Consider the following 55,579-nt stretch of genomic DNA (forward strand, 5'->3'; position numbering starts at 1 on the left):
CGCTTTATTTTTGTCCTGTTGTGCTTCTTTTAACTGAAAAATTATTATAAATTAAAATTTTACTCTTTTTTCGCTTCATTTAATTTTTGAATTACTTTATTTTTAATTTGTTTTTTCTTTTCAAACTTATTTCTAAATCTTTTTATCTTTTTATTGACTTTTATTATATTCTGGTGTATTATAATAATGTAAGTTGATTAAGAGTTAATAACCTTAACAACTTACAAAAATTCATTCAATATCACATTATTTATATAGGAGAATTAAACATGAAAGAATTAAAGAACGTTGAAATCAAAGTATTTGTAAGTAATATCGGTGCCTATAATGCAGGCGTTTTAACTGGTCAATGGACTACTTTGCCAGTTGCAAACGTCAACGATATTTTCAAAGCTGACCAAAAAGCCTTTGGGAACGTTGAGGGATACGGTGAAGAATATTTTATTACCGATTATGAAGCACCTTTCAAAATTTCAGAATTTGAAAATTTAAATACTTTAAACAAGCTCGCTAAAGCATTACAAGAAAATAATTTAAATACCATTGAGGATGTTTACAATGAATTAGACAATAAAAACGAGATTTTAGAAGAACCTGTAGAATTTGATGAAGAAGCGCTTGAATTGTTAACAAGCAATATGAGCCGAGCTGAAGCAATTAGATCAGCATGTTTTGGCAACATTGTTTGGAGTGATGATTATATTCGATACAACGGTTACGGCAATTTAGAAACCTTAACAGAAGCTGAATGGATTGATGAGTTAAATTACGTCAGTGATAATATAATTGAAAATTACGCTATTCAAAACAATATTGATTTATAAAAAATAGAGCTTGAGTTTATCAAGCTCTATTTTTGTCTATACATTTGTTATATTTTGAATTATTGTTTTACTTTAAAAAAACAATTCAAGTATTTTGAAAGTAATCGAAACGAATATAAATAAAAAGGCCTAATAAATTTAGGCTTTTTTATACTCAATCTACTTTTATTTTTTGCAAAATTAATAAAAATATATTGTTTAACTATTGATTTATAAATATAAAATATTTACAATTTACACTTGCATTTTATTATATTCTGGTGTATTATAATAATGTAAGTTGATTAAGAGCTAATAGTCTTAACAACTTACAAAAACTAATTCATTACATTATTTATATAGAAAGATAGCAGAGGAATTTAAAATGCAAAAAAGAAAATTTGATGCTTTATTGATTGACGCTGACAACAGAAGCGCAAAGATGGTTTCTGTAAATGAAAAGCTATCGGAATACTACAAGTTGTTGGATTGTGAATACATAGATATTGCGAGCTACAAAATCGGTAGTAAGTATTTTGATTTCATTTGCGATGATGACGGCTTCGCATCTGGTAAAAATCCAACAGTCTTAGACGTTAATAACACCCCTGTATTAGTCGGTTCTGTACTGATTTGTAATTCACTTGAGACCGATGAAGGAATCGTTGAATCAAGCTTGACAAGTGATGATGTTAAGCTGATTCAAAAATATCTCAAGGCAATCAAAGTTAACGGCAAAATTACACCAGTCATCAAAGTAAATGAGGAACTATTAGCAGCTTTTTAAAGCAAATATAAAAGAAGCAGTGACCCAATAAAAATAGGCCACCGCTTCTTTTTTGTATATCTTTCAATATTTGAACTATTTTGCTACCTGAGAAGCGTTTTTGCCGCTTATGTTTAGATTAAGTTAAAAGGCTTAAACGTGCTCAAAATAGCTTATTTTGAGGGATGCGCTGTTTTTAAAGGGTGCATCCTTTTTGGCTGCTTTTAATTGTTTTCTCTATTTATAGATTATTTATATTTTTTATTGAAAAAGTACTTGCACTTTATTATATTCTGGTGTATTATAATATTGTAAGTTGATTAAGAGTTAATAACCTTAACAACTTACAAAAGTTCATTCAATATCACATTATTTATATAGGAGAATTAAATATGATTTTAGAAATTTTAACTTTAGTAGTCTCTAGTTTTTTTGCTGGTGGCTTATGCTGCTCTAAAAAGTTAAGAAAGATTTTTTTAGAATAATAAACAAAAGCAAGCAGTAATTACTGCTTGCTTTTGTAATTATTAAATATTGTTAGAATAAACATAAAATAAATATTTTATACTTGACCATAAATATATTATGGTGTATTATAATATTGTGAGTTGATAAGAACTTACAAGAAATTCATTACATTACTTACATAGGAGAAAAAATGACATACAGTACAAAAATAGATAAAATTAAGATTAGTAATAACTTAAGTGCTAAAGAATTATTAACAAAATTAGAAAATAATTCTTTACCACAAGATTTAACAAATCTAATCGTTTCAACGCTTAAAAGGAATACCCTTTTAAATACCAACAAAAATATTCCTTTTAATAGTTCTACACAACTAGGATATTATTTAGCGTCTAAATACGGAAACTTAGAACAAGAGGAAGTACACGGTTTATATTTAGATAGTGAATTAAAATTAATTAGTGATGTTTTACTTGCTAAAGGAAGTTTAAATAAATCATATATTCATCCTAGGGATATATTTAGAAAAGCTTTACAGCTCAATTGCGCTAGCTTTGTGCTAGTTCATAACCACCCTAGTAACAATGTACATCCTAGCGATCAAGATATTAAATTAATAAATAGAGTTAAAGAAGCGAGTCAATTTTTATGTATACCGCTTCTAGATAACTTTGTTATCACAAAAAATAACTATTTCTCATTTGCTGAAGAGAAATTAATATAATTTAAAAAGGGCTATGTCTATTAAGATATAGCCCCTTTTAATTCACAAAATATTGTAAATCTTTATTTTTAAAAGTTTTACCGAACAAAAAAGGTTGCCACTTTTGTGGCAACCTCAAACATTCATTACACACTATTTACATAGTGATTTCATTATACCATAGAATAACTAATATATCTAAGAATAATTATCTTTTATGAATTTTTGTAGAGGGATGCACAAATTAACTCCTCTTTCATTATCACCCATTTAATCATAATTTGTTGTTCAATCACTGCTTTCATAAAATATTTATAATTTACACTTGTATTTTATTATATTCTGGTGTATTATAATTATGTAAGTTGATTAAGGAACTTACAAGCAAAACCATTAAATCTAAAAACATAGTGAGGTATCTAAAATGAAAAAAGATTATTCAGAAATCAAGAACATTGAAGAACAAAAAGATTTTAACTGCTGGGCTATTACCGATAGTTGGTGGGATTTAATCAACACCACATTCAGCAATTATGATGATGCACTTGATGCATACGAAGATTTAGACGGTTACGAAAATTCAGATATTAATCTTTCTTACATCACCAATATGACTAAAGAAGATTATCAAGTGCATGTCGCCCCACTGATTTATTAAATACACAGAAAATGCATCCCTTTGGGGGATGCATTTTTTAACTGCTTTTCAATGCTTAATCACTATGCTTTAACTCCTGAAAATATCGAAAAATCCCTTGCAGAAAAAGAATAATTTTCAAATAGCTTACTAATAATTGATGTGCTATAATTGTTTACGTCCTGTTATGTTAATAGGATTTAATGGTTTTAGGAGCTGCATTCGTGTAGTTCCTTTTTTGTTTATCAAAAAGCCGTCAAAGCCTATGATTACTGGTATAATAGTGATTGTAAATCAAAAGAAAGAGGCACTAAATATGTCAGTAAGTAGAGCAGAGTTAGCAAAAGAAGTCAGCGAAAAGACAGATTTAACTCAAAAACAAGCAAATGAAGCTTTAAACGCAGTTTTAGACACTATCAAGTCAGATTTAGCATCTGGTGAAAATGTCCAATTAATCGGTTTTGGATCCTTTGTTGTACGTAACAGAGCAACAAGAAAAGGTAGAAATCCTCAAACTGGTGAAGAAATAGAAATTCCAGCTACTAAAGCACCAGCTTTTAAGGCTGGTAAAGCATTGAAAGATGCTGTTAAGAATTAATTAAAAAGGCTCTATAGGTGTTATTCACGCATCTATAGAGCCTTTTTGATGAGCTAGTAAAAGGTATAAAGAATAATACAAAAACGAGCTATATCATTGCGATACAGCTCGTTTAGGTCTAAGTTAGTCTGCAAACCAACTTAAAATTTTACTTGTAAATCTCTCTATCTATATAGGAGCGTTCTAATTATAGCATATTATGTAGAGATTGTGAAAATTATTAGCATTGATATAGAATTTCATATTTACTCCGTAAATATGAAATAAACAACAACTAGGCTTTTTCAATATAAAATATATATTATTTGATTTGGTAAATATATAATATTTATATGATATTTATGTAGTATAAACATCAAAATATCATATATATAATATAAATATTTAGTGTTTACGTAGTATTTAATAGTAAAAATAGCTTTATAACAGGATATAATATTGAATGTTTACTTTGTAAATATTCGATATTTACTATGTATTTTTATTAATATTTCTATTTATTCAATATTTACTATATAATTACTTGATATTTACTAATATAAATAATATAATTAAATTGTAAATCAAATATATTTACGCAGCATTGTTAATAGCAAAGGAGAAAATAATGACTAAAAATAAACTTGCACGTATGGCAAATGATTTAGGTTACGGTGCTACTAAGGTAAGTATTAATGATGAGTATGTTAAACAGCCTTCAGTTGTTGCAGCTGTAAATCAAGTTGCAAATGATCCTATTGATCATACTAACGAGAGTAGTGTAAAAAATGTTGTAGATAATATCTTTGAAAAGATGGATGTTGTTGTTAATGGTCAACGTTACTTAGTAGGAGATTCAGCTGAAAACTCTACTTTAGACAGAATAATTTTTGATCCCAATTCTCGAACAGACAAAGCACATAGTGAATTATCTAAGATAATTACACTTTCAATAATTGCTGCAAAAGCAGTAAAAGAAGCTTACGAAAATGGTGAAGATATCTTTCAACCATTAAAAGTTAATGTGGCTATGGCAACTGCATTACCAATCTCAGAAATCGGTATGAATATAGAGGGGAGACCAAATGTACGTGATACATATGCACAAAGCTACTTAAATAAAAATCATATCGTTATCTTGAAGAATTTCGATTATGATATTTCTGTAACCATTAACTTTAAAGCTGTAAAAGTCTTTAAAGAAGGTGAAATAGCTACAGTTATAGCAATCAAATATGGTCCTAAAGATGTCACTAATGCCTTAATTGCAGATTTAAAAAAATATTATCCTGATCGAGTAGATGAGGGTATAGAAGTTATTAAAAATGCAAAAAATAAACTTGGTATTGATATTGGTAACAAAACAACTGATTTTCCATTAATTATTAACGGTGTTGCAGATGTCTTTAATTCCGCAAGTATTACATTAGGCTACGGTGCTGTACTAAGTAGAGCTGCTCAATACTTGCCTAATATGGTTCAAGGACTTGAAGTTAAAGATACAATTGCGTTCTCTAAACTTTTAGAGAGTGATCCAGTTAACAAAATTGATAAAGAAAATAAAGAATTTGCCTTACAAGCTGAAAGAGTAAGCTCTTCTAACTTAGTAAATCGTATTATTCAGAAAGTAAATAGTGCTCTCACAGTCTCTGATAATATAGAATTGATTCTTATTTTTGGTGGCGGATCAATTCCTCTTATGGAGCGTACTGAATTACGTAAAAAACTTATGGAAACAGTAGATAATTTCCGTTCATCTGCTTTTGTTTTGTGGGTAGGTCCAGGATTAGCTCAAAATATGAATGAATTAGGTTTGAAGCCGATGGCTGATAGTATGAAAGTAGAATCTTAGAAAGAGGTTTAATTCATGACTAAGAAAACAGAACGAAAAAATCAAGAAGAGGAACAAGATACACGTAACTTTATAATGAGAGTAACTATAGATAGTGACATTGATAAATGGCTTAAAAGCCAAGACAATGCAACTAAGTCTATTAAAGATATGATCAAAGGAACTATTAATGTTTTTGGATACAAAGATTATTTAACAAGTACATCAATAGAGTTCTTTCAAAGAAGTTTTTCTAACGAACAAAACTTAGAAACTGATGATGAAATTAAAGCTAAAACAGTAAGAGTTAATACTCTTGTAAAAAAGCAACAAGAACCTAAAGCTCAAAAAGAGATAGAATCTCAGCGAACTACCCCTCACGTTAATGAAAAGAAAGATTCCGAATCAGAACCTGAACATGATTCAGACTCAGGTAGTGATTATGATTATGATCAATTATGGTCAGATAAAGGACTTTCATAGTATATAAAAGACTAAAATAAAACCGTTGACACATCAATGTTCATTGATAACTAGGCGAGATACCAGTGGTTTTAACCACTGGAGGGATAGCCTTAAGCTGATACGAATGTATCAGCTTATTTTTTATCTCACTTTATATTTTCATGTGTTATGTATGATATAATCAATATGAAAATATAAAGAAGGGAGGGTAATGATGGAACAAACTGTAACTATCAAAGTTAAGTTAGACTTTAATGCTCAAGATATCGCCACTAAGTTTGAGAAAACTATGGAACAGTATCGTCTTGCTTGCAACCACATTTCTGAATACATGTTTAATCATGGTTTTGATATGGCTCAAAGCAGATTAAATAAAGCATTATATTCTGATCTACGGACAAAATTTGGCTTAAAATCTCAAATGGCTCAATCTGCTATCAGAAATGTTGTTGCTAAGTATAAAACTGTTAAAACTCAGCTTGTAAGCAAACCAGTATATTATGATACAGGCAAAAAGAATGTTAAAGGTAAAGAGATCTATCAACGTGTTTACCGTGATCTAAAGTGGCTTTGGTATCCGATCTCTTTCAATACCCCACAAGTCGACCTACAAAGAAATAGAGATTGGTCTTATTTAGCAGCTAAAAATCTGCTCTCTTTGAATACCTTGGATGGTAGAGTTAAAGTAACTCCAGTATGTAAAGGATTTGATCAGTACTTTACTAATGAGTGGAAATTAGGTATCGGTAAGCTTTTACATATTAGAGGTAAGTGGTATTTGCACGTCTCTGCTACCAAAGAAGTTCCTGATTATCAGATAAAACAAACTGAGCATGTAGTTGGTATCGACCGTGGATTACGCTTTTTAGCTACTTGCTATGATGAAAAAGGTCGAACTGCTTTCTTTGATGGTAAACAAGTTATTAGAAAGCGCAGAAAATATAAGAGATTGAGAGCGCGCCTGCAAGTTAAAGGTACAAAATCTGCCAAGCGTAGACTGAAAAAGATCGGTCAACGAGAGAACCGTTGGATGACTGATATCAATCATCAATTGTCTAAGACACTCGTTGATAAGTATGGTAAGAATACCCTTTTTGTAATTGAAAACTTAGCTGGCGTTAGAGAAGCTACTGAAGAGTCTAACAAAGATAGTCGCTATGAAAATGTTTCTTGGGCTTTCTTCCAATTAGCACAATTTCTGACTTATAAATCTAGCCTTAACTCTTCTAAAACAATCGAATTACCAGCGCAATACACTAGTCAAAGATGTCCTAAGTGTGGGCGTATTCGCAAAGAAAATCGAGATCATCACTTGCATCTGTATACTTGTGATAAATGTGGCTATCGGACTAATGATGACCGCTTAGCTGCTATCAATATCCAACAATTAGGAACTAGGTATGTATCTGGTGAAGAAGAACCAAGGATAATCAAAGATAAATAATGCTAGTGAGCTAAACCTTGCTAGATAAACGGGCGCAAGTCAATCGTCCGATATGATGTAGCCACTGTAAGTAGGAGTCACAAGACGCTTGTACTACTGACTTGAGAAAGTCGTGAGCTACAAGCCACGGACTTTAGTCCGTGGTAAATTGACCAAAATGAGCCAAGATTATCAACGTTTTTTGTAATTCTAATTTAGATTTTATAGGAGAAATAGCATGGGTTGGTCTACTGAAAAAACAAGAGCATATTATCAAGAATACAATCGCAAGAAAAAAGAAGAAGAAGCTAAAGTTCAGAAAGCGGCTACTTCCGGAAATACCGAAGCAATAAAAAAACTACAAGAGATTGAAAAGAAAAAAGCTGAAACACGTAGCTATAATGCTCAATTTCAACGAAATAAATACAATAGATTAAAAAAAGAAGCTTCTCAAAATAATAAGGAAGCTCAAAAAGAATTAGCTAAAATTTATAAATCAAAAAATGCTAATAAATTAAAAGAGCACCAAGAGAAGTGTATTGCCACTGTTCTTAAAGCTTTTAATACAAAAACTTTAACTGATAAACAGTTTTCTGAGCTTCTTACTGCTGCTATAGAAAATGCTGATTCCAAACAACTTGTAATGATTAGTGATTGGATGCAAAAAGCTAAAAGAAAGGTTACGGTAGATAAAGAAGGTGAAATTGAAAACAATTACCAAACTTTAGATAGAACTGACAAAATGGTACAAGGAAGACGAGTAAAAGCTGTTATACGATATTTCACTAACTTTACTTTAAGTAATGATCAGTTTCATGAAATTCTAATGACTGCTATTAAAAATTCTGGTTCTAAGCAACTTGAAGTAATTTCTAAATTACTTTCTCAAAGGCAAAAAGATTAAATATATAAAATGAAAAGGCATTACTGCGAATTTAGTAATGCCCTTTTTGTCCAATTATAAAATCTATCTGAAGTAATTAAAAAATAAAATAAAAAGCTTTATAACTGTTGATTTAACAACATTTATAAAGCTTTTTTGTTATAATATATGTAGTGCAGGTTAAGAATTTCGTCCACCTAATTCATAACTAGAGGTGACAATTAATAGAAACCTTTTTGTTATAGTGCTGGTTGGTAACGCATTCGCACTGCGCTAGGATAGTAGCACTAAGCTAATTTTCCAACCTGACTATCAGATTAATTATCTTTAGCCAAGTTAATTATAGCATGAATTAGCTATCACACCAACCTAGTCGACTACCTCGACTAGGTTTTTTTGAATTCAATTTAGTATACAATGTTTTTACGTTAAACAGCCAACAAGAATAATTCTTTCCTGTGCAGAAAAAGAGCGTTCTTGAAATCAATATTGTTAGAGGTATTGATTTCAAGAACGCTTTTTTTGGGAAAATAGTTTAAAAATTTGTATTAGCAAATCTTATTATAACATAGTCTATCCAAAGTCAAAAAAAGCCGTCTAAACTTAATTAGACGGCACGACGAGATTAACTCTTTTTTCTGAATTATGTTTTATTTAATTGTTATTTAGATTATAACACACTTCTTTTGACTATCTAGTTAACACGTCAGCATTTGCTGAAATCACGTCCTGTACAGAACTATTCATGATACTCTTATACTGCAATTCCTTCAGGTCAAATACTTCATCGGGTGAACTGTTTCCAATACTCATAGGTGCATATTCTGAATTAGCTCTGTAGAGTTCAACACGATAGTTACTTGGAAAGTTACTATTAGGCGTGTATTCTACAACAATTGTATCTTCTTGAGTTGGATCTACAGGTTGGCCGACTTCATTTAGTTGCTGTACAACAGTCTTATATCTATCATTTTGCTGAATATTTGTATTAGATTGCTCTTCCGAGTCGGCACCTAATACTAACCCTAATAAGTTTCTGAATAACCCCATAATTTGCCTTCTTTACTGTTTTAATCAGTTTCTTCCAATTATATTCAAGCTAATTTTAATACGCTCAGGTGGCAAATTTGAGCCATTTGAGCGTATTTTTTTAAAGATTTATAAAGATTCACTAGACCATTAGCTAAAAATTAAGCTATAATGACTTCAGACATATTAATATAAAAAATGAGAGTATGAAAAAAGCACATATCTGATTGACGGTCAGATATGTGCTGGATTATAACTTACCAACACTAAGTTTGTAATCCCACGTTCAAAATTGTCTAAAGACACAGTGACAATAGAACATGACTTTTGAAAATTAAGATTTCAAAAGTTTCAATAACATAAATCTCATAGCCAAACTTGGCTAATAACTATTTTAAGAGATTTTATGTTAAACATCAAGACAATTAACGCGGGATTCAAACTTTTATGTAAGTTCGAATCCCGTTTTTTAATTGTTTTTATGAGCGCAGACGTTCAATGACTTCAAAAACGTCAGCAGGTTTAGTTAAGCCGCTGCAATAAGTTAACCCGTAAGATAACCGATTGGTCGGTGAAAAACGTCAAGATGTGACTACGACATGTGTAGCCTGAGCAAGTAGATTAAATGATTCCAACTGCTTAAAGCACGAACGGTAGGGGAGGTTAATTCATCTTAGTAGTGGACTTGAGTTCCGACATGAAACGTGTTGACAAGAGAAGCTACTAAGAGCAATCACATTCCCTTGTGGAGAAGCTAAGTATCCATGAGGTTGTAGGGACTGAATAATACGTAAAATGTGCCTCTTTTGAGGAACTCGACCGACGATGCGAACTATACCTGACTTGTTGAGTTTTATTTTTGCCTGAAAAAAGTAGGGCAAAAACTCTCTCTCAGAAAGCGACTTCCCTGACTTGAAATTTAATTAATTTAAATAAATTCTAAATATAAAAAATAGGCGAATATCTGATTTAGATACTCGTCTATTTAATTCTATTTATTTTTAGTATTTGCTACTTCATCATATTCTTTAAGTAAAAGATAAAGCATTAAGCTAATTGCTCTTTGCTTATCTGTACGAAGGTAAACTGAAGTTAAAGTGAAATCATCATTGAGTTGTTGATCAACACTGAACTTTATTCGAACGTTTTTTTCAGCACTAGCTTCTCTTTTTATAAGATCATCATAATCAGTTGAAAAATTGGTAAGTTTCAGTCTTTTAACGGCTGCTCTACAAAAAACAGAGTAGTTAATCTTTGATTCTTTACTGACACTGAGTAGTTTAGTTTTCAGTTTGTCATTAATTCTGAAATTAAGTGAGATAGGTAATCCGTTTTTATTATCAACTTTATCTTGTTGTTTTATTTTATTGATCCACCTTGTGTATTCATCCATAAAAAATTCTCCAAAAAAATTAAGATTTTTTAAATTCGGGTATTGCACCCTTTATAATTATAGCGCATAATCAGTGTTAGAAAGAGTATCTATTTTGGAGGATACGTTATGCTTAGTAAAAAAATTATTACTGGTGCATCCCTAATGCTTGCGTCGACTGCATTATTAGGAGGATGTTCAAGTAATTCAAAAAGTGAAAATAAATCTAGTACAGCTCAGTCAAGCGTGCTGAAAAAATTACCTGCGGATGAAAGAAATACTAAAAGTTTAGTAGATACACTTAATAACCATCCAGCTACTTTAAAATTAGCTCAAGGAAAAAATGTTAGTTCGTATTATATTCTAGAAGATGCTGATCACATTGTTGGTGATGATACATCCATCAAGGAATTAAATAATAAACAAGCTAAGTACGTAGCTGAAATGAAAAGAAAGAAAATTATTTTAAAAGATATATATTACATCAAACCTTATGATGCTCCAAAAAGTGCAACTTTTTCATCAGTATATGTTAAAAAATATAAATTAAACTCCAGTCAGCAATACACTTTTTACAAATTACTCACTGATGACACCGTTAACGAATTAAATTTACATTCGGCTGGAAGTACAAAAGCTCCACTTTTAGAAGAGTCATCTTACTTTAAAAATATGGAATCAATGTATGTTACTATTTCAAAAGCTAAAGTAGTTGATAAAAATCAGGTACAAGCTACTAATGTGATTCATTATAAATTACAAAATGGTAAAAAAGGAACAGTTTCTGTAAAGACGGTCCCTATAAACATTGGTGATTAGACTCAATTTAATAAGAAACTTTAAAGGAATTGATGTTTGGCTTGTGTTATTGCTGTACAACAGTCTTATATCTATCATTTTGCTGAATATTTGCATTAGATTGTTCTTCCGAGTCGGCACCTAATACTAAACCTAATAAGTTCCTTAATAATCCCATAATTTGCCTTCTTTACTGTTTTAATTGATTTCCATTATTTTTTGTATTCAAGTTAATTTGAATACGCCCAGACAGCAATTTTAGCTTATTTGAACGAATTTTCTAAAGATTTACTAGACCATTAACTAGAAATTAAGCTATAATTAAACAGACATTTAAATATAAAAAATAAAAGAGTATGAAAAAAGCACATATTTGACGCCAATCAAATATGTGCTGGACTAGAACTTACAACCCTAAGTTTTAATCCCACGTTCAAAATTGTCTAAAGAGTCCGAAACAATTTGAACATGACTTTTAATTCAATTAAAAGTTTTTATTATTCCTTATGCCACTTACATGGCAACTAATATTTTAGCGGAATAATAATATATTTTCAAGATAATTAAGGTGGGATTCAGACTTTCTAGGCAAGTTTGAATCCCTTTTTAATTGTTTTTATGAGCGCAGACGTTCAATGACTTCAAAAACGTCAGCAGGTTTAGTTGAGCCGCTGCAATAAATTAACCCGTATGATAGCTGATTGGTCGGTGAAAAACGTCAAGATGTGACTACGACATATGTAGCCTGAGCAAGTAGATTAAATGATTCTAACTACTCAAAGCATGAACGGTAGGGGTGGTTAATTCATCTTAAATAGTGGACTTGAGTTCTGACATGAAATGTGTCAGCAAGAGAAGCTATTAAGAGCAATCACGTTTCCTTATAGAGAAGCTAAGTACCTATAAGGTTGCAGGGACTGAATAATGCGTAAAATGTGCCTCTTTTGAGGAACTCAACCGACGATGCACTATACCTGAAATGTTGAGTTTTCTTTTTGCCTGAAAAAAGTAGGGCAAAAACTCTCTCTGAAAGCAACTTCCCTGAAATGATAGATTCATGTACTTTTCTCATTTTGAGTATTTACTACCTCATCGTATTCTTTTAATAAAAGATACAGCATCAAACTTATAGTTCTTTGTTTACCTGTATGAAGGTAGACTGATGTTAGAGTAAATTCATCATTAAGCTGCTGATCAATACTAAATCTAATTCTTACATTCTTTTTAGCATTAGTTTCTTTTTCTATTAGATCAACATAATCATTAGAAAAATTAGTAAGTTTCAATCTTCTAATAGCTGTTCTACAGAATACAGAATACTTAATATTAGATTTTTCACTAAGATTTAGTAACTTAGCTTTTAGTTTTTCATTAATTCTAAAATTAACTGTAATTGGTAAACCTTCTTTGTTATTGTCTTTATCTTGTCTTTTTATTTCATTAAACCAATCTGTACATTTATCCATATATTCTATATTCTCCAAAAAATTAAGATTTTTTAAAATTAGGTATTGCACCATTTAAAATTATAGCGCATAATCAAAAATTGAGAAGAATATTTATTTGGAGAATACATAGTTATGCTAAATAAAAAAATTATTACTGTTGCATCCCTAATGCTTGCATCAACTTCATTGTTAGCAGGATGTTCAAGTAATTCTAAAAATGAAAATAAAGCTAGTACAACTCAATCAAATACAGTAAAAAAATTACCTGTAGGTGAAAGAAATGCTAGAAACTTAGCAAATATACTTTCTAAGCATCCGGCTAAGTTTAGAGTAGCAAAAGAACATCATAAATTAACAAATTTAACCTATGGTAAATATTTTATCTTAGAAAGACCTAATTACTTAATTGGAGAGAATATTTCTATAAAAGATAATAATAAAAGGATTGCTGCAAATAACAGAAGTAATATTTTAGTAAAAGATAATGATACATCAAACTTTATTGAAGTATTATCAGCACCTAAAGACGCTACTACTGCTTTGGAATACGTTAAGAAATATGGATTAAATACTGCTGAACAAGATGCTTTCTATAGATTACTGACTAGTTACGAGGGTGATTATATACAATTGAATAGTAAAAGTAATACAGCAATTATAGATGCTAAAAAATATTTCAATAATATGAAATCTATGTATCTTACACTTTCAAATGTTAAAGTCATAGGTAAATCGGGTATTAAGGCTACAAAAAATATACATTATGAATTAAAAGATAATAAAAGGGGAGTATACTCTGTAAGTAATCAATATCAAATTAATCTTTGAGAAACAACAAAGGCTGACTTACAATCACAATTTGAGAAGCGACTTTAAGCAAAACGATGTTCGGTTTACTATATTGCTATGCACGTTAAAATGTCGTAAAATAGTATTTAGGCTGGACATCGGCGAAAAATTTAATATATAAAAAAAGACAAGGTTGAAGGCGTATTACCAGTACTCCTTCAATAAATGTTCTTATTACCAGTAAGAACAACCTTGTCTGGTAGTTTTACACACTACCGCTTTACATTGTACTAGAATTCCTGCTTTAATAAAAGGGATTCTAGTTTGAATATATAATGCGTACTTGAGTAGGAGTGTAATATTTTAAGCATGTTTGCATACTATCAGGCATATGGTTGTTTAACCATATGCCTTTTTTATTGTTAAATTTAAAAACGATGTTCGGTTTTTTTGTGGGGATAGATACAATTTAGGAGATGTTATGGGTAAAAAAGTTGCACACACTTTTTTTAAGACAACTAATCACGTTGTTAGTGAACAAGAGTTACTAAATAGAGCACATAGAGTCAGAACATTTGAGGGCACTAACTATATAAATCATCAAAATGGTTTGTTTTTTTCTGTAGATGGCAAAAATAAGCTATCATTGTTTGAAATTTATCCGTCAGTAATGTCAGCTTACGATACTAACAGACGTATTTTTGCTAAAAGAAAGAAATCTAATCGACCGCTTCTCAGTGGTTTTACGATACGTAAATAGTATTAATTTTTACATCTAGCATTTCATTCTTTCAAAATGGAGTGTTAGCTGTAGCAATCAATATGATTGTTACAATCTTTCTTTGATAATTTTATTATTCCCTATAATTTAATTTAAAAAGTCACTTACATGGCTCTGCGATAACTGGTGTTTTAAAAAGAGGTTCGATTCCTCTTATCGCTCTACTCACTTGTTAGTGAGGTGTTCTTTGACAACTAAGCTCGAAAGAGTACATACTGCGGGATAAAGTTTGCGGGTAAAATTGCAAAAGGCAATTAATCTTTAATCTTCAACACAGCTTTGCTGGGTACGCTAGGTCTATTAGTCGAAATTTAAACCCGTTACGCTGCTAATTTTTTAGTCATAGGTAGAGTCCTAAAGAGGTGTAATTCCTTGTAAGCGTGAGTCTGTATATGGTTTACATAGACGCAGACAGTTGATAGTTATCTATAAACTAATCTTTCTAGTTTTTCATGTTTTCGCTATAAAAATATGAATCATTAACAAAGTCAATTAAATCAAAGTCTTGTTAGACTTTGATTTATAAATAACTGGAGTATGGTATATCTCCATATCGGGACAGTGGTGGGTTAATAACTATAGTGGCGATTGATCCACTTGGAAAGAATTATGAAATTAACTTTTAACAAACATAAATTTAAAAAGTTATCATCTATTTCTTTTTCTGCTTTGTTAGCTTGGTTAGTACCAATGGTATTGGTTTTATCAGTAGCTTTGATAATCCAACAATTGGGAGCGAGTATTAATTCTGATCCATTTCAGTTATCTACTCTTGGTGACGTAGTTTTATTGTTATCTTGGATTTTTTCACCACTTGTTTCATTTGCATTGTGGTTCGTTAATCGCAAAAAGAAAAATAATTTTATAAGCTCGTTCTTTATATATACTGTAATTTTATTTTTTGTATCTCTGATTCCATTATACGTGAATCCAGCTAAAAAAACTTCTTATGCTGTGAGGATAGCAATCAATAATACAAAAATCTTTTACATAGCTTTATATATAGCTTTATGTATTGGTTTTGTTGTTAACTTGTATATTTCTAAGCAGGCCCTTAAAAAGTCCAATTGGTGGCTTTTCATTGTTGCACTGCCTTATGTTTTTACGGGATTAATGGCTTTTCATCAACAACAGGCTTTTATAAAGTTTATGAATTTAAAAGAGTTCAGTTATAAAAATGTATCTGAAATGTTATGGAACACAAATTTTAGTGATATTCGTTTGATAAACCCACTTTGGTATCAGATTATCGCTTTAATTATTGTAAGTACATTATTGATGCTAGGAGCTATTTTAAGTGAAATTATTTGGAAAAAGACGAAAAAATGGCGAGAAAAAGCCTAAAGATAAGATAAAAAAGAAAAAAAGAAAAAAATTATATAAAACTCCCAGTGATGTAAAACTTTTTTATCAAATGCCAGTAATTTTAGTGGTTTCAGTTATTTTACTACTTACTGGTTTTATTTGGATTGAGCATAATCATCGTGTTTATACCCAGCAAGTAATGGCATCTTCTATGAAATATAATGAAGGGTTACCACTTTGGGGCGGTAAGTCTAAAGGTGCTCTAACTTTAGGTCATACTAGACTAAGTAAAGATGGTAAAACGTTAGCTGTTGAAATCAAATATGATGATACAGCCCATCAACAATTGTCATCATTTGGTAATAGATACAAATTGAGACTTGTTGATACTAAGCAGAATCCAATGCCTAATGTAAAACTTAGATATGGAATTTTTGGTACTGATGGATCAGGTGTCTTAACAGTCTACTCTCCAACTGGTTTTAGAAATCAAGCTTTTATCGTAATGATTATTGATAATGGTCAATTGGTATCTACCGATGATTTACAAGATGATACTACACAAATGACTGATGATGATCTTGATGATTCAATTACTGCAGAACTTTCTAGTGGTGCAGATGATAATCCTGATAGTACTAATGATAATGGTGAAGATAGTACAAGAGCTAAATTACCACCTTTGTATTATGTGAGATTAAATGCACACAATGCTAAACGAAATTATCGAAATTGGAAAAATGATTCAGATATTGTAACTGATTTGTTTATAAAGAAAAATCTTGCTGACTTACGACGAAAAATGGATGTAGCTAAACAAAAAATAGAAAAAGCTCAAAAAACATTACATGAAATGAATATAAGACTTGAAGAAAATAAAGATGACGCTGTAGCTAGAGACAATAAGCAAAATTTGCAAACTACTTTATCAGATTTACAACGTAATTATAAATTGATGAATAAACGGTATCAGAAACTTGAAGATAGCAGTATTTCTTCAGACATTCTGGAGCCTGAACAAACAAAGCATCATACATATACGATTGATAGTCTTGAAAATATGTATTAGTTATAGATTTGGAGGAAAGATGAAGAAGTCAAAAAGAATTGTATTAACCCCCCCATTGATTATTTATATGATAGGTCTTATGGGGGTAGGAATAATTACATGGATTTTAGGTGTATTTAAATATTTTATTGAAGTATTTATAGCCTTGGGTCTCACAAATACTTTATGTATGGCTATGTTTTTTATACGTAAAGATCATGAAAATGATTATGAATAGTAAGAGATTAGCAGAAGAGATATATAATTTTTTCTATTCAAATCCCTCTAAAGGTGTTGATGATATCATTACCATGGCTCAAAGATCTTATGATAAAGCTCATAGAGAAATAGTTCCTCAATATAAACCTAGAAAGATAGAAAATCTTAATAGCATCCCCGATGAATACAAAGCTAAAAGCAGAGTGGTTAAGCGCAGAGCATATCGTGATCAATCAACATTTGCAGATGAAGATGATGATTATTGGGATAAATAGTTATAAGAAAGGTTAATAATGACTAAATCATTAATAGGAGTCATTTTGATTGCAGTGGCAGTTGGGACAATATGTGCGGTTGAAACTCCAGCGTTAGAAGCATTTAAACATACATATACTTCAAAAATTGCGGCATTCATATTTGCTACTGTTTTAATTTTAGTGACAGGTGCTTTTGTAGTATTACATAAATAGATTATTTAAAAGGTTGTTAGTAATAACAGCCTTTTTTATTTGCTCTTTTTAGAAAGAATGGTGAATCAATGAGTAGCATACACTTGGTAATTCCAGAAGAAGTTGATAAAAATTATAATCACGCTTTATCACTTTTGTCAGCTGGTGCAGGAGATTTTGTAGGATATAAAGATAAACTCTCTATGCTTGAAGATATTATGTACAATCCTGGTAATCCTAGTGCAGTTATTCTTGGTGAAGCTGGTGTCGGTAAAACAGCATTAGTTGAACAATTGATTCATTTACATGAAGAGACTACTGAGCCATTTGTTGTAGTGAGATTAGCAATTGAAACTTTAGGTGCTTTGCCAGAAAACATTATGATTGCCCGAATGAGTACACTTCTTGATGATATGCGTGTAATTCGTAAGGCAACGCAAAAAGGTAATCCAGGAAAAAGATTCAAACTTATTCTTTTTATTGATGAAGTTCATAAGCTTAATGACTACGGAAAAAGTGTTAGATCTTCTGCGGCACTAAATGCTCTTAAGGAAGGGTTAGGACGTGGCGTGTTCCCAATCATTACAGCCACTACTGCTAAAGAATATTTTGAAAATTTGGCTCAAGATGATGCGATTGATAGACGTTTCAATAAAGTAATTATTGATCCACCATCTTTAAAACTAACGGCTTTGATTTTAAGACGGCATATAGAGTCTTTAAGAAAAAAGTTAGATTATGTACCTGAAATTACTGATAGGAGTTTAACTGAACTCGTTAATTTAGCTGATGTTTATGTTCGTAACCAAGTTAATCCGGCTAAGTCTAAGGCATTACTTGATAGTTGTGTTGGACGAGAAACAAGGCTGTATATGGTTACTGGTGAAAAAAGAAAAATTGATCACTTAACGTTTAGATATATTTTTAAGCAAGAAGGATATAACATCGATCCGCCTGCTAGTGCGAAAGTTGTTAGAGCAGAAATACATAGACGTGTTAAGGGACAGCCTTTGGCGGTTAAGTTAATTGGTGATGCAATCAATAATGCTTTCTATGCTCCTCGAAATCGTAAAAAGCCACTGTTTACAGCTCTTTTAGTTGGTACTACTGGTGTTGGTAAGACGGAGACCGCAAAAGCCGTAGCAAAAGCTCTATTTGGTCGTGATGATGCCATATTGACTATTAATGGTGGTGACTATCCTACGGCTGAAGATGCTCCTCAAGTTCAAAAAATTATCGGTGATGATATGGCAGCTAATAAACAAAAAGTAATTTTACTTGATGAGTTTGAAAAATCACATCGAACTGTACAATTTTCACTTATGAGAATGCTTGACGAGGGTATTGTTAGAGATAGTCATGGCGTTGATCGTGCAATAAACAGTACTGTTGTTCTTGGTACTTCAAACTTAGGTGCCGACTTTTTCAATAAAATGGGAAAAAATATGCAAATCAATCGAAATGAACATCCAAATGACTATTCGGATGAAATGTATCAAAAGTTTAACCATAACAAGAGTGAATTAGTTCAAGCTTTGGTAAATGGTGATACTGGTCAAAATAATGGTATTAAGCCTGAAATTTTACAAAGATTTCAAGCTATTATTCCATACTTACCACTTCCTCCAGCAGTTATGGCGATGATTGCCAGAATAAAGGTCGAAGCCTTGCAAAAGGGCTGGAGCATCCCGGGAAGTATTTATTCTTTGGGAAACATGAGTATTAGATTGATCTTACCTCAACCTGAAAGTGGGGACTGGTGGTATAAACACTTAGGCAATAAGGTCTTTTATGATATTGATCCTGTATCAGTAATGATTGCGGATGACATGATCAGCCGTGAAGGTGATAAGGAAGGTGCAAGAGCCATTGATGAAATAATCAATACTAGGTTAGTTTCTAAGGTCAGCGAAATTATTTCAGACCGTATTGAAGAAGGATTACCAGTTGATTCTAAATATGGTGGCTTTCTTATTAGCACAAATGGTCATGCGACTTTTGAGAGTACAGATAGAGGTGCCGCTGATATTTCTGTTAAATTTTTGACTAATGAAGATATCAGAGAAGAAACAGAAAGCAGCGACTACATCTATTAGCGGAGTATCACTGGAAAGGGGGTGAAACATGAAAATAATAAAAAGATGTTCTTATTGTTTATTGAGATTTTTAAAAACTAAGACCGCTGTAATCTTAGCTTTATTAGCGCTAATAGGTGTGGGAGTATCCAGTCAGGTCAAAGCAAGTACTAATTATAATTTCTCAACTGTTTTTCAATATTATATGCTTGATAACCGTGCAGAGAGTGTAACAGAGCAAGGTAGTAATCATAAGGCAGCCTATGTGGCACCACTAGGGTCTGGTGGTATTAGCGGTTCATTTTCATACGATGATATTGTTAATTCTGCTCCTAATGAACAGGGTGCTCGTAATACTGCTAAAAACTTTGTCTCTATGATGGCAACTTACTCAACTTTTAAGTACTTTTCAAATAGAGTTCAAGGATTTGAGAGTATAGGTGCTTATATTGGACGTTTTATTATCATGATAGTATTGATGCCGATTGCGTTATTGATGGACTTTGTAAATATGCTGGTACCGGCTTTATTAAAGCTACTTGCTAAAATGAATATCATCCCTTTATTGGGAAGCGTATTAACTAATTTATCTATCCAATCTGGGATGCTTAAAGCTCTAGGTTTATCTAAAGAAACAATCAATAACTTTTTAGATGCGTTTCTTGCGATAGCTATTATCTTTATCTTAATTTCATTAGCAATGGCATTAAGGCGTGGTGCTCAAAATATCGACCAGTATCACTTTAATAAATTTAAAGGACGTATATTTACCATGATCTGTTTACCACTTGTAGTGGGTGGAGCTGCAACACTCATCAATTCAATTACTGATATGACTAGTAAATTCCCACAAGTAACTACTGATGATTTTACACGTTACTTGGTTGATGATAGAACTTGGGCTTATCAATATAACTTTGCGCCTATGGGTAACTCAACAAAAGAGTCTGATATAAAAAGCGATGATAATGGATCGTTTGTAGATCTTGATTTTGATCCTTATGTTGATGCTGGTGCTAAAAGAATCGCAAACATTAATCAAAATAGTTCTATAGCAGGTAAGCAATCAGTTTTTCCTAATAGTGCTTTATTAATGGCATATGGGATGAGTCAAGCATTTTCAGCTACCGATTATATCAATTATGAGGGGTCTGAACAGTCAAATGCTAATCCTATAGCTTATGGCTCTTACTATGAGTATGCTTTTGAATTTGGTCAAGGAACAGACAGTAAATTGTTAGACGTCAATAACGCTTACTATCCTTCTGGTGGAAAATCTGGTGTAAAAGATGATCAGGACGGCTCTTATAAGTCTGCAATCAATGATTATAAGGCAGGGAAAGACGGTAAAAGCTTAAATACTTCAGTTATTACAGCTTGGCGTGATCGCTTTATCTATGGTGCCAAAAATTCAGGTGATTTAGATAAGTACTACGGCACTACTCCCAGTCAAGAAATGGTTAAAAACCAAGTAGGTGGGCATAAAAGTGGTACTGTCCCATCAGACCAATCAATGTTTTTGATTTTATCAACAATATTTGATGAAAATGGTGGACGCTACTATATTGATGCGCCTGCCCGTGGTATTTACCAAATGAAAGGACAATTTGATAGTAACCGTTCAGATTACTATGTTGTTTCGATGATTGGAAACCCAGGCTTTACTATTTGTGGTATGCTTACGAAACCATTAATTACTTTAGTGGTTTGGATGGCATTACTCATAGCTATTTTCTCGGTGGGTTTGCTGGATATGAATATTAGACCGCTTGAAGCTTATGTTAAGGGAATCATAGTTGGAGATTTAGAATATCCAGCTGCATTCTTATTCTATGCATTAGGAATTGCAGGAACTTTAATAATGTTCTCGATTATGCCACAATTGTTAACTACATTCATTACTGCAATTTCAAATATGGTAGTGAAGGCTATCCCAATGGCCTCTGGTGCAACACCTACATCCCCACAACAATCATTAGCTTATAATGGTACTCCTTTAATTATTCAAGGAATCGTTGGTGTATTTTTTGCTGGTTTATGGATCAAGTCTGAAAAATTTAGAAATATCTTGAATGAGATATACTGCTATCCATGGAATTGGGCTAAAGCTGCTGGTGCTAGACTTGAACAGTCGGCTAATAGAAACGGCTATGCAGTTAAAGCTAGAGCTGCTGAGACCAATCAGAGAATGCATAGAAGATTTGGTAAACCTCTTAACAAGGCTAACGATAAACTGAGAGGCTTTTCTAATAAGTTATTGGGTAAATCAGCTCCTGTATTAGCAACAGATAATGATAATCCTGAAAATAGACCGAACAATGATGCTCCAACTAAGAGTACACACGAAAATGAAATACCTAAAAAGAGTACTTCTACTACATCAACTAGTAAACGTAGAAAGGCTAAGACTCCTGAAGAAATCAAACGTAATGGTCAATTTGATCGTATCAATAAAGACTTGTCTGATGTTCAAATGGATCCTAAGACCTCTAGTGCTACAGTGGATAAGGTACTTGATGCACAAAAAGCAGTTGACGACTTTAGAAAGAAGCCTACTAAGAAGAACTTTGCTGCTGCGAAGGGACGCTTAGAAGCTTTGAAGCAACAGATGATTAAAGATGGTGCTCCTAAGGGTAAGATTGCTGCAGTGGATAAGGCTATCAGCGAACTTGATAATCTTGGTAAAGACTACGGTATTGACCCTGAAAAGGTTAAACCAGAAAAACCGGTTAAATCTAAGAATGTTGAAGTTAAAGATAAAGATGATTCTAAGATTGAAGCTGGTAAACTTGGAAAAGCACAACAAGCTATTAATACCTTTAAGAAGCAACCAACCGCTAAGAACTTTGCTACTGCTAAAGGTCAATTAGAAGATTTAAAGAAGCAGATGATTAAAGATGGTGCTCCAAAGGAAGATATAGCTAAAGTTGATAATGCTATCAAAGATCTTGATAACTCAGCAAGAGAAAATGGTATTGATCCTAATAAGATTAAGCCAGACAAACCTGTTGTATCTAAGAATGCACAACCTAAGAGTCTTGATATTAGAGATACTGGGATTAAATCAGTTCCGGCTAATAAACTTAAGAGTACACAACAGGCTATGGATACCTTTAAGAAGCAACCAACCGCTAAGAACTTTGCTACTGCTAAAGGTCAATTAGAAGATTTAAAGAAGCAAATGATTAAAGATGGTGCTCCTAAGGAAGATATAGCTAAAGTTGATAATGCTATCAAGAATCTTGATGATTCAGCAAGAAAAGAAGGTATTGATCCTAATAAGATTAAGCCAGACAAACCTGTTGTATCTAAGAATACTCAGCCGAAGAAACCTAATATTAATCCTCAGCCAACTAAAATTACTAGACTTAGGGATGCCCAACAAGCTATAGATACTTTCAAGAAGCAACCAACTACCGATAATTACACTGCTGCTAAAGGTAAATTAGAAGGTTTGAAGCAGCAAATGGTTAAGGATGGTGTTCCTAAGGAAGATATAGCTAAGGTCGATAAAGCTATTAAGGGATTAGATAATTCGGCACAAAAGCATGGTATTGATGTAACAAAGCAAAATTCTACTAATGCAGGTAATGCTCAAACTACTAGTCCTACTGAATCGCACCATAAGCAAGTTACTCAAAAGGTAGATCAATCTGATAATAATAGTTCAGAGTCACCAAAGACTACGACCGTTGAAACTTCTGAAGCTCAAACTACTAGCCATACTAATACTCAAAATAAGAGCAGAATTTTAAAGGAGGCGCATAAACATAAGAATATATTAGATAGTAAAAATGTCGTCAAAGATTCTAAAGTTATAAATTCTGAGGACGCTGAGTCGACTTTCAAGAACACTAAAAAAGTTGTTGATCACTTAGAAACTCATAATAATCACAAACCAGTTGTAAATGTTACTGATACTAAAGAAACAAACAGAATCGTTAAGAATATAACTAGTGATCCTGAAATTCATAGAACTACTCGTTATGTGAATACTAACCAAATTAAGGGTGTAGTAAGTTCGCTAGGGGATGCAGCAAAAGATGAGCGTGTTGTAAAACCGCTTAAGCAGTTGTATCAAAGTCAAAACTTATCTGATGTTAAGCATAGTATCAGATCATTACAAAAGTCTGTGAGAGCTTTAGACTCTAATACAAAGAAACAAATCAATAAGAAATCATTGATTGATAGTTTGTATAATTTACAAAATAGTAATAAATTTGGAGGTAAAAAATAATGACAACATGGATTCACTCAGTTGCTGGTGAAATCTTAGGCTGGGTCTTAGCTGGTGTAGGATTATTCCTAGTAATTGTTGGAGTTATCTATATGGCAATGGCCTTGAAAGGCAAAACAAAGGAATGGGGCAATTTTGTTCAAAACTTCTTTGTAGGTTTAGTAGGGGGATTGATGTTAGCTTGGGCTGCTACAAGTCTTGTTAACTTCTTCAAGAGCAAGGGTGCTGAAATTCCTCATAGCTAATGATTTGATTGGAGAAGTCAAAAATGAAAGAAGATATGCAATTAGCTATCGCAATTTCAAATGCTGCTCCAGATGGAATTACCGAATTAGAAAAAGCCGCTAAAGAAAAAGGTGTTCATTTTTTTGAAAAGGATGAGCACCTTTTTTTATACCCTATTGATCAAGATTTAATTGAAGAGGCAGGATATGATTTAGGGACAGCTGATACTAGATTTGAATTAGTATGGGTTGATCCACAAAGTCATATTGTCAAGGAAAGCAATCTATCAGAAAAAATAGATAAAGTAGACTTTTTCAATAAAACTTTCCAACTTTTTGATTTACCTGATATTCTTACTTTTATTGAAAATAATAATGAGCTTATAGAACAGGAAAAGAAAAGTATTTCTGGAGAAGTCAGTGAACCTACACTTAATGATCCAGTTCAAACGAGTATCTCGGATATACAAGATGATGAAGATATAAATATTGATATTCCTACGTCTTTTGAAGATGAAGAAGATACCGATGATACGTCGAAAACTGAATCAGAAAAAGTGGATAATGAAATTGTAGACGAAAGCAAAAAAGAAGTTCCTCAAAATACAATCCCTACTGAAGAAAACGATAACGATGATGATCCATTTTCGTTAGAAGATTTATCTAAAGGATTTGAAGATGAGGAAGATGTAGAAGAAACCAGTGATCCTCCGAATATGGAGGACCCACTTATGCAAGCAGCGATTGAAATCTTTAATAAAAATACTATTGGAGATGTGTTACCGGAGTTTGACACTCAAACTAAGAACTTGATAAATTCAGATATCATTGAAGCTCAAGATAAAGTAAATACTGCGAAAAAACAAGCAATTGATAGTATTTATCAATCATTAAAGAGCAATCATGATAAAGAACTTGATCAAGCACTTGAAACAGAAATCGCTCAAGCTAAACAATCTCATGAAGGCAATATATCTCAAATCAAACAAAATCAGGATGCTGAGATAGATAAAATTGCTGATGAAGAAAAGAAAGCTTATGAGGATAAAAAAAATAAAGCCGGTCAAGCTGCACTACAAGATTTTTATAGAAAATATGATGCTGAACACCTCGACGAATTAAATAACATCATTGCATCTAAATCCGAAGTAGTAAAAAAGAACACTAAATCTGAAATTGAAATTGAAAATCAGAATCTAGATGATTACATTGAAAAGGTTAAAAAGTCTATTTTCAATCATGTTACCGAAAATCCTGAAATTGACAATATTTTAGATAGCTTTAGACAAGTACTTGATAATCAAAAGCAACGCTTGTTAAAAGAAATAAAACATGTAAAAACTGAAAATACAGATTTAAAAAAAAAAGTAACAAGTCTTAAGAATGCTGTTGAGATAAGCAAACAAACCTTTGATGCAAGAGTTAGTGCTGAAGTTGCTGAAAAAGTTAATCAACAAACTCATAAATATAAGCTTCAAGTTGAAGACGCAGATAATAAACGCAAATCCGCTGAAAATACAGCTAACGACTGGCGACAACAGTATATTGAGCAAAAGGCTAAAAACGATACTATGTTGGAAAAAATCAATTCTTTGAATGAAAGAATAACTAATATGCAAGATGTTCAAAGATTTGCTCCGATGCAACAGCCTGTCGCACAACCAACACAACCTCAAGTACCATCTCAACCGCAAGCTACGGACATTGTTACTAGAAAATCTGAAAATAATAATCATCCAAATAAATGGATAAAAATCTTAGGTATAGCAGCATTGGTTGTAGTATCCGTTGGATTTACAGGAACAACTACAGCTTTAATAATGAATAATCATCAATCTACTGCTCAACAAACTCCTACAGTTACCCAAACTGATAATGGAAGTTCATCAGAATCGTCAGATTCGACACCTAATACTTTTACCTATACGACCAAAGACGGTAAAAAATATGTAGTAACCAAGGATGATGATCATAGTGGACATTACACTGATGATAAGGGGGTCACTCACACAGTTATTTTCAATCAAAAATAATGGAGGATATGTGGTATGGATGAAATATATGTAGTTTCAGATGTTGATGAATCAGAATTGGAAAGTACTCCTAAAGATGCAACTTCCAAGAAAAACAAGAAACAAGAAAAAAAAGAAAAGAAGGTGTTTGCTCCTCTAAAAGGAAATGTAGAAAAGAAGCAAAACAGTTATGAGTTAACGCAATTACCTCAGGCTGGAAGCAATGATACAGATAGTGTTAATTTAACATTAACTGGTATTAGTTTAATTTTTACAGTCATTATTTTTATAATTGCTCACTTTAAGATGGGGACTAATAATGAATAATGAATTTAAAAATTATTCAGGTAATAGAACCAATCTAAGAGCTAGAGCTATCAATCAAATTAAACGCGTTGGTATTTCTGAACACTTGGGAGCACTTGGAGACTTCCTAGTAACAACTTGGGGTGGTATTTTAACTGCACTGGGAATCTTAGGTATTGGAGCAATAATAATCTTTATGATTCTTAATCTTGCAGATTTTTCAATATTACTTCAAAATACAATACCAGCTATACTGATGATAATAGGATTAGTGCTTATTGCTTTGAATGCACTGTTAACTAATCCAGTTCAAGGTAGTCAAATTATTGTTAGTGCAAAATTTCTGTATAAGAAATTTAGAACATGGGGAATAAAAGGAAAACGTCACCAAGAAAAATGGTGGCGTTTTTTGGATGATAAAGAGGATATTGTTGAGACTATTTACAAAAATAGACCTTATTATTTAGCGGTTTACAACGTAAGAGGGGTTGTTAGTCCTGTAACATTTGATAGAGACTTAGAAGATGCAGCAAGTGCAGATAATAATCTTTTATTAAATAATGAACGAGATACAGTTTTAGCAACAGTTGTAAGCGTTGATAAAACGAACGTTAAGAAAAAGCAACTACCTCTAAATGCTACACCAGCTATGAGAGCTAAACGTAATATGCAATATTCGCTAACATCGAATTTACCTAATAATCAGCAAATAAAAACTTTGAATATACTTGCAGCTCCATCTGTAAGTATATTGCGACAGCGTATTACACACCTTGAGTCTGCATATCAAACCGGTTTAGTAGTTGGATATCGTAGATTAAGAGGTAAAGATATCAAAAACTCATTTAAAGAAATATTTGGAGAGGGGTGAGATATTTGTTTAGGAGAAGGCATAGAAGGTCAAAATCCAAAAAAGTTAAAGATAAAAAAATTAGAAAGAAGAATGATTTTGTTGGAGACTCTGGATTTATGTATCCCTTCGGGTATGTTGATACTGACTCTTATATATTTTTAGGGCATAAAGTAATGGCTATATTTGATATTGTTTTTCAATATGGTACTAATAGACCAGCTGGGATAGGTTGGACTACTAATTTGATACCTAGAGGTTATTTAGATAATGGTCAAGTTATGTTTATTCAACGACAAAAGGGCGTTGATAAAGAAACAGAACAAAATATTGTTGGTAAAACATTATCTTCTAGTATGTCTACAATGGCTAATACTGATGATGATGATGCTAAAGAAGCTGCTAACAATTCTGATCGTATTCAAGATATCCAACTAGCTGCTGCTTTAGCGAAAAATAATATCATGGTCGACTCTGATATTTTAATGATTGTAAGAGCTAATACTCCTAAAGATGTAGAAAGTGTAATTAGTGAATTAAAACTGGATTATAAAAACTCTAGTGTGCGTGGGGTTATGATAGTGCGTAGAACTGGAGAACAGTTAAAGTCTCTTAGAGAGTCGTTAATTTCTGTTCATGGAGATCATTATCATAATACTGACATGTCTTCAGTTTCTGCGGGTAGATTATTCATGCCTTCGGTTGGCTTTTCTGATTCACAAGGTGTAATAGTAGGTGAAGATGTTCATTCACTTATAAATCGTAATACAGCAGTAATTGATTTTAGTGATATCAAAAGTGCAGTTATATATATGGGTAATGTACAACCTTTTGTGTCTATTGGTGGATATGAAGGTGGCTCCTTCATGCAAAATGGAGGTACTGCAGTTGCTCATGTAATTGCAGATGGCAATTATTTAAATGGTGGTAGAACTCATCATATTGTTTTATCTAAAAACGATTATCGAACAACCGATAGTTTAGTATTTGACATGAGAAAAGATGCCATTAATCCTTTTGAAGTTTTTGGTACTCCTGAAACAGTTCAACAAGATGCAAATACTAATTTTGATAAAGTTAGCACTATGCTTTTAATGGCTGCTGGAGCAGAAAATAATGATTATATAAAGCAAAATCTTAGTTCACAAATACGACACTGGTTTATTTATAAAGCTAAGGGTAATGGTATTTATACTGAGGACCCTGATAATGAACCTATGAAAGCTCAGCGAATTTTAGCTACAAATAATCATAAAGATTATCCAATACCTTCAGAATTTTTACTTCACTTAAACAATATGGTAACTGATGCCTCAAATACTAGTTCCCAAGAGTGGCGGGATGCAAAGCTAATGTATCAAACATTGGATACTTTGGTTACCTCATATCCTTCTGTCTTTAGACGAACTACTACTTTACCTAATGTGTACAAGGCAAAAGATAGGAATATTTACTATGATTTGTCTAAATTAGGGGAAGATAAGACATTGAAATCTATTACGTTTTTAAACGTGTTAGCTTATGTAACTAATAGAGCATTACCTGGTGAAACTATAGTAATTGAAGGCTTGGATGAAATCGATCTTCCAGTTAAAAGCTTAGCTACTTATCGTGAAAGAATGGATGCTAAAGGCATTAATTTAATTAGTGTATTTGAGCATATAAAGAATCCAGTTAATCCATTTTCCTATGAAACTTTTACAGGAATACTGAATCAACAAGATATGATTGTTTTAGGAGGGATTACTGACGAAGACGCACAACAATTAGGACAAAATTGGCAACATTTACCCCAAACAGTAATTTCTCAGCTTGAAGCTGCTAATGATGGTATCCTCTACTTTTATCGTAGGCGAGACCACATTGGTGCTTTGATTGATACACATCTTATTTTGTAGAAGAGGAAGTAAAATATGAAAATAAGCGCAAAAGGCGTGTCGATTATAGCGACATGCCTTTTATTATCGAATGTTGCAACTATCCTATCTACTAAGCATGTATCTGCAAATTTTGAAGGATTTACAAGTAGATGTATTCAAGATAAAAGTTCAACTACCAATTCGGAGAGTTCAAGTGATATGAGTATTACTGACTCAGGTGCAATCGGATCATGGACTAAAAAAGGTACTAAAGCGTATGATACGGCAAAAAAAGTTTTTATGTATTGGGTAGAAAAAGGAATGAGTGGAGTTCAAGCAGCTGGAATTGTTGGTAATATTGGAGGTGCTGAAGATAAAAGTTTTGTATTGGACCAAAAAGAGTATGGAGGAGGAGGGGGAGGTTTGTACCAGTTTACCCCGTATAGTAAGTATTTGAATGGATCTGATGGATCTTGGTCAGTAAAGAGCCAAGGTGACTTTGTTATTAAGTCAGAAAAGGGGACAGTTACTGCGTATATGTCTCAGGCAAAAAGTAGTACTCCAGGAGAAGCAGCGATTGCATGGATGAATCTCTATGAGCGACCATCTGAACGAGCAAAAGAAATTTCTTCTCAAGATAGAAAAGACGCTGCTGAGAAAGCTTATCAAATTTTTGGTGGATCTAAGTTTTCAGGAAGTAGTGCTTTATCAGGCAATCTTACTGCAATTAACAATGCTGTTGCTAACAAGGACGCAGAAAATAATCCTTGTGCCAAAGTAGAGGAGTCTAACAATGATGGTAATATTCTTAAGATTGCTAAATCTTTATTGGGTTACTTTACTTATGGTCAAATACACGGTGTTTCTAACATTGGGTCTGTTGATCATCCTGATAAAGACGGTGTTACTGATTGTTCTGGATTTGTTTGGCTAGTCTTAGCTAAAGCAGGATATAAAGTACCTGCTGATATGCAATGGTACACTCGTACGATGCAAGATGATGCGGAAGGTTCACACAAATACTTGAAGAAAATTTCATCAAGTGAAGCTGGTCCTGGAGATGTTGTAATTGTTAATACTGGTTCAGGTGGAGGCGATGCAGGACACACGGCTATCCTAGAAGAAAAATGGAAAGGTAATAAGACAAAAGTCATTCAACAAACTAGTGTTAAACACGGGGTTAGTGAAGGTACTTTCCATGATTCATTCTTAAGCTTATTAGAAAAGGGTGGCGAGCCATTTTTTGCTCGTCCAATCAAAAAATAATGGTTAAAACATATGGAAAGAAAGATAGATTTTAAATGGATAGGGGTGACGTTTTTAGTTGTTATTGCTATTTTTTTTGCTGGCTTTTTCCTGGTGGTCAAGTCTAATGGTCAAACTTCAAGGCTACAATCAGAAATACGACAAAATGAAGCTGAAACTTTAAGTTATCAAAATAAAACAAAAAATCTTTCAGTAAAAAAAGAACTGCAAAAAATGAGCGATGATGGCATTAACGTTCAGTCCTCTCTTAAAGAAGTAACAAAGAAAATACAAACGGCAATTTCACTTACTTACAATGTTTCTGAAACAGGAAGTAAAAGTGAATATAAACAATTGTCAAAAGCCTTACCAAAGTTAGTGGGTAAAGAATTTAGTTCTGAGCTTATTCAATTAGATAAACCAGTTGTTAATCAGTCTGGAAAACAAACTTTTCCTCATGGAAAAACGACTGATGTATTGATTACGTTTGGTAAATATAATTACAGCACTACTGCGGTTCCCGTATATATCGTGGTTGATTATGTGTCTCCTGAATTACAAGATTCAAACTCAAAGACTATTCCTGGACAAGATTTATTTGTTTTAAATTACGATATCAAGAAGAACTCTTTGAAGTTAGAACAATATATGAAAGGAGCAACGAATAATGAATAAAAAAAGCTCCGTAGTACAAATAATATTAGCAGTGCTAAGTGTTGCAGTAATTGTCTTTTCAATTTACGGTGTCGTAAATGTTTATCATTCACGTGTTGCATTGCTTAAACAAGTAAATCAAAGTAGCACTCAGCTTAAAGCTGCACAAACAGCATATAAAGATAAAGTACAAGCAATTTCTAATCAAACGATTGTAGAAGCTAAATCTAGTAAAGACCCTGCGGTTAGAAGTGTTGCAGTACAAAATACCAACTATGACAAGGTAACTAAAGTATCTAATCAATTTTTTAGATACTATTACACTTGGGGAAATAGTAAAACTTATTTAGCTCGAAAGAATAAAGTTAAGGATATTACTACTGCAAGTATCAGAAATAACAAGAGCATTTTTGATGACGGTAAAGATTCAACTGGTGGTAACTTTATCAAGAGTTTAGGATCACATTCTGAGTTTGATAAAGCTAGTGCTTATATGACACAAAATAGTGGTTCTACAGTTCAAGCTTTAGTTAAGGTAGTTAATACCGGCTGGACTACAGATACAGAAGATAATCCTGGACAATCGACTCACTACTATGATTTAACTTATGATCTTAAAACTAATAAGATTTCTAATCTAAAGTTGGTGTTTACCGAAAAGAGCGATGATAGTGATGACTAAGCTTAATCTTTACTATCTAAAGCTAAAAGGGCTTTATAAGGAATATGAAGATACAATTCATGCTGGTATGATTTTATGGTTAGGGATATTCATCGTGCTTTTTGGCATAGGTTTTATTAGACAAACTCATGCCGTAAACATGCCTAATAAATATTCTGCTGCTGTAGTAAGTACTGAAAAAGGTATGAAAACAATCAAGTCTGATTTCGCTAAAAAACAGCCCTTTACGCTGGTTTTGTATCGACCTGATTGCTCGGCTTGTCAAAGTGTTGAAACACGTCTGATGAAAGATTATTGGTATTCTAAGCAACAATCTAAAGTAGATCACATAATGTTGAATGTGAATAAACTTGATGAAAAGAATAGAAGTGAATTATTGCAATTGGTGCCACAAATTGCTGTTGATGGTGATAAAATTCCAACACCTTTGACGGCAAATGTACAACCAACCAGTAAAACTCACGCAGTCGTAAAAGATATTAGCAAAGATAATAATCCCTCTAAGTTTGAAAAGGTGTTGAAAAACAGCAAGAATTTGGAGGAACATTAAATGATTGAACTGCTTTTAAGGGTAGGGATAATTTTAACAGCGCTTGTGATTTCACAAGCGTTTTTTAATACATTTCTTTACCGACAACCAAGAAATTGGGGAAAAATATTAATCGTCACTATAGCGGTGATTGCCACCTGGCTAACAGCCATCCTATGTTGGATATTGGTAAACTTCTTACCAAAAATTCCAGTGTTAGGTAATATAGTTGGCTTTATAGATGCTCCGTTTAAAGCATTCTATGATTATTTACCCAAAATTTTGGGAATTATTTGGTTTGTTTTACCAATCGTTGTTGTTTGGATCATATTTCTCATTAAAGGAGGCGTTGCCTATCGAAAAATAAGGAAAGCATATTTTGATTTTATTGAAAAGCATGGAACTGCAATCAGCAGTGAACCTGATGTGGTCGTAGCTAATGATGAAAGTACAAATGAAGTATCTAAAAGTCCTGAAGCTAAAATTCAAGATTCTGAAGAGCATATTCCTAAATTGATATTTGACTCTGAATTACCACCTCAAAAATATTTTTTAGATGGGAAAGTCAAAACTGTACCGTTTGAACATCGTACAGTAAAAGGAATTGCTAAAGCTCTTCCCTTGGCTAAAACGGAACTGTTGTTAGGAAAAACATTAGACGGGTATGTGGGAATATATGAATCTAGAAAAGGTTATCGTCAATTACAAAAACTTTTTTCTGAAAACAGTATTGATATCACAAATGTAAAGGCTAGTCCCTCAATAGTTTTCTTTACTTCAAAAAAAGTAAAGAGCATGGGCTTAAAGGAATATGTAATGAAATTAAGGCAGGTGAAGAGAAATGACTCCTAAAATACTTCATGCAATATTTTATTGGATCTTGCCTTTATCAATTGCTTTAGGCTGCTTCTTTATATTTCTTCATTTTGCTCATAGAAGCTTTGAAAAAGCAGATGTTGACCGTATTTGGAAAGTAACTGTCAAGGTAGGAATTGGATTAGGTATTTTAGCAATAATTTATGCTTTATTTACCTATATTCCATTTTTGCATCAGATAGTACGTTTTATTCAATTGTGGGGACACAGACTATTAAAGCTTGCATTTATTGGAAAGATCTTACAAAGTATCTCAAAATTCTGGCACCTCGTAATAAAATTTATCTCAAGTTGGTTACCAGTATATTTGAGAGCCTTTGTTTTGATTTGGATACCTGCAGGCTATATCTGGGTGCAAAGCTTGATTTGGCGTATCAAGTTCAGTAGAGCAGCTAACATAATTTGTAGAGTTGTAATTTTTTATCCATATCTTTGCTTTAAATATCTTTTAGGTTATCAAACACCATTCTTTGATTACATTCAGACGAAACTGTATGTAGCAAAAATCAAGGAAAATGTAAGTGATAGTTACTTTGAAGCGCTGCAAGGAATAGATGATACTGGTAAGCCTTTTGACAATGGGCAAGGTGGTACCGAACGTATTCAAAAAATTAAAGCTGCAGCTATTTCAATGAGACAAACACGAGCAACAGTAAAAACAGCACATGGTGTGCGACATGCTCAACTAATCATTAGAAATTCTCGAGAAGTTGCAACGGATCAAGTTATTGAACAGCAGTTAAAAGGATTAGGATTGAGGCTATCTGCTCCAAGTATCAGATTCCAAAAGGATCCTGTTCTTAATACTGATAAAGGTGGTTATATTTTTGACTCTGATGTTCAATACAACGCTAGTGATCAATTAGGTTCTTGGCAGGCTATCTTCTTTAATCCATTCAGTAATGAACATAAAATTTCTACTGGTGGTGAAGGTAGCTGGGAAGCTATTAAAAAGATGTATCGAGGTATGTTGAGTTACTTTATTCACTTAACTCCAGCAGCTTTATACGAACGTATGACTGCAATTGCTAAGAATAAATACACTCCAGATACCTCATCTACAACTGCTAAGTACAAGGCTCAACAAAACTTAGATTTAAGTGTTGTTCCAGAACCTGTTGATCCTGATAGTGGTGAAACTGTTGCAATGTTAAAAGATAAGGCTCTTAAGGCAGCCCATGACCGAATAAGTGATGTAACTGATGCTTTGATTAGATACAAAATCAATGTCAGTTTTAATGATGTTGAAGTTGGTGGTAATACTGCAGTTTATCGCTATACCTTATCAAGATCTGCAAATATTCCAACTGATTGGAAGAGGATTCAAGAAGGTTTGGCCAACTTGTTAAAAACTACTGATATTCCAATTATTAGAACTGAAAAAGGTAATTTGTTAGTCACAATGGTCAACGGTGTTAATATTCCAGTTGACTTTAGAGAAATGATCAAGAAACGCCCAAAGGGGTTATCAGAAATTATTTCTGGTGCTGCTGGTCTAGATGCGATGGGGAATGTCATTGACTTTGTATTAGGTGATAAAAATCCTCACGCAATGCTTTTTGGTAAAACTGGTACTGGTAAGACCGTATTGATCATGGATATTCTTTATTCAATCATGAGCGTTACCGACCCTAAGCATTTAAGGATTGCTTATATTGACGGTAAAGGTAACTCGTTTGAATTTATGAGAACTGATAATCCTAATGCACCGTCTTATCACCCTAATCCTTTTGTTTATGCTCAACCTGCGGATGGATCTGGTGATATTGAATATGCTCGTGCACTCGTTCAGCACATGGTTAGAGAATGTCGTAGAAGAATTGACTTATTCAAACGTAGAGGGGTCTCAAAGTTAGCCGAATTTAATAAAAAGTATCCGGATGAAGCTTTATATGAAATTTTGTTTGTCTGTGATGAATTTTCTGCTTTGACTGATACTGATGATCAATTGAAGGCTAGTGAACTAGCTGACAAGGGTATGACTGATGCATTTGAATACTTAGCCAAAATGGCTAGATCTGTTGGTATTCGAATGATTTTAGCTAATCAGACTGCACGTAAAGAAAAAGTTCCTGGTAGAATTACGGCCAACATTACTGGACGTATTTCTTTAGGGGTGGCTGAGCCGATCGAATCAGATATTGCATTGCCAGATTCCAACGTTGCAGTTAACTTGATTACTCAACCTGGTGAATTTTATTCAGCAATGCATGGTGCAAGAAATGTTCAACATGGTAATGCACCATACTTATCAGATGATACGATGTATGCCTTAAATGACTCGTTAGAAAAGAGATTTGGACATCATGACTATGTTTTCACTAGAGAACAAATCATGAAAGAAATGGACGATGATTCAGAAGATAGTGGAGCAAATGATGAAAGTTATGCTAAGCCTAATAATATTCCGACAGTAAAAACTCCTGTAGATGAATTGATCAAGATAATTGACCATTATCCAGAATGGGCGGTAGCTAACCCTAATCTTGAAGCTTTCACTGATAATGAAGAATTTTTCAATTCTACTCCTAATCAAAGTGCTGAAAAACGTCAAAAAGTTGCTCAAGCTTTGAGAGAAGCTCAAGGTAAAGCCAAGATGATCAGAGCAGCTAATATTGCTCAAACACGTAAAAGTGCTGGTAGTAATGTAGCTGCAATCACACATGGTGTAACAGGAGATAAATTATGATGGTAGATATTTTCGGACGGCAGTACAGTCAACTGATACCGTACGAAAAAGCATTGAACAGATTTCTACATTATCTTAATTTTGCTAAAGAGGGTCCAACTCCTGTTTATGAAGTGGTATCTTTCAGAATAAATAATCTTGATGGTATCAAATTAGCATTAGGTCAGGTTATGAAAGGTGCAGTTGTTTGGCAACATACTGATAAATGGCATACTGCAGCAATTTATATTAAAAAAGGTGAAGGACGTAAATTTAGCAGAGAAATCATCAATCTGTTTTCACACGGAGTCGATAATGTAGCAGCTTTTCAAAAAGCGTGGGTCAAAGAAAATGGTAGATATGAATGGGGGGTGTTTCCAAAGTTTCCTGGAAGTTATGCAAATGGAGTTAGAAGACAACAAGAAAGCTACATTGTAGCTGCTATGAATTATCCGGAAAATAAAAACTCTAAAATTCCAGGATCTTTTAAAAAGAACCAAGTACATAGAACTCACTTAATTAGTGCACAAATTACAGGTATTGAAAGTCAAAAAGGATTATTGATTGATTTTGATGGTTGGTTGAACACTAATTTGATGAATCAATTTGAAATTAAAATCTTAGACTTAACAGAAAAGCAAGATGTTGTTTGGACAGCTAATGTCTGGATTCCAGAAGATAATCATTTGCACTGGAGATACTCAATGTATGACAAAGATTACCGATTGATTGCTGAACAAGAATGGATTGATGATCGTTGGGTATATGTTTGGCACTATGATGATGGACAAAATAAATTAACAAAAAACGACTACACACTTAAGTAGTCGTTTTTTATATGTTCAAAATTTTAAAGAAAAGGATTAAAAGATGGAAAGAGATAGAATACAACGTTATTCAATCAGAAAGTTGTCTGTTGGGGCAGCTTCCGTACTAATCGGAATGGGTTTTGCTGGAGCTACTACTGCTAATCAGGCAGATGCAGCTACTGTAGATACTAATCAAATAGAGCAGACTGAAAATGCTGCTACTCAAAATGCAGATTCTAATAAGAATTCAACTTTAGAAATTAAAACTCAAAGTGAAGCTCAAACTGAGAATGAAGTTAAAAACGAAAATTCAGCAAAGACTACAACTGAAGCTAATACTGCAGAAGTTTCTCAGACTCAATCAGATACGACTGCTCAAGTTGAACAAGATACGCAAGAACTTCCTACTCAAGAACAAACTTCAAATTCTCAAGTGACAAAAGATAGCGTAGAAAGTAAAAATGCTGCGTCATCTTCAGCTAATTCTCAAGTTCAGGTAGCACTCAAAGAAGATATTCAAAATAATCAGGCTGAAAAGCAATTACAAACATTGATGCCGTCTTCGGATGCCAAAGGGGCAAATGTTGATGATTTAACTAAGGAAACTACAACTTCAGTTTCTAATCAGTTGAATAAAAAAGAAGAGAAAAAAGTTAATAATTCTGCTGAACAAACTATTAATACTTTAGATACAGTAGATATTAAAAAATTGAAAAGTAACAGTTTAACAAATGATAATTTATCTCAAAATGAACTTGTAGAAAGTAAAGTAACTAAAAATGTTGCTACTACGTCTGATGGAACTGAAATTGATCCAGCTCAATATGGTTATATTAAAACAGGTGCAGGGTGGACAATCAGTACGAATACTATGGCTACAGCGAGTTCCAGCAAAATTTCACTTTCAATGCCTAAAGATGTTAATCGTACATTAAAGCAAGATGAACCATATTATGATGTTACTGGTAGTGGCACAATTGATGCAGATGTCTTAAAGGATAATAGTGGTAAAAAAATCCTACTTGCTTCAATTCCAGTAATTGAAACTGATCAATATCGTGAAAGTCTTACCTCAGCTGGCTATTTCCATACTCACCCATTAACTGTTGCGTTAGATGACGGTACCAGTCTCAAAGCTGGTGATATTAGCATTTCAGCTTGTGGTGGGTCTGACTGGAATATTGGTGGTTATGATAGCACTAAGCATGATAATAGATATGAAATAACGTTAAATGTTACGGCAACGCCTGAGCAATTAGCGCAATTTGCTGATGAGGTTACTTTTGATTATGATATCTCGGGTGGTGTGATTTTACAAAGAAGTATTGATTCATATGAAGGGTTTACAGATATGCCAGTGGGTTACACTCATGATGCTTATTTAATTACACCTGATAATGAAGTTTATACGGATCATATTAATCATAGTGCCGATGAAGATACTTTGAAGGTATTTACTGCTTCTGATAATCATACGTTAACAGGTAATATTACATCAACTGATAATCGTATATGGCTAAACAATACAGTTACGACTAATCTTGACAATATTCAAGATAGTACAGTAAAAAAAGTTGCTAAGATAACAAGTAGTGTAGTTGATGAAGATGGTAAGGAAATTGCGCCTGGATTTAATGGACATGATTTAGATGCAGCAAATGGTGGACATGCATATGATTTTCAGAAGCAAGTATTTAAAGGAAAAGACGGAAAATTATATCAAACTTCTGAGCAAATATCATCAATGAGTGGTAATCCAAGTATTAATCAAAAAAAGGTAGATGATGATTTAGACGCTAATACTCTTTATAATATGCTGCAACCAGATGAGATTTTAATTTCTTATCAAAATACTGATCATTCATATTTAATTGCGTGGTCACTTAATTCTAAAACTGTGTTGTCTAGTCCGAATTATGATGAAACTAATAAGAGGGCTTTCATAAATAGTTATGAAGGTTCTGTGATTGATCCAGCTAAACTTGGTTATAATAGCCGTCAAGAAATGCAAGATGATATTAATAAGCAGTTTAGTGAGGGAAAACAATACTATGCAATGTTAGAAATTAAAAACTCTGAACTTGATAATAATGCTAAAAGTTATAATAAGCCTTTTATTGTAACCAGTACTGATATTACACCTGAAAGTGACGTTAAAATAATTAATCAAGCTACTTATACACCTGATGGTACAAAAGTAAATGTTAATTATTATGCTAATGCTCCAATCTATTATATTGATAAAGATACGAAACAGAATATTTCTAATGATATAACTAAAGGAGTAAAAGGCAAGACTTCAAATGTGAAGTTTACTGTTCCTACTGGTTACGAATTTGCACCAGATCAAGCAGATAATGAAGATCACATTTTTACTGGTACAGCTACAGATCATATTGATGTATATGTAGTTGCTTCTAATCAAACTATTCCTATTAGCTATGTAGATGATTTAGCAAATCAAAAAGAAGTAGGTACTGACTCATTTATTGCTAAAACTGCTACTGATTATACTTATGTGGCTAATAAGATTCCTACTGGTTATCAACTAGCAAGTGATCAACCAGCAATTGTTACTGGTACAGTTAAGCCAACTGATAATAAAATTACTATTCATTTAGTTCATGCTAAAAAAGAAGTTTCTCAAAATAATGGTCAGTTAGTGCGTACAGTTACGGTTACTAATCCAGATGGATCAACTAAGCAAGTTTCAAATAAAACTTACAAGATTAAACGTACTGGTATGCAAGATGATATTACCGGTACTATTGAATGGAATCCTTGGTCAACTACAAATGTAGATGCGGTAGAAATTCCATACATCGATGGTTACACCGCATACCTTGTAGAAGGTGATAAAAGTTTAGCTAATACCAATGGTAAAGGTGCTTTGACTATTACTAAAGAAGAATTTACAGGTGATAATGACAACACTGATAAGATTCCTAACATTACCGAAAACTTTAAAGTAGCATACAGAGCAAATTCTCAAGTAGCACATGTTATCTTTACTGATAAGACAACTGGTAAACAACTTGATGCTCGAGATTTAGAAGGTAAATCTGGTACAACGAGTGTTTATGACCCAACTGAAACTATTAATGCTTACATTAAAGATGGTTACAAGCTTGATAAAAATGATATTGCTACTGCAGGTGGTAAAGTCGTCTTTGATAAAGCAGATGAGGGTGATCAAACTTACTATATTGATTTAAGTCACGTTCTTACTCCAGTAAATGAAAGTCACACTGCAACTCGTACAGTAACTTACACTTATAAAGGTGGGGTTAAGGCTGGACAAAAAGCTGCAAATGATAATGTTTCTACCGTAACATTTAATCGTACAGGTAAGCGTGATGAAGTAACTAAGCAAATTGCTTGGGATAAATGGACTCCAGGAGATACGGCTAACTTAGCTGCGGTAACAATTCCAACTATTAAAGGTTATACCGCTGACCATAGCAATATTGCTGTTAAAGCTGTTACCCCAGCAAATGCTGATTCTGTTAAAGATGTAGTTCAAGTTAACTACACTCCAGATAAGCAAGTAGCTTCGATTATTTTCTATGATGATACCAACAATGGTGAAAAATTATTCACTAAAGACTTATCAGGTGTTACTGACCAAAAGCAAAACTATGATCCAACAAATGATATTAAGGTTTACACGGACAAGTATTATGACGTGGTAAGTAATAATTATCCTAAGGGTGGTTTTGTCTTAGATAACGATGATAATAAAGACCAAGTATTTGAAGTTCACTTCAAACACCACATTGCAACTGTCACAGATCCTACAATGTTGACAGCTACTTTTGATCGTACAGTTACAACTCATACTCCAGATGGTAAATCAAGTGCTACTAAGCAACATTACGTGATTAACCGTACTGGTACTCAAGATTTAGTAACTAAGAAGTACACTTTCACTAATTGGTCAACTGCTCAAGTACATGAAGACAAAGGAAGTGTATTAGATGGTTACACTGCAAAAATTAATTCAGCAACCCCAGGTAACATCACTTCTATCAATAAAGATGGTGTACCTATTGTGAAAGCTGAAACATTTACTAATCCTAACGATGGTACTTTAACTGCTAAAAACGTAGTTGAAAGTGTCGATCTTGGCTATACTGCTAATAATCAAAAAGTGATCGTAAATTACATTGACGATACTACTAATAAGACATTAGAAACTAAGAATTTAGTGGGTAAATCAAATAGCGATTCCGGTTATACAACAGAACCAACTATCAAAAACTATTTAGAAAAAGGCTATGACCTTGTAAGTGATGATACTGCTGGTAAATCAATTAAATACGATGCTCATGACAAAGTAGATCAAGTTTACAATGTTCATTTAAAGCATCATATTTCACCAGTAACTGATCAAAAGATGTTGACTGCAACATTTAAGCGTACAGTTATTGAAAATCTACCAGATGGTAAGACTAAAGAAATCAGACAATTCTATGATATTCACCGTGTTGGTGCTCAAGATCAAGTAACCAAAGAATATACTTTTAGCAAGTGGTCAACTGCACCAGTTAATGAAGATGTCGGTGACGTATTAGATGGTTATACGACTACTATTACTTCACAATCTCCTAAAAATATTGCAAGTATCAATAAAGATGGTGCCCCAGTAGTTAAAGCAGAAGTATTTACTAATCCAGATAACAATTCAACTACTCCAAAGAATGTAAAGGAAAATATTGAACTAGGCTACACTGCTAATACTCAAAAAGCTACTGTAAATTACATTGATGATACTGATAATAAGACTCTTGCTTCTAAGGGATTAGAAGGTAAATCAAATAGTGATTCCGGTTATACTACGGCTGATACAATCAAGGATTACATTGCTAAGGGCTATGATTTGGTGAGCGATGATACTAACGGTAAATCAGTCCAATTTGATGCTCATGATAAAGTAGACCAAGTTTACAATGTTCACTTAAAGCACCGTATCTCAGATGTAACTGATAATCGTATTTTGAATGCTACATTTGATCGTGTAATTACTGAGAATATTCCTGGTAGTAAGCCAAAAGAAATCAAGCAACATTACGTGATCACTCGTACTGGTAAGCAAGACCAAGTAACTAAGGCATATACTTTCGGTGACTGGTCAGTTGCTCAAGTTACAGAAGATAAGGGTGATAAGGTCACTGGATACACTGCACAAATTGATGCAGCTAAGCCTGAAGACTTTATTACTTTAGTTGATGGTGTTCCTACTGCTAAGGCAGAACAATTTACTAATGAAAATGGTAAATTGCTTCCAAAGAATACTACTGAAACGGCAACTATCAACTATGTAGCAAATCCAGAAAGTGCTCAGTTAACTTATGTTGATGACACTACGGGACAAAATCTACAATCAGTTACTACCAATGGTAAATATGCCGATACTATCGTGTTTACCCCAGATGTTGATACTGTTATCAAAGATTATGAAGGTAAGGGCTACGTCTTAGTTTCAAATGATTTCAAGAATCAAACCTATGGTGATGGTGCCAACAACTTTACTGTTCATTTAGCTCATGGAACTAGAACAGTTAGTCGTTCAACGACTGCAAATGAAGTTATTCACTATGTATATCAAGATGGATCTAAAGCCCTTGATGATTATCAAGCAACTCCAATTACTTTTACTGATGAAGGTACTCAGGATTTGGTGACTGGTGAAACTGTTTGGAACAACAACTATACTCCAGTTAACGGAACATTTGCTGCTGTAGAATCACCTACAATTGATGGTTACAGTCCAGATAAGGCTTCTATTGATGCACAAACCGTTGATAGTAATAGTGGAAACTTAGCCTTTACTGTAACTTATGTGAAGGATCCTGAACCTATGGTTCCAAGTGAGCCAATTCAACCTAGTGAAGCTTCAACTACTCCAGTTGAACAACCAACTATGCCTGTAGAAGAACCAGTTACTGAGCCTACGGTAGAAAAAATTGCTACTAATACTGAACCAGTTGAGGAAAAGGTAGAAACTGAACCTACTAAGAAGAAAGTTGAAATCATTCTTCCTAAAGTTGAAAAACAAGCACAACCAACTGAGCCTAAAGAAAATGAATTACCACAAACCGGTACTAAAGACGAAAGTAAATTAGGAATTATCGGTGCAGCGGTTGCTGGAATTGCTGGTGTCTTCGGATTAGGTGCTGGTAAAAAGAAGAAAGAAGACTAATTAAGATGAAAAAATATTTGTTAACGAAAGAATTACGTATCTAGGGCTTCCCTAGATGGTGTAAGCTTGATTAACTTATAGTGTAAACACAATATTAGAAAAAGCTCTCTAATGTCGATATTTTGGCGTTAGGGAGTTTTTGATTTTTGTAAGAAAGTATGGAAAAAATCATGTCAGAAGAAAAAAAGGCTGAGATAAAAAGAAATGCAAAAGTTTTGATTACTAAGAATTTAGAAATCAAAGCAAATCGAGCGCAAGAAGAATATCTTCAACAAAATGGATTAAGTAAGGAATATATTAATCCTACTGTTCCATCTCAAATTGTTGATGCATTAAGTGGTGTAGCAACAGAAGAGTTTCTTAAATATTATCCAGATACTGATGAAGATACACTTGATAATAATGTTCAAGAATATATCAATCAAAATTATAACGATAACTTTATGTTGAGTCAGGTTGAGTATCGTCAAAATGAAGATGAGATAAAGGAAAAGATGATAGATAAGCTTGTCATGTTAGTTGCTAACAGTGACAAATATAATGGTGTAGATAGAGGAGCAGTCTTTCAGCAAGCACGAAGTATTTCAACATTGAGAGAATTACATAGCTATCTTACTGAAGATGGTATTGAATTATTCATGGAAAAATACGGCCTTGATAATCAATCTTCTAAAGGTAATAAAAAGTAGTAATAAATAAAAAACAGGATGCTGGCAGGCATCCTGTTTAGGTGTTAAAAGCCTTAAATATCAAGAACGCAGATTCATTATCAAAAAAATGACTTTAAATATTCCTTTTGATGATCACAAATTATTAAAGAGAGAATATTATTGCGGATATATCGAAGTATTACCTAGTGATAAAATTTTTGAAGACGTTAAAAATCTTGATGTTTTGGATTTGGCTGAAAAATATCTTGAATTAGATGGTGCAGCTGGCAGTATCTCTTTCATGAATCATTTAGTTTATACTGGTGATGAAAAAGCTTATTTTTTAGGCATGGATACTGAGAATTTACATGCAAGACCAGAAGATGAACTTGCTTATGTAAACGAATCGTTGATTGCAATGAATCAAGAAATTAGAAAGTTGAATGGTGAAAAATAAAATGAGTGTGATGAAACCAAATGAAATTGTAGATAATGGCCCAAGCCGTATGTCACTGTACAGGCTTTACAATGAATACTCAGACGACGTTAGCGAAATCATTAATGATTATATTGATGATTATATTGATGATGTTCATAAGATATCTCTAGCTGGAAAGTATATGGATTTTTGGGATATGTGCGATTATGTTAGAAAAAGAATGATGGATAGATTATTTATATATCTTGATGGTGATTTAAATCAAATTAACAAAACTGGTGATAAACAAGCTGTTGAAGAATTGCTTAACAAAAGTGGTTGGAAAGTAATACATAAAGAACGTAATGGTAGTATTTTTAGACATGCGTTTTTATGGCTAAGTATACGACCATATGTGATAGCTAAATAAGAGTTATTTAGAGCACTAGATACTATGAATTAGAAAGTTGAATGGTGAAAAATTATTAGATATGATCTTGGTGAAGTTGGAGCTAATATGCCTTCGCAATTCTTTGAAAGTATAGATGGACAGCAGAATTTTTGGGTATGAGCGTTAAAGAACTTAAAGTTTTACCTTCAGGTAGTCAAGTTACTGATAAGAATGGTAAGAGGTGGATTCTTTGGATAGGAATGGTGTAGTTTGAAAAATATGCAAAAGTATGAGAAAACCCAAGATAAACAAGAGTGTGCGCAACATTATCTTGAAAAACTTTTCATTAGTAGAATTTTTGAAGGAAAATGAGGAAAAATTTGTGGAAGAAAAATCAGAGATAATCTACGTACCCATGCCAGTAATGAATACAAAACAGGCTAGGCTAACTAAGCATTATAAATTTGTGAGATACACTAATTATGTTTTGCAGTTTATTGGAGTTTTTATCGGAATATGGCTATTTTTAGAACTAAGTCCTGAAGTAATCAAAGCTGGAGTTTTGAGTAAAAAGCAACTAATCACCAACATGATGCTTTATCTATGGCTAACTTGCATGGTTGTAACAGTAGTATTTTCATTAATCATCCTAACAATTATTAGATCAACTAGATTTTCAGTAATTACTTTTTGGGGCCATTGGCCAGTAAAAGGTGAGCATTTTTTTGAGGATAAAGCTAAACTTGAGCAAGTAATTGCTAGTTCAAGTACTAGTAAAGACATTCGTTCATTTAAAGGTGCATGGATTTTTAACATTGTTTTGACTATTTTGGCATTCATTTTGATTACTAGGCAAAGTACTTCAGCATTTATGCTTTCAATGGCAAGAATTTGGATGATAGCGATTATTATTGATGGCTTATTTAATTTATGGGTTCAAGTAGTTTTTGATGATTTGAAATTTACCATTGCGAAAATTACAGATCCTAAACACTACCTATCGTTCGCAAAAACTCGGAATAAATTCCCATTGTAGTTCATTAACTAAATAAATATTTTTAAGGGATGCAGAATTGCATTCCTTTTTGTGTTACTTATTAATTTTGAATATTGGCTTGTGGAGGTAAAGAAATGCATAAAAGGGTAGCAGTTGTTCCTGTGCAGACTCAACAAGGTTGGATGTATCAGGATGGGTCAGTTATTGATGCAGAGGGATTGAAAGTATTTCTTGTTGCATTTAATGATTTAAGTAAGAAGATAGCATATATTGCTATTTTTGACGTAGAAACTGGGAGTTTGATTGATGAAGTAAATTTAATTCCTGAGGATATTCCAATAATTAATAAGACTGGTGGTTTAACTGAGAATACTTGGGCTAGGGTTTGCTTGAAAATAACTGGTATCAGTATGTGGTATAAAGCACGCAATAGTAAAGATGTAAAAGAAGCAAGACTACAGGAATTGAATCGAATGAAAGACGATAGACCACCAATTTTCTATCTAGATAAAGATGATCCTAAACTTTATGAAAAAATTAAGAGGATTAAAAATCAAAATTTAAATTTATAAGAGGGAAAAATATGGATGATAAATATCAAAATATAGCAGTTATTCCTGTTATTACTGATAAAGGTTGGAAGTATATGAATGGTCAAGTATTCAACATTGACGGTTTAGAACTGTTTGTAATTGCTACCGACGGAATCAATTATGATAAGTCTATGGCTATCTTTGACTTAATAACAGGGAGCTTTATTATTGAAGTGCCATTGAGTGAAGTGGATTTTTTATTAATGAATGAAAGTGGACATGTAACTAAAAGTACATGGAATGTATTAGAGCAAACTATGCATGAAATTGTATCAGAATTTCGAAAATGGGGTTCTAAGAAGCTTCACAAGTATCGGCAGTTAGATTTAAGCAGTATCAATAAAAAACGTCCACCACTCTACTATTTAAGACGTGATGATCCTGAGCTATACGATAAAATTAGAGAAATTGAAGCAGAATATAATGGAGTATGATGAAGATTAGGAAAGTAAGAAAGCTAATGTTAGATAAAATATAATTTTGAATTTGGGATGGTTAGAAAGTTCAATTATTTAGATGTTATATATAAGTTAGAATCAAACTAGAAATCTAGAAATATAGAAGTATTACAGGGGATGCATAATTGCATCTCTTTTTTATATGGAGAAAAATATGCGAAGCAGCAAAGACTTGAGTAATGCTAAGAGTAGCAAAAAGGATGAATTCTATACCTCTTATCATGATATAGAACTTGAGATTGAAAACTATAAAAGCCAATTAAAGGCTAAGGTGGTGATCTGTAACTGTAACGATTCGTTAAAAAGTAATTTTACTAAATATTTTCTAGATAACTTTAACCGTTTGAGCTTGAAGAGACTAATATGTATTAGTTATGGTCATTTATCAAATCAACATGGGTATGTTTTGGATAAGAAAAAAGGCTTAAAGCCTAGTATTCAAACTTTACAGGGCGATGGTGATTTTAAATCAGATGAAAGTATCTATTACTTAAAGCAAGCAGATGTAGTGGTTACTAATCCACCCTTTTCACTGTTTAGGCAATTTTTAAGTATTTTAAGTAAATACAAGAAGAAATTTATTATTTTAGGCAATGTTAATGCTTTGACTTATAAAGAAGTATTTTCTTTGATTTTGAAAAATCAATTATGGTTAGGTGCTAGTATTCACTCAAGTGATAGAGAATTTAAGGTTCCAAGTGATTATCCGTTAGCTGCTTATGGAAGTCGAAGGGATGCTAATGGTGTCGGATATATACGTGTTACTGGGGTCAGGTGGTTTACTAATGTTAATTATTTGCAGCGATACAAGAAATTAGTATTAAAGCAAGACTATAATCCTAATGATTATCCGAATTATGATAATTACAATGCTATCGAAGTGGGTCGAGTAGCAAACATTCCTAGAAATTATGATGGAGTAATGGGGGTTCCAATAACTTTTATGGATAAATTTAATCCTGAACAATTTAAAATCTTAGGTCTGGATAGACACGTGGCTCCTAAGGAATCTTTAAAAGGTGGAAGATTAGCTGTTTATGGAAAAAGAAAATACGCCCGTATTTTAATCAAGAGAATTTTGAATGATAGTAAATAATAAATTTTTTAACAGTAAAACTTGAAAGGAAGATAATTGAAACCTATTTTAAAATACCCAGGTGGTAAGCAACGTGAGTTGAAGTACTATCTGAAATATATACCAAGATTTAAAAAATACTATGAACCATTTTTGGGGGGGGTGGAGCAACGTACTTTGCACTGCAGCCTAAAAAAGCGAGGCTAGGAGACATCAATAATCGTTTGATTAAGTTCTACCTTAATCTGGTAAACAACTATCCTACGGTTAAAGATGAGATTTCTCACTTATCAAAGGAATATGAAGAAAATAGACAAATTGAGGGCGGTGATAGTAGAAGAAATAGTGATATGTATTATCGAGTGAGAGATATGTTTAATGGAAAAGCAGAACCTACCTTAGATTTTGCTACTATTTACTACGTTATCAATCACTTAGCATATTCAGGAATAATTAGATACAACAAAAAGGGAGAGTACAATATTGCATATGGCTGGTATGCACATTTGAACTCGTCCTTATTAACTGATGAGCATTATGAATTACTAAAAACAGCAGAAATTAATAAAGAATCCTATGAAAAGTCTTTTGAGCAAGCAAGTTCAAAAGACTTTATTTTTTTAGATCCACCATATGATTGTACATATTCAAGTTATGGAAACCTGCAGTTTATTGGTGACTTTAAAGAAGATGAACATCGAAAGTTAGCACAAGATTTTAAAAATTTATCTGCTAAAGCATTAATGATCATTGCTGCTACTGATTTAACTAAGGAGCTATATGCACCTTATGTTCAAGATGAATACAGAAAAAATTATTCTTTGAATATCAAAAATAGATTTCAACTTGGTGCAGAGCACTTGGTTGTAGCGAATTATGATATTCGTGAAATAGAGAGAAGTTAAAAAATGGACGAAAAAGAAAAGCAACAAAAATTTAAAAAAATTAACAAGGATTTTGCAATGATGACAAAACCATTATTGAATATAGTAGCTTCTGAATATTTTCCAGAGTTGAGTTATGAGGAATTAGACAAACTTCTTTTGGAAGACGATACAGTTAGTTCAATTGTTAAGTTGACGAAATCAAGTAGTTCCGATGACATTAACAACTATATGGACAAGAAGCTGGAGAAGTAAACAATGCAATTTATAGATATGTTTGCTGGTATCGGTGGCTTTAGAACAGGTTTAGAAAATGCCGGACATACTTGTGTTGGATATATAGAAATAGATAAATTTGCAAGACAAAGTTATGAAGCTATTTATGATACGAGAGGAGAATTTACAGCTTATGATATTCAAAAAGTTCAAGGGGGGGAACTCCCAAGCGCTAAAATCTGGACATTTGGAAGTCCATGCCAAGATATTAGTATTGCTGGAAAGGGACTTGGAATTGTCAAGGGAAAAAGAAGCTCTATGTTTTTTGAAGTTATCAGATTACTTAAAGAAAGAATTGAAAACAAAAAGACGCTACCTACCTATCTCATCATGGAAAATGTTAAAAACTTACTTTCCAGCAATCGAGGATGGGATTTTACCAGAGTACTCTTTGAAATGGGCAAAGTCGGGTACGATGCTGAATGGTCAGTTCTCGACTCTGCCCAAGTCGTCCCTCAGCACAGGGAGAGAATATATATTGTCGGACATCTTAGAACAGCAAGTTCCAGAAAAGTTTTTCCTATCGAAGGACAAAATACAGCAACTTTTGAAGGCTCAAAAGTAGAAACAGTTGGTCATTACGGGGAGAAGAGACACCAAAGCAGTATTGTTTATGATCCTATTGGTACATCCCCAACTTTGAGTGCAACAGACTATAAACATCCAGTTAAAGTAGCAGTCAAACAAGTGGGACAATTATGGAAAGGCGGTAGCTTTGGTGGCAATCCCCAAAGAGGAAGAGTTTATAGTACTGCTGGCGCATCTCCGACTTTAGGTACAATGCAAGGTGGTGGACTTGAACCCAAAATAGTAGTTAAACCATGCTTAACTCCAGATAGAATAAAAAAGCGTCAAAATGGTAGACGCTTTAAAAATAATGATGATCCTAGTTTTACTATTACAGTTGAAGATAGAAATGGTGTAATGATTGCTAACAAAGGAGAGATTGCTATTAGAAAGTTAACGCCGTTGGAATGTTGGAGACTGCAAGGATTTAGTGATGAACAATTTTATAAAGCAAAGCAAGCCGGAGTCAGTGATAGCCAGTTATATAAACAAGCAGGTAATGCAGTAACTACTAAAGTTGTTGAAGCAATAGGTAGAAAACTATATGAGGTTAATAAGTATTGATTAGATTAGTTAATGATAATTGCTTGAATGCAATGAAAGATATTCCAGATGAGTCAGTAGATATGATACTTGCTGACTTACCCTATGGAATTATTAGAAATGATTGGGATGTGATGATTCCTTTAGCTAAATTATGGGAGCAATATGACCGCATTATCAAAGAACACGGTTGTATTGCTCTTTTTGGTACAGAAAAATTTTCTACTAAGTTGGCAGCAAGTAATTTAAAAGAATTTAGATATCGCTGGTATTGGGAAAAGAATAATCCAGTAGGTTTTTTAAATGCTAACAGGATGCCACTTAAAAATATTGAAGAAATTAATATTTTTTATAAACATTTACCGACATATAATCCAGTAATGACTAAGGGAAAGCCCTATGTTACGACTTCACACAATTCCAGCTCTAATTATGATGCGAAAAAGAGTCATGTAACTATAAACGATGGTGTGAGGTTTCCAAAACAAGTAATACATGTTAGAAATGATAATATGCATCAGGTACACCCTACGCAAAAACCAGTTGAGTTACTTGAATATTTGATTCAGACATATACAAATGAATATGACGTTGTTTTGGATAATACTATGGGTAGTGGTAGTACTGGTGTAGCAGCAATAAATTTAAATCGAGATTTCATCGGAATGGAGATACAGCAAAACTATTTTGAAATAGCAAAAGATAGAATTAAAAAAGCAATAACTGAAAAAGTGACTATTGCTTCGGCTACTGTAAACGAGTAAGCTTAAATATAGGACAGGAAAACTGTCTATATTCTTTTAACTTCCATCAAGATATTGATGTTAAATATATATCATGTAGATCTAAGAGGAATCCTAGTATTCCTCTTTTTTGTTTGTCTAATCAAATTTAGCTAAATGATATATTTAAGATATAATTATTTGTGGCCAAAGTATTATATACTTTAATGAATAGGGATGCTCCTTAAATGGGGCATCCCTATTTTTGTGTGCATATTTTTATCGATTCTGACTTTTCCAGCTTTTTTAAAAATAGCTAGTAAAATTTAGTTTATAGGTGAAATAGGAGGTTTTTATGAAAACAAATGAAATGCTTCAAATCTTTGATCCTGAAAAGTTTTTCTGGGATAAGGCTGCTGACACTTTGAAATTATATTACTCACAAAATGTAGCAAATATACCTACACTCAGATATGCCTTTGATTATGATAAGGAAAAGAAACAGTTTGTGTACTACGTTGGGCTGACCATTGAAAATGAGTTTTTTGGTAACTTAGAAATAATATTGCCGATTATCCGAGCATCTACTCCTCAAAAAGCTAAAGCAGACCAAAAGTACATGCGTGAAGATAGCGACTTGGTAAGTACCATAAGTTTTGCTTTTGGGGTACTTGGAGCTAAAAGTTTAAAGTTAGTCGAGCTTTCTGGTAAAGAACGTATTATTTTACTAAAAATTAAGTAGTATAATTTGTAGTTGTTAATGCTTTTAGGGATGCTTCGTAATTGAGGTAACCCTATTATTTTTTTGTTTATTTAAATTAATTTGTTGAATATATTCAACAAATATATTAATATATAAGTGTAAAGAGTTAGTAGATAGTACATAGAAAAGAGATATAAAAATTATGCAAGTAAAAGTAGAAACTCAATTTAATCCTTCTGAATATACTCATGAAGACGAACCTGTTGTTTATGTAAATGATACTGCTGTAGGTCATTTAGAATGGGATGCAGACCAAGATGGCGGTTCTTGGGTATTTTGGCCATCTGATATTGATGATGGCGTTACTTTGTATGGTACCGTTGAGGAATCACTTTCAGAAATCAAGGATAGATACGAAAATCAATAAGTATCAGATTTAGCATTAAGCGGTTATCTACTAGATAATTGATTGATGCTTTTATTTTTTACGAGGATAAACTAAATGATTAGAGATTTAGATAAAGCATATTTAATTCTTCAAGCACCAGGATTAAGTTTGAAAGATTTAGCAGAAAAAACTAGAATCAAATATCAGACTTTGCGTCTATATAAGTCTAATAACGACAGATTAAGAGCTGCGGCAGCAACTCAAATAAGTGATTTAGCAAGTGAATGGGAGAATCATCCAACGTTCAACTTACTTACTGTTCCTTGGATAAAAGTTTTAAGTAATAAGACTTTTGAAGAAGAGACTGTATCATTAACTAAATTGTTAACTAGCGCTAAAGAATATCGAATGCTTGCAAATGATATGAAAATTCAAGATGTAGCAATACTTCGGTTAATCTTGGCCATTGTATTATCTGTATATTCACGTTTTGATGTAGAAGGTAAGTCCTATGATTGGGTTACTATAAAACAAACATCAATGAGATTAAGTAGAGTACACGAAGAAAAATATAATGAAGCAGATATACTTAGTACTTGGAAGCAACTTTATAAGAATAAAGCATTCAGCAAAGTTTTGTTTGACTATCTTAACAAAATTAAAAATGATTTCGATTTGTTTGGAGATAATCCATTTTTTCAAGTTAATAAAGACATTTATGATGCAAATGTTCCTAAAAATAAAAAAGTGGAAAACGGTAAAGGAACTGTAGCATTACGTCAGTTAAATCGAAGAATAGGTGAAAGTGGTAATAGTAAATCTATCTTTTCACCTAAGTCAGAAACTTATAAGGATGAGCTGGAGTTTGCTGAGCTTGCGAGATGGGTACTTACCTATCAAAGTTATACAAGTGTAATTGATAAGACTAAAGTTGTTCCTGGTGATTTTAGTGTTTCAGCTGGATGGACATATAAGCTGAATCCTTATTTTGTTCAAGCTGATAATATATTTGATACTTTGATGTTGAACTTATCTTTAATTGATGAGACACATCAATACAAAGCTCAAAGACCGTCTTGGGAGTGGAATAAGGAAGATTACCTTGCTTATCGTTTAAAGCTTGAAAAGCCGTCTAATCAAGCTGAGAGCTATACTTTATGGTCAAGGATGCTTCATATTGAGCTATCTGATTATGGAGAACCACAATTGTTTTCTGCAGGACTTCCTAAAATGGATAATCAAGAAGCATATGAAGAGCCGATGACTATCTGGAGATACAGTGATAAAAAAGCAACGTTTATTCCAGATAGAGTGATGCAGAGTAATTATTATGTACCTATGTTTGTAAATATGAATAGATTTATAGATAAGTCAGTAGATAAAAGCAATCATCAATCAACAATCGGCTATTGGATAGATTATCTTTATGGAAAAGACCTACTAGAAAAGGAAAAGCCTGTAAACTTAGTGTCAATCAGTCTGTTGGACGATGAAAAAGGATCATCACAATTACTATATGCAGAAAAATATGGTGATGTGATGTTGGAATTGAATAAAATTTGCTCAGATGATTGGAAAAAAGTAATAGATACTGCTGCACTTGTTGCAAGAAAAGCATCTAGTATTCTTTGGCATTTTGTAAATGAAGATACTAAATTAAAGGGACTCAATAATCCTAAAATTGCAGATAAAGTAGTTAATGAGTTTTGGCTCAATCTTAACTTTCAAGACTGGATTAATGATTTGGATTTAAGCGGTAAAAGAGAAAATTTGAGCATCTGGTTTGATGAAGTTAAGGAGGATGTCGTTGATATTGCTGAACAACAGGTAAGATTAGCTTCTGCTCGAGAAATACGAGGAGACAGCCAAAATAATATTCATACGCTATATAATGCACTTTATGGTCAGTTGATAGGGATGCTAAAAAAGACGGCTAAAGATTATTCAGAAGGTTTGTAGAAAAATGAGCGATAAAGTAAAAATTGAATACAAAGGTAAGATCTATTATAGGCTTGCTGACTTAGCTCATGATTATGGCATAAGTGCGAAGTTAGTAAGTGATAGATGGCATAAAGGACATCGAAACCCTAAAGACTTGTTAGAAAAAGGTAAACTCTTTACTATTTCTCCGTATGCACATCAAATTACCTATCAAGGAACTACTTATAATTCTGCACGTGACTTTGCTAGAAAGCATGACTTAATTTATGGTAAAGTTCTTAGCTTAATAAAAAAGGATATCACGGATCCGCAAAAACTGATAGATAAAGGAAAGCGCAGTGAGTATACGCAGGTTGAGATGTTGACTAAAGCACGTAAATTGGATGAAGAGCAAAGGGATAAATTTCTAAGCGCTAGAAATTTATTATCTGTTCAACAGGTTAGTAAGATGACTAAGGTTCCAACTCACCCTATCAATGTTTTGGCAAATAGTTTAATTAAAGGGACGAAAAAAAAGGGCTATTTAGGACTTAAAAAATCTGATTTAGTTAAGTTGGATTTTGAAGATGATGAAGATAAGAAAAAAATAAAGGATGGTGCTTTTATTGGTGAATATGGTTTTAAAAAATCTGCGGTAGACCATATTTTAAAGCGTATTAACATCATAAAAGATCGTGAGATGAAACAATTACCTGAACCATTTTCTAATTATTATTATGATATAGAACATAAAGAGGTTTGGAAATATTATCCTTTAGGCTATGGTACTATTCGTTTGAATATTTTTGGAGGTGGCAAATATTTCAAATTTGCTATTGGTAAAAAACAATTTCAATTTACGCCTGACGCTCTTGATGATATTGTTAAAAATCCAGAGATTACATATCAAGATTTATTGACTAAGCAAGATATAATCAAAAATTCAGATTTGACAGCTTCACGTTGGCATAATAGAAAAATTTCAAAATATCTGCCACCTCTGCATGTTCGCTATGATAAAACTGGAAATAGAGTAAGTGGTTGGACTAAAGAAGAAATATTATATCCAGAAAAATTACGACTATTAAATATGAATAAAGTGTAGGTATACAACAAAATTGGGTTAAATTTATTGACAAAAATTTGTATGAAATAAGATCCAAAGTTGGAAAAAATCAGCAACGTGGTCTATATTTTCATGAATGATGCCAGCAATTTTCTAGCTTTTTTATTTAAAAACAGACTGTAAACTAAAAAATTCTCAAGAGTTCTCTTGAGAATTTTTAAATATAATTATGGAATTATAGTATCTTTTTAATAATAAACTTAAAGTCGGAGGTTGGGTAAAAAGTACAGGGATGGTCAAAATTTTTACCATAGAAAGTTTATTTCCGACTACATTTAGACTTTTAGTGGTTACTTTTGTTGATAATCTTAAGCACAAGCTCGATTAGTCCGATAATTAAATTTCCGAAGAGTAGCATGAGCTCTACTGTGTGATACATTATAAGTCACTTCCCTTATATATTTTTTCAGCTTTAATTATGATGTATAAGAGAATAGTTTTTTATAATATTACGAGCTGGTGAAAACTTGGTAATTCATTGCCGAGATGAAACCAGCTTTTTCAGTGATTTTCTATTTTAGTATATTTTTGAATTTGCTATAATTTTTGCTACGGGGAGGTGAAAAAATGTTAGCTGGAATTAAATTAAGACTCTATCCCAATCAAGTTCAAAAAGATAAATTGATGCAGATGTTTGGTAATGATAGATTCGTTTGGAATCAAATGTTAGCGATGATGAATGAAAGGTATAAAAATAATCATCATTTGCCATTTCTAGGAAAGTATAAGTTAAACTATCTTTTACCGTCGATGAAATTAGAATTTCCATTTTTGAAGAATAGTGATTCCTCAAGTTTGCAAGTTATAAATGAGACTTTGAATAATTCTTGGAAGAAATTCTTTCAA

At 32.8% G+C, this 55,579-nt stretch carries 52 protein-coding genes and 1 pseudogene; 49 read left to right on the top strand and 4 right to left on the bottom strand.

Features of this window, described 5'->3' with window-relative positions:
- Nucleotides 1–269 precede the first annotated feature (269 nt).
- The 9 genes from HDR40_RS07980 (at nt 270) to HDR40_RS08020 (ending at nt 8,577) form a co-directional block, all read left to right on the top strand.
- The gene (locus tag HDR40_RS07980; RefSeq protein WP_290628086.1) at nt 270–824 is read left to right on the top strand and encodes an antirestriction protein ArdA; all 555 of its coding nucleotides are present in this window, start codon (nt 270–272) and stop codon (nt 822–824) included.
- Between the two features lie 364 nt (nt 825–1,188).
- Entirely contained in the window at nt 1,189–1,590 is a 402-nt protein-coding gene (locus tag HDR40_RS07985; RefSeq protein WP_290628088.1) for a hypothetical protein, read from the top strand.
- A 637-nt stretch (nt 1,591–2,227) separates the two neighbouring features.
- On the top strand, nt 2,228–2,761 hold the full coding sequence (locus tag HDR40_RS07990; protein ID WP_290628090.1) for a JAB domain-containing protein: 534 nt from the start codon (nt 2,228–2,230) through the stop codon (nt 2,759–2,761).
- A 403-nt stretch (nt 2,762–3,164) separates the two neighbouring features.
- On the top strand, nt 3,165–3,398 hold the full coding sequence (locus HDR40_RS07995; protein WP_290628092.1) for a hypothetical protein: 234 nt from the start codon (nt 3,165–3,167) through the stop codon (nt 3,396–3,398).
- Between the two features lie 295 nt (nt 3,399–3,693).
- Complete coding sequence (locus HDR40_RS08000) at nt 3,694–3,975, top strand: HU family DNA-binding protein (protein ID WP_290628094.1); 282 nt, start codon at nt 3,694–3,696, stop codon at nt 3,973–3,975.
- A 607-nt stretch (nt 3,976–4,582) separates the two neighbouring features.
- The gene (locus HDR40_RS08005; RefSeq protein WP_290628096.1) at nt 4,583–5,806 is read left to right on the top strand and encodes a ParM/StbA family protein; all 1,224 of its coding nucleotides are present in this window, start codon (nt 4,583–4,585) and stop codon (nt 5,804–5,806) included.
- Nucleotides 5,807–5,821: 15 nt separating this feature from the next.
- On the top strand, nt 5,822–6,268 hold the full coding sequence (locus tag HDR40_RS08010; RefSeq protein WP_290628098.1) for a hypothetical protein: 447 nt from the start codon (nt 5,822–5,824) through the stop codon (nt 6,266–6,268).
- A 196-nt stretch (nt 6,269–6,464) separates the two neighbouring features.
- Nucleotides 6,465–7,694: a transposase gene (locus HDR40_RS08015; protein WP_290628183.1), complete on the top strand. Its 1,230-nt coding sequence runs from the start codon at nt 6,465–6,467 to the stop codon at nt 7,692–7,694.
- A 217-nt stretch (nt 7,695–7,911) separates the two neighbouring features.
- Nucleotides 7,912–8,577: a hypothetical protein gene (locus tag HDR40_RS08020; protein ID WP_290628100.1), complete on the top strand. Its 666-nt coding sequence runs from the start codon at nt 7,912–7,914 to the stop codon at nt 8,575–8,577.
- A 669-nt stretch (nt 8,578–9,246) separates the two neighbouring features.
- Here HDR40_RS08020 and HDR40_RS08025 read toward each other — a convergent pair.
- A complete protein-coding gene (locus tag HDR40_RS08025; protein ID WP_290628102.1) occupies nt 9,247–9,606 on the bottom strand; it encodes a hypothetical protein in 360 nt (119 codons plus the stop codon).
- Between the two features lie 970 nt (nt 9,607–10,576).
- Nucleotides 10,577–10,978, bottom strand: a complete 402-nt coding sequence (locus HDR40_RS08030; RefSeq protein WP_290628104.1) for a hypothetical protein — start codon at nt 10,976–10,978, stop codon at nt 10,577–10,579.
- A 108-nt stretch (nt 10,979–11,086) separates the two neighbouring features.
- Here HDR40_RS08030 and HDR40_RS08035 point away from each other — a divergent pair, with 108 nt between their 5' ends.
- Nucleotides 11,087–11,776, top strand: coding sequence for a hypothetical protein (locus HDR40_RS08035; RefSeq protein WP_290628106.1), 690 nt, complete (start codon nt 11,087–11,089; stop codon nt 11,774–11,776).
- A 1,034-nt stretch (nt 11,777–12,810) separates the two neighbouring features.
- On the opposite strand, the gene HDR40_RS08040 is transcribed toward HDR40_RS08035, so the two are convergent.
- Nucleotides 12,811–13,221: a hypothetical protein gene (locus HDR40_RS08040; RefSeq protein WP_290628108.1), complete on the bottom strand. Its 411-nt coding sequence runs from the start codon at nt 13,219–13,221 to the stop codon at nt 12,811–12,813.
- A gap of 114 nt (nt 13,222–13,335) precedes the next feature.
- On the opposite strand from HDR40_RS08040, the gene HDR40_RS08045 reads away from it, so the two are divergent.
- From HDR40_RS08045 to HDR40_RS08230, 38 genes and pseudogenes are all read left to right on the top strand, one after another.
- Entirely contained in the window at nt 13,336–14,031 is a 696-nt protein-coding gene (locus HDR40_RS08045) for a hypothetical protein (protein ID WP_290628110.1), read from the top strand.
- A 442-nt stretch (nt 14,032–14,473) separates the two neighbouring features.
- Nucleotides 14,474–14,752 carry a hypothetical protein gene (locus tag HDR40_RS08050; protein ID WP_290628112.1) on the top strand — a complete coding sequence of 93 codons (279 nt, stop codon included), beginning with the start codon at nt 14,474–14,476 and terminating at the stop codon, nt 14,750–14,752.
- Between the two features lie 630 nt (nt 14,753–15,382).
- Nucleotides 15,383–16,117 (top strand): hypothetical protein, encoded by a 735-nt coding sequence (locus HDR40_RS08055; RefSeq protein ID WP_290628114.1) that lies wholly within the window; start codon nt 15,383–15,385, stop codon nt 16,115–16,117.
- Complete coding sequence (locus HDR40_RS08060) at nt 16,071–17,147, top strand: hypothetical protein (protein ID WP_290628116.1); 1,077 nt, start codon at nt 16,071–16,073, stop codon at nt 17,145–17,147. Before HDR40_RS08055 ends, HDR40_RS08060 begins: the two co-directional genes overlap by 47 nt.
- A 19-nt stretch (nt 17,148–17,166) precedes the next feature.
- The gene (locus tag HDR40_RS08065; RefSeq protein ID WP_290628118.1) at nt 17,167–17,364 is read left to right on the top strand and encodes a hypothetical protein; all 198 of its coding nucleotides are present in this window, start codon (nt 17,167–17,169) and stop codon (nt 17,362–17,364) included.
- Entirely contained in the window at nt 17,357–17,620 is a 264-nt protein-coding gene (locus tag HDR40_RS08070) for a hypothetical protein (protein ID WP_290628120.1), read from the top strand. Before HDR40_RS08065 ends, HDR40_RS08070 begins: the two co-directional genes overlap by 8 nt.
- An 18-nt stretch (nt 17,621–17,638) precedes the next feature.
- Nucleotides 17,639–17,815: a hypothetical protein gene (locus HDR40_RS08075; protein ID WP_290628122.1), complete on the top strand. Its 177-nt coding sequence runs from the start codon at nt 17,639–17,641 to the stop codon at nt 17,813–17,815.
- Between the two features lie 68 nt (nt 17,816–17,883).
- Nucleotides 17,884–19,890 carry an AAA family ATPase gene (locus HDR40_RS08080; RefSeq protein WP_290628124.1) on the top strand — a complete coding sequence of 669 codons (2,007 nt, stop codon included), beginning with the start codon at nt 17,884–17,886 and terminating at the stop codon, nt 19,888–19,890.
- A 28-nt stretch (nt 19,891–19,918) separates the two neighbouring features.
- On the top strand, nt 19,919–24,106 hold the full coding sequence (locus HDR40_RS08085; RefSeq protein WP_290628126.1) for a hypothetical protein: 4,188 nt from the start codon (nt 19,919–19,921) through the stop codon (nt 24,104–24,106).
- Complete coding sequence (locus HDR40_RS08090) at nt 24,106–24,351, top strand: hypothetical protein (RefSeq protein WP_290628129.1); 246 nt, start codon at nt 24,106–24,108, stop codon at nt 24,349–24,351. The genes HDR40_RS08085 and HDR40_RS08090 overlap by 1 nt, the downstream gene beginning before the upstream one ends.
- A gap of 23 nt (nt 24,352–24,374) precedes the next feature.
- Entirely contained in the window at nt 24,375–26,363 is a 1,989-nt protein-coding gene (locus tag HDR40_RS08095) for a hypothetical protein (RefSeq protein ID WP_290628131.1), read from the top strand.
- Nucleotides 26,364–26,378: 15 nt separating this feature from the next.
- The gene (locus tag HDR40_RS08100) at nt 26,379–26,669 is read left to right on the top strand and encodes a hypothetical protein (protein WP_290628133.1); all 291 of its coding nucleotides are present in this window, start codon (nt 26,379–26,381) and stop codon (nt 26,667–26,669) included.
- A complete protein-coding gene (locus HDR40_RS08105; protein WP_290628135.1) occupies nt 26,662–27,519 on the top strand; it encodes a hypothetical protein in 858 nt (285 codons plus the stop codon). Before HDR40_RS08100 ends, HDR40_RS08105 begins: the two co-directional genes overlap by 8 nt.
- A 155-nt stretch (nt 27,520–27,674) precedes the next feature.
- A complete protein-coding gene (locus HDR40_RS08110; RefSeq protein WP_290628137.1) occupies nt 27,675–29,396 on the top strand; it encodes a hypothetical protein in 1,722 nt (573 codons plus the stop codon).
- A gap of 15 nt (nt 29,397–29,411) precedes the next feature.
- The gene (locus HDR40_RS08115) at nt 29,412–30,623 is read left to right on the top strand and encodes a phage tail tip lysozyme (RefSeq protein WP_290628139.1); all 1,212 of its coding nucleotides are present in this window, start codon (nt 29,412–29,414) and stop codon (nt 30,621–30,623) included.
- Between the two features lie 45 nt (nt 30,624–30,668).
- A complete protein-coding gene (locus HDR40_RS08120) occupies nt 30,669–31,277 on the top strand; it encodes a hypothetical protein (RefSeq protein ID WP_290628141.1) in 609 nt (202 codons plus the stop codon).
- On the top strand, nt 31,270–31,938 hold the full coding sequence (locus tag HDR40_RS08125) for a hypothetical protein (RefSeq protein ID WP_290628143.1): 669 nt from the start codon (nt 31,270–31,272) through the stop codon (nt 31,936–31,938). Before HDR40_RS08120 ends, HDR40_RS08125 begins: the two co-directional genes overlap by 8 nt.
- Nucleotides 31,928–32,488: a hypothetical protein gene (locus HDR40_RS08130; protein ID WP_290628145.1), complete on the top strand. Its 561-nt coding sequence runs from the start codon at nt 31,928–31,930 to the stop codon at nt 32,486–32,488. Before HDR40_RS08125 ends, HDR40_RS08130 begins: the two co-directional genes overlap by 11 nt.
- Nucleotides 32,489–33,319: a hypothetical protein gene (locus tag HDR40_RS08135; protein ID WP_290628147.1), complete on the top strand. Its 831-nt coding sequence runs from the start codon at nt 32,489–32,491 to the stop codon at nt 33,317–33,319.
- Nucleotides 33,309–36,032, top strand: coding sequence for an FtsK/SpoIIIE domain-containing protein (locus tag HDR40_RS08140; RefSeq protein ID WP_290628149.1), 2,724 nt, complete (start codon nt 33,309–33,311; stop codon nt 36,030–36,032). The genes HDR40_RS08135 and HDR40_RS08140 overlap by 11 nt, the downstream gene beginning before the upstream one ends.
- A complete protein-coding gene (locus HDR40_RS08145; protein ID WP_290628150.1) occupies nt 36,029–36,838 on the top strand; it encodes a hypothetical protein in 810 nt (269 codons plus the stop codon). The genes HDR40_RS08140 and HDR40_RS08145 overlap by 4 nt, the downstream gene beginning before the upstream one ends.
- A 43-nt stretch (nt 36,839–36,881) precedes the next feature.
- Complete coding sequence (locus HDR40_RS08150; protein ID WP_290628152.1) at nt 36,882–43,022, top strand: YSIRK-type signal peptide-containing protein; 6,141 nt, start codon at nt 36,882–36,884, stop codon at nt 43,020–43,022.
- Between the two features lie 170 nt (nt 43,023–43,192).
- Nucleotides 43,193–43,711, top strand: coding sequence for a hypothetical protein (locus HDR40_RS08155; protein WP_290628154.1), 519 nt, complete (start codon nt 43,193–43,195; stop codon nt 43,709–43,711).
- A gap of 88 nt (nt 43,712–43,799) precedes the next feature.
- Entirely contained in the window at nt 43,800–44,129 is a 330-nt protein-coding gene (locus tag HDR40_RS08160; RefSeq protein WP_290628156.1) for a hypothetical protein, read from the top strand.
- Nucleotides 44,116–44,520, top strand: a complete 405-nt coding sequence (locus tag HDR40_RS08165) for a hypothetical protein (RefSeq protein ID WP_290628158.1) — start codon at nt 44,116–44,118, stop codon at nt 44,518–44,520. The genes HDR40_RS08160 and HDR40_RS08165 overlap by 14 nt, the downstream gene beginning before the upstream one ends.
- Before the next feature lie 343 nt (nt 44,521–44,863).
- A complete protein-coding gene (locus HDR40_RS08170; protein ID WP_290628159.1) occupies nt 44,864–45,517 on the top strand; it encodes a hypothetical protein in 654 nt (217 codons plus the stop codon).
- Nucleotides 45,518–45,612: 95 nt separating this feature from the next.
- Complete coding sequence (locus HDR40_RS08175; RefSeq protein WP_290628161.1) at nt 45,613–46,050, top strand: hypothetical protein; 438 nt, start codon at nt 45,613–45,615, stop codon at nt 46,048–46,050.
- Nucleotides 46,051–46,061: 11 nt separating this feature from the next.
- Nucleotides 46,062–46,505: a hypothetical protein gene (locus HDR40_RS08180; RefSeq protein ID WP_290628163.1), complete on the top strand. Its 444-nt coding sequence runs from the start codon at nt 46,062–46,064 to the stop codon at nt 46,503–46,505.
- 178 nt (nt 46,506–46,683) lie between these two features.
- Nucleotides 46,684–47,625 carry an adenine-specific methyltransferase EcoRI family protein gene (locus tag HDR40_RS08185; RefSeq protein WP_290628165.1) on the top strand — a complete coding sequence of 314 codons (942 nt, stop codon included), beginning with the start codon at nt 46,684–46,686 and terminating at the stop codon, nt 47,623–47,625.
- 191 nt (nt 47,626–47,816) lie between these two features.
- Nucleotides 47,817–48,509, top strand: coding sequence for a DNA adenine methylase (locus tag HDR40_RS08190; RefSeq protein WP_290628185.1), 693 nt, complete (start codon nt 47,817–47,819; stop codon nt 48,507–48,509).
- A gap of 3 nt (nt 48,510–48,512) precedes the next feature.
- Complete coding sequence (locus HDR40_RS08195; RefSeq protein ID WP_290628167.1) at nt 48,513–48,743, top strand: hypothetical protein; 231 nt, start codon at nt 48,513–48,515, stop codon at nt 48,741–48,743.
- Between the two features lie 3 nt (nt 48,744–48,746).
- Nucleotides 48,747–49,895 (top strand): DNA (cytosine-5-)-methyltransferase, encoded by a 1,149-nt coding sequence (dcm, locus tag HDR40_RS08200; protein WP_290628169.1) that lies wholly within the window; start codon nt 48,747–48,749, stop codon nt 49,893–49,895.
- A complete protein-coding gene (locus tag HDR40_RS08205) occupies nt 49,892–50,638 on the top strand; it encodes a site-specific DNA-methyltransferase (protein WP_290628171.1) in 747 nt (248 codons plus the stop codon). The genes dcm and HDR40_RS08205 overlap by 4 nt, the downstream gene beginning before the upstream one ends.
- A 313-nt stretch (nt 50,639–50,951) precedes the next feature.
- The gene (locus tag HDR40_RS08210; protein ID WP_290628173.1) at nt 50,952–51,338 is read left to right on the top strand and encodes a hypothetical protein; all 387 of its coding nucleotides are present in this window, start codon (nt 50,952–50,954) and stop codon (nt 51,336–51,338) included.
- 163 nt (nt 51,339–51,501) lie between these two features.
- Nucleotides 51,502–51,726 carry a hypothetical protein gene (locus HDR40_RS08215; protein WP_290628175.1) on the top strand — a complete coding sequence of 75 codons (225 nt, stop codon included), beginning with the start codon at nt 51,502–51,504 and terminating at the stop codon, nt 51,724–51,726.
- A 75-nt stretch (nt 51,727–51,801) separates the two neighbouring features.
- Nucleotides 51,802–53,646: a type I-E CRISPR-associated protein Cse1/CasA gene (locus HDR40_RS08220; protein WP_290628177.1), complete on the top strand. Its 1,845-nt coding sequence runs from the start codon at nt 51,802–51,804 to the stop codon at nt 53,644–53,646.
- 4 nt (nt 53,647–53,650) lie between these two features.
- Nucleotides 53,651–54,712, top strand: coding sequence for a hypothetical protein (locus tag HDR40_RS08225; protein WP_290628179.1), 1,062 nt, complete (start codon nt 53,651–53,653; stop codon nt 54,710–54,712).
- 14 nt (nt 54,713–54,726) lie between these two features.
- Nucleotides 54,727–54,807, top strand: a pseudogene (locus HDR40_RS08230) (type II toxin-antitoxin system RelE/ParE family toxin); the annotation flags it as partial.
- A gap of 209 nt (nt 54,808–55,016) precedes the next feature.
- Here the strand turns inward: HDR40_RS08230 and HDR40_RS09945 are convergent.
- Nucleotides 55,017–55,112, bottom strand: a complete 96-nt coding sequence (locus tag HDR40_RS09945; RefSeq protein ID WP_365936794.1) for a putative holin-like toxin — start codon at nt 55,110–55,112, stop codon at nt 55,017–55,019.
- A 188-nt stretch (nt 55,113–55,300) separates the two neighbouring features.
- Between HDR40_RS09945 and HDR40_RS08235 the strand changes: the two genes are divergently transcribed.
- On the top strand, nt 55,301–55,579 hold a 279-nt coding region (locus HDR40_RS08235; protein ID WP_290628181.1), incomplete at its 3' end, for a transposase.

The sequence above is a fragment of the Lactobacillus sp. genome (assembly GCF_014803895.1).

Coding starts and splice junctions, on each gene's coding strand:
- HDR40_RS07980 (WP_290628086.1), top strand. CDS start 270: ATGAAAGAATTAAAGAACGTTGAAATCAAAGTATTTGTAAGTAATATC.
- HDR40_RS07985 (WP_290628088.1), top strand. CDS start 1,189: ATGCAAAAAAGAAAATTTGATGCTTTATTGATTGACGCTGACAACAGA.
- HDR40_RS07990 (WP_290628090.1), top strand. CDS start 2,228: ATGACATACAGTACAAAAATAGATAAAATTAAGATTAGTAATAACTTA.
- HDR40_RS07995 (WP_290628092.1), top strand. CDS start 3,165: ATGAAAAAAGATTATTCAGAAATCAAGAACATTGAAGAACAAAAAGAT.
- HDR40_RS08000 (WP_290628094.1), top strand. CDS start 3,694: ATGTCAGTAAGTAGAGCAGAGTTAGCAAAAGAAGTCAGCGAAAAGACA.
- HDR40_RS08005 (WP_290628096.1), top strand. CDS start 4,583: ATGACTAAAAATAAACTTGCACGTATGGCAAATGATTTAGGTTACGGT.
- HDR40_RS08010 (WP_290628098.1), top strand. CDS start 5,822: ATGACTAAGAAAACAGAACGAAAAAATCAAGAAGAGGAACAAGATACA.
- HDR40_RS08015 (WP_290628183.1), top strand. CDS start 6,465: ATGGAACAAACTGTAACTATCAAAGTTAAGTTAGACTTTAATGCTCAA.
- HDR40_RS08020 (WP_290628100.1), top strand. CDS start 7,912: ATGGGTTGGTCTACTGAAAAAACAAGAGCATATTATCAAGAATACAAT.
- HDR40_RS08025 (WP_290628102.1), bottom strand. CDS start 9,606: ATGGGGTTATTCAGAAACTTATTAGGGTTAGTATTAGGTGCCGACTCG.
- HDR40_RS08030 (WP_290628104.1), bottom strand. CDS start 10,978: ATGGATGAATACACAAGGTGGATCAATAAAATAAAACAACAAGATAAA.
- HDR40_RS08035 (WP_290628106.1), top strand. CDS start 11,087: ATGCTTAGTAAAAAAATTATTACTGGTGCATCCCTAATGCTTGCGTCG.
- HDR40_RS08040 (WP_290628108.1), bottom strand. CDS start 13,221: ATGGATAAATGTACAGATTGGTTTAATGAAATAAAAAGACAAGATAAA.
- HDR40_RS08045 (WP_290628110.1), top strand. CDS start 13,336: ATGCTAAATAAAAAAATTATTACTGTTGCATCCCTAATGCTTGCATCA.
- HDR40_RS08050 (WP_290628112.1), top strand. CDS start 14,474: ATGGGTAAAAAAGTTGCACACACTTTTTTTAAGACAACTAATCACGTT.
- HDR40_RS08055 (WP_290628114.1), top strand. CDS start 15,383: ATGAAATTAACTTTTAACAAACATAAATTTAAAAAGTTATCATCTATT.
- HDR40_RS08065 (WP_290628118.1), top strand. CDS start 17,167: ATGAAGAAGTCAAAAAGAATTGTATTAACCCCCCCATTGATTATTTAT.
- HDR40_RS08070 (WP_290628120.1), top strand. CDS start 17,357: ATGAATAGTAAGAGATTAGCAGAAGAGATATATAATTTTTTCTATTCA.
- HDR40_RS08075 (WP_290628122.1), top strand. CDS start 17,639: ATGACTAAATCATTAATAGGAGTCATTTTGATTGCAGTGGCAGTTGGG.
- HDR40_RS08080 (WP_290628124.1), top strand. CDS start 17,884: ATGAGTAGCATACACTTGGTAATTCCAGAAGAAGTTGATAAAAATTAT.
- HDR40_RS08085 (WP_290628126.1), top strand. CDS start 19,919: ATGAAAATAATAAAAAGATGTTCTTATTGTTTATTGAGATTTTTAAAA.
- HDR40_RS08090 (WP_290628129.1), top strand. CDS start 24,106: ATGACAACATGGATTCACTCAGTTGCTGGTGAAATCTTAGGCTGGGTC.
- HDR40_RS08095 (WP_290628131.1), top strand. CDS start 24,375: ATGAAAGAAGATATGCAATTAGCTATCGCAATTTCAAATGCTGCTCCA.
- HDR40_RS08100 (WP_290628133.1), top strand. CDS start 26,379: ATGGATGAAATATATGTAGTTTCAGATGTTGATGAATCAGAATTGGAA.
- HDR40_RS08105 (WP_290628135.1), top strand. CDS start 26,662: ATGAATAATGAATTTAAAAATTATTCAGGTAATAGAACCAATCTAAGA.
- HDR40_RS08110 (WP_290628137.1), top strand. CDS start 27,675: ATGGCTATATTTGATATTGTTTTTCAATATGGTACTAATAGACCAGCT.
- HDR40_RS08115 (WP_290628139.1), top strand. CDS start 29,412: ATGAAAATAAGCGCAAAAGGCGTGTCGATTATAGCGACATGCCTTTTA.
- HDR40_RS08125 (WP_290628143.1), top strand. CDS start 31,270: ATGAATAAAAAAAGCTCCGTAGTACAAATAATATTAGCAGTGCTAAGT.
- HDR40_RS08135 (WP_290628147.1), top strand. CDS start 32,489: ATGATTGAACTGCTTTTAAGGGTAGGGATAATTTTAACAGCGCTTGTG.
- HDR40_RS08140 (WP_290628149.1), top strand. CDS start 33,309: ATGACTCCTAAAATACTTCATGCAATATTTTATTGGATCTTGCCTTTA.
- HDR40_RS08145 (WP_290628150.1), top strand. CDS start 36,029: ATGATGGTAGATATTTTCGGACGGCAGTACAGTCAACTGATACCGTAC.
- HDR40_RS08150 (WP_290628152.1), top strand. CDS start 36,882: ATGGAAAGAGATAGAATACAACGTTATTCAATCAGAAAGTTGTCTGTT.
- HDR40_RS08155 (WP_290628154.1), top strand. CDS start 43,193: ATGTCAGAAGAAAAAAAGGCTGAGATAAAAAGAAATGCAAAAGTTTTG.
- HDR40_RS08160 (WP_290628156.1), top strand. CDS start 43,800: ATGACTTTAAATATTCCTTTTGATGATCACAAATTATTAAAGAGAGAA.
- HDR40_RS08165 (WP_290628158.1), top strand. CDS start 44,116: ATGGTGAAAAATAAAATGAGTGTGATGAAACCAAATGAAATTGTAGAT.
- HDR40_RS08175 (WP_290628161.1), top strand. CDS start 45,613: ATGCATAAAAGGGTAGCAGTTGTTCCTGTGCAGACTCAACAAGGTTGG.
- HDR40_RS08180 (WP_290628163.1), top strand. CDS start 46,062: ATGGATGATAAATATCAAAATATAGCAGTTATTCCTGTTATTACTGAT.
- HDR40_RS08185 (WP_290628165.1), top strand. CDS start 46,684: ATGCGAAGCAGCAAAGACTTGAGTAATGCTAAGAGTAGCAAAAAGGAT.
- HDR40_RS08195 (WP_290628167.1), top strand. CDS start 48,513: ATGGACGAAAAAGAAAAGCAACAAAAATTTAAAAAAATTAACAAGGAT.
- dcm (WP_290628169.1), top strand. CDS start 48,747: ATGCAATTTATAGATATGTTTGCTGGTATCGGTGGCTTTAGAACAGGT.
- HDR40_RS08210 (WP_290628173.1), top strand. CDS start 50,952: ATGAAAACAAATGAAATGCTTCAAATCTTTGATCCTGAAAAGTTTTTC.
- HDR40_RS08215 (WP_290628175.1), top strand. CDS start 51,502: ATGCAAGTAAAAGTAGAAACTCAATTTAATCCTTCTGAATATACTCAT.
- HDR40_RS08220 (WP_290628177.1), top strand. CDS start 51,802: ATGATTAGAGATTTAGATAAAGCATATTTAATTCTTCAAGCACCAGGA.
- HDR40_RS08225 (WP_290628179.1), top strand. CDS start 53,651: ATGAGCGATAAAGTAAAAATTGAATACAAAGGTAAGATCTATTATAGG.
- HDR40_RS09945 (WP_365936794.1), bottom strand. CDS start 55,112: ATGTATCACACAGTAGAGCTCATGCTACTCTTCGGAAATTTAATTATC.